At 44.2% G+C, this 57,671-nt stretch carries 56 protein-coding genes (1 of these 56 only partly in view); 37 read left to right on the top strand and 19 right to left on the bottom strand.

Going from position 1 to position 57,671, the window contains the following annotated elements; all coding sequences use genetic code 11:
• The 4 genes from B2248_RS07970 to B2248_RS07955 form a co-directional block, all read left to right on the top strand.
• On the top strand, nt 1-536 hold the 3' portion of the coding sequence (locus tag B2248_RS07970) for an HD domain-containing protein (RefSeq protein WP_273180527.1). Its footprint begins 70 nt before the window's first position; the window shows 536 of its 606 coding nt (coding positions 71-606); its start codon lies beyond the left edge, outside the window; it ends in the stop codon at nt 534-536.
• A 44-nt stretch (nt 537-580) separates the two neighbouring features.
• On the top strand, nt 581-730 hold the full coding sequence (locus B2248_RS07965) for a DUF3096 domain-containing protein (protein ID WP_007144986.1): 150 nt from the start codon (nt 581-583) through the stop codon (nt 728-730).
• Nucleotides 731-808: 78 nt separating this feature from the next.
• Complete coding sequence (locus B2248_RS07960) at nt 809-1,429, top strand: LysE family translocator (protein WP_273180525.1); 621 nt, start codon at nt 809-811, stop codon at nt 1,427-1,429.
• Nucleotides 1,430-1,444: 15 nt separating this feature from the next.
• Nucleotides 1,445-1,648: a (2Fe-2S)-binding protein gene (locus B2248_RS07955; protein WP_007144988.1), complete on the top strand. Its 204-nt coding sequence runs from the start codon at nt 1,445-1,447 to the stop codon at nt 1,646-1,648.
• Here B2248_RS07955 and cysZ read toward each other — a convergent pair whose 3' ends face one another.
• Nucleotides 1,649-2,380, bottom strand: coding sequence for a sulfate transporter CysZ (gene cysZ, locus B2248_RS07950; protein WP_273180523.1), 732 nt, complete (start codon nt 2,378-2,380; stop codon nt 1,649-1,651).
• Between the two features lie 97 nt (nt 2,381-2,477).
• Nucleotides 2,478-2,867: a preQ(1) synthase gene (gene queF / locus B2248_RS07945; RefSeq protein ID WP_273180521.1), complete on the bottom strand. Its 390-nt coding sequence runs from the start codon at nt 2,865-2,867 to the stop codon at nt 2,478-2,480.
• A gap of 62 nt (nt 2,868-2,929) precedes the next feature.
• On the opposite strand from queF, the gene B2248_RS07940 reads away from it, so the two are divergent.
• The 5 genes from B2248_RS07940 to yjgA are packed head-to-tail and all read left to right on the top strand — an operon-like array spanning nt 2,930 to nt 7,742.
• A complete protein-coding gene (locus B2248_RS07940) occupies nt 2,930-3,748 on the top strand; it encodes a cell division protein ZipA C-terminal FtsZ-binding domain-containing protein (RefSeq protein ID WP_273180520.1) in 819 nt (272 codons plus the stop codon).
• Nucleotides 3,732-5,750: an NAD-dependent DNA ligase LigA gene (gene ligA, locus B2248_RS07935; RefSeq protein ID WP_273180518.1), complete on the top strand. Its 2,019-nt coding sequence runs from the start codon at nt 3,732-3,734 to the stop codon at nt 5,748-5,750. The genes B2248_RS07940 and ligA overlap by 17 nt, the downstream gene beginning before the upstream one ends.
• 2 nt (nt 5,751-5,752) lie before the next feature.
• Entirely contained in the window at nt 5,753-6,796 is a 1,044-nt protein-coding gene (locus B2248_RS07930; protein WP_273180517.1) for an anthranilate phosphoribosyltransferase, read from the top strand.
• Nucleotides 6,796-7,212 carry a secondary thiamine-phosphate synthase enzyme YjbQ gene (locus tag B2248_RS07925; protein ID WP_007144994.1) on the top strand — a complete coding sequence of 139 codons (417 nt, stop codon included), beginning with the start codon at nt 6,796-6,798 and terminating at the stop codon, nt 7,210-7,212. The genes B2248_RS07930 and B2248_RS07925 overlap by 1 nt, the downstream gene beginning before the upstream one ends.
• 5 nt (nt 7,213-7,217) lie before the next feature.
• Nucleotides 7,218-7,742, top strand: a complete 525-nt coding sequence (yjgA, locus tag B2248_RS07920; RefSeq protein WP_007144995.1) for a ribosome biogenesis factor YjgA — start codon at nt 7,218-7,220, stop codon at nt 7,740-7,742.
• Here the strand turns inward: yjgA and B2248_RS07915 are convergent.
• From B2248_RS07915 to B2248_RS07900, 4 genes are all read right to left on the bottom strand, one after another.
• Nucleotides 7,739-9,091, bottom strand: coding sequence for an ATP-binding protein (locus B2248_RS07915; protein WP_286722692.1), 1,353 nt, complete (start codon nt 9,089-9,091; stop codon nt 7,739-7,741). The two genes, yjgA and B2248_RS07915, sit on opposite strands and share 4 nt — an antisense overlap.
• The gene (locus B2248_RS07910) at nt 9,078-9,761 is read right to left on the bottom strand and encodes a response regulator transcription factor (protein WP_007144997.1); all 684 of its coding nucleotides are present in this window, start codon (nt 9,759-9,761) and stop codon (nt 9,078-9,080) included. Before B2248_RS07910 ends, B2248_RS07915 begins: the two co-directional genes overlap by 14 nt.
• Before the next feature lie 6 nt (nt 9,762-9,767).
• Nucleotides 9,768-10,058 (bottom strand): PepSY domain-containing protein, encoded by a 291-nt coding sequence (locus B2248_RS07905; RefSeq protein ID WP_007144998.1) that lies wholly within the window; start codon nt 10,056-10,058, stop codon nt 9,768-9,770.
• A gap of 78 nt (nt 10,059-10,136) precedes the next feature.
• A complete protein-coding gene (locus B2248_RS07900; protein ID WP_007144999.1) occupies nt 10,137-10,529 on the bottom strand; it encodes a c-type cytochrome in 393 nt (130 codons plus the stop codon).
• Nucleotides 10,530-11,146: 617 nt separating this feature from the next.
• Here B2248_RS07900 and B2248_RS07895 point away from each other — a divergent pair.
• Nucleotides 11,147-13,363, top strand: coding sequence for a putative bifunctional diguanylate cyclase/phosphodiesterase (locus B2248_RS07895; protein ID WP_273180513.1), 2,217 nt, complete (start codon nt 11,147-11,149; stop codon nt 13,361-13,363).
• 7 nt (nt 13,364-13,370) lie between these two features.
• On the opposite strand, the gene hrpA is transcribed toward B2248_RS07895, so the two are convergent.
• The 5 genes from hrpA to yhbY form a co-directional block, all read right to left on the bottom strand.
• On the bottom strand, nt 13,371-17,213 hold the full coding sequence (gene hrpA / locus B2248_RS07890; protein WP_414673477.1) for an ATP-dependent RNA helicase HrpA: 3,843 nt from the start codon (nt 17,211-17,213) through the stop codon (nt 13,371-13,373).
• A 74-nt stretch (nt 17,214-17,287) separates the two neighbouring features.
• On the bottom strand, nt 17,288-18,235 hold the full coding sequence (locus tag B2248_RS07885) for a DUF481 domain-containing protein (protein ID WP_007145002.1): 948 nt from the start codon (nt 18,233-18,235) through the stop codon (nt 17,288-17,290).
• A gap of 77 nt (nt 18,236-18,312) precedes the next feature.
• On the bottom strand, nt 18,313-18,780 hold the full coding sequence (locus B2248_RS07880; RefSeq protein WP_192807085.1) for a pentapeptide repeat-containing protein: 468 nt from the start codon (nt 18,778-18,780) through the stop codon (nt 18,313-18,315).
• A 28-nt stretch (nt 18,781-18,808) separates the two neighbouring features.
• On the bottom strand, nt 18,809-19,399 hold the full coding sequence (locus B2248_RS07875) for a nitroreductase family protein (protein WP_273180509.1): 591 nt from the start codon (nt 19,397-19,399) through the stop codon (nt 18,809-18,811).
• A gap of 4 nt (nt 19,400-19,403) precedes the next feature.
• On the bottom strand, nt 19,404-19,697 hold the full coding sequence (yhbY, locus tag B2248_RS07870; RefSeq protein ID WP_007145005.1) for a ribosome assembly RNA-binding protein YhbY: 294 nt from the start codon (nt 19,695-19,697) through the stop codon (nt 19,404-19,406).
• 49 nt (nt 19,698-19,746) lie between these two features.
• Between yhbY and rlmKL the strand changes: the two genes are divergently transcribed.
• Nucleotides 19,747-21,951: a bifunctional 23S rRNA (guanine(2069)-N(7))-methyltransferase RlmK/23S rRNA (guanine(2445)-N(2))-methyltransferase RlmL gene (rlmKL, locus tag B2248_RS07865; RefSeq protein WP_273180508.1), complete on the top strand. Its 2,205-nt coding sequence runs from the start codon at nt 19,747-19,749 to the stop codon at nt 21,949-21,951.
• Nucleotides 21,952-21,953: 2 nt separating this feature from the next.
• Here the strand turns inward: rlmKL and B2248_RS07860 are convergent, their stop codons facing one another.
• The 3 genes from B2248_RS07860 to B2248_RS07850 form a co-directional block, all read right to left on the bottom strand.
• Nucleotides 21,954-22,709, bottom strand: coding sequence for a ParA family protein (locus B2248_RS07860; protein WP_007145007.1), 756 nt, complete (start codon nt 22,707-22,709; stop codon nt 21,954-21,956).
• A gap of 7 nt (nt 22,710-22,716) precedes the next feature.
• The gene (gene ppk1, locus B2248_RS07855) at nt 22,717-24,804 is read right to left on the bottom strand and encodes a polyphosphate kinase 1 (RefSeq protein ID WP_273180506.1); all 2,088 of its coding nucleotides are present in this window, start codon (nt 24,802-24,804) and stop codon (nt 22,717-22,719) included.
• A gap of 66 nt (nt 24,805-24,870) precedes the next feature.
• The gene (locus B2248_RS07850) at nt 24,871-25,350 is read right to left on the bottom strand and encodes a DUF6231 family protein (protein WP_245752884.1); all 480 of its coding nucleotides are present in this window, start codon (nt 25,348-25,350) and stop codon (nt 24,871-24,873) included.
• On the opposite strand from B2248_RS07850, the gene B2248_RS07845 reads away from it, so the two are divergent.
• From B2248_RS07845 to B2248_RS07815, 7 genes are all read left to right on the top strand, one after another.
• Nucleotides 25,349-25,810, top strand: a complete 462-nt coding sequence (locus B2248_RS07845) for a YcgN family cysteine cluster protein (protein WP_273180504.1) — start codon at nt 25,349-25,351, stop codon at nt 25,808-25,810. The genes B2248_RS07850 and B2248_RS07845 overlap by 2 nt on opposite strands.
• Before the next feature lie 4 nt (nt 25,811-25,814).
• On the top strand, nt 25,815-26,243 hold the full coding sequence (locus B2248_RS07840; protein WP_273180502.1) for a hypothetical protein: 429 nt from the start codon (nt 25,815-25,817) through the stop codon (nt 26,241-26,243).
• A gap of 43 nt (nt 26,244-26,286) precedes the next feature.
• Nucleotides 26,287-26,742: a hypothetical protein gene (locus tag B2248_RS07835; RefSeq protein WP_273180500.1), complete on the top strand. Its 456-nt coding sequence runs from the start codon at nt 26,287-26,289 to the stop codon at nt 26,740-26,742.
• A gap of 75 nt (nt 26,743-26,817) precedes the next feature.
• Nucleotides 26,818-28,110 carry a M18 family aminopeptidase gene (locus tag B2248_RS07830; protein ID WP_273180499.1) on the top strand — a complete coding sequence of 431 codons (1,293 nt, stop codon included), beginning with the start codon at nt 26,818-26,820 and terminating at the stop codon, nt 28,108-28,110.
• 18 nt (nt 28,111-28,128) lie between these two features.
• A complete protein-coding gene (locus B2248_RS07825) occupies nt 28,129-28,413 on the top strand; it encodes a hypothetical protein (RefSeq protein WP_007145014.1) in 285 nt (94 codons plus the stop codon).
• On the top strand, nt 28,406-29,128 hold the full coding sequence (locus B2248_RS07820; RefSeq protein WP_273180498.1) for a DUF445 family protein: 723 nt from the start codon (nt 28,406-28,408) through the stop codon (nt 29,126-29,128). The genes B2248_RS07825 and B2248_RS07820 overlap by 8 nt, the downstream gene beginning before the upstream one ends.
• Nucleotides 29,129-29,773 carry a class I SAM-dependent methyltransferase gene (locus B2248_RS07815; protein WP_273180496.1) on the top strand — a complete coding sequence of 215 codons (645 nt, stop codon included), beginning with the start codon at nt 29,129-29,131 and terminating at the stop codon, nt 29,771-29,773. It begins immediately after the preceding gene.
• Here the strand turns inward: B2248_RS07815 and B2248_RS07810 are convergent.
• Entirely contained in the window at nt 29,757-30,341 is a 585-nt protein-coding gene (locus B2248_RS07810) for a YigZ family protein (protein ID WP_273180494.1), read from the bottom strand. The two genes, B2248_RS07815 and B2248_RS07810, sit on opposite strands and share 17 nt — an antisense overlap.
• Nucleotides 30,342-30,548: 207 nt before the next feature.
• Between B2248_RS07810 and rapA the strand changes: the two genes are divergently transcribed.
• From rapA to B2248_RS07725, 17 genes are all read left to right on the top strand, one after another.
• Nucleotides 30,549-33,398 carry an RNA polymerase-associated protein RapA gene (rapA, locus tag B2248_RS07805; protein WP_273180492.1) on the top strand — a complete coding sequence of 950 codons (2,850 nt, stop codon included), beginning with the start codon at nt 30,549-30,551 and terminating at the stop codon, nt 33,396-33,398.
• A 16-nt stretch (nt 33,399-33,414) separates the two neighbouring features.
• Nucleotides 33,415-34,653, top strand: coding sequence for an efflux RND transporter periplasmic adaptor subunit (locus tag B2248_RS07800; protein ID WP_273180490.1), 1,239 nt, complete (start codon nt 33,415-33,417; stop codon nt 34,651-34,653).
• Nucleotides 34,650-37,784 (top strand): efflux RND transporter permease subunit, encoded by a 3,135-nt coding sequence (locus B2248_RS07795; RefSeq protein WP_273180488.1) that lies wholly within the window; start codon nt 34,650-34,652, stop codon nt 37,782-37,784. Before B2248_RS07800 ends, B2248_RS07795 begins: the two co-directional genes overlap by 4 nt.
• A gap of 80 nt (nt 37,785-37,864) precedes the next feature.
• The gene (locus tag B2248_RS07790; RefSeq protein ID WP_273180487.1) at nt 37,865-39,121 is read left to right on the top strand and encodes a TolC family protein; all 1,257 of its coding nucleotides are present in this window, start codon (nt 37,865-37,867) and stop codon (nt 39,119-39,121) included.
• A 78-nt stretch (nt 39,122-39,199) separates the two neighbouring features.
• Nucleotides 39,200-39,910, top strand: coding sequence for a thermostable hemolysin (locus B2248_RS07785; protein WP_273180485.1), 711 nt, complete (start codon nt 39,200-39,202; stop codon nt 39,908-39,910).
• Nucleotides 39,903-41,384 (top strand): AMP-binding protein, encoded by a 1,482-nt coding sequence (locus tag B2248_RS07780; RefSeq protein ID WP_273180483.1) that lies wholly within the window; start codon nt 39,903-39,905, stop codon nt 41,382-41,384. The genes B2248_RS07785 and B2248_RS07780 overlap by 8 nt, the downstream gene beginning before the upstream one ends.
• Entirely contained in the window at nt 41,385-42,053 is a 669-nt protein-coding gene (locus tag B2248_RS07775) for a TenA family transcriptional regulator (protein WP_273180481.1), read from the top strand.
• A complete protein-coding gene (locus B2248_RS07770) occupies nt 42,041-42,826 on the top strand; it encodes an SDR family oxidoreductase (RefSeq protein ID WP_273180479.1) in 786 nt (261 codons plus the stop codon). Before B2248_RS07775 ends, B2248_RS07770 begins: the two co-directional genes overlap by 13 nt.
• Nucleotides 42,827-42,837: 11 nt before the next feature.
• Nucleotides 42,838-43,500 (top strand): tetratricopeptide repeat protein, encoded by a 663-nt coding sequence (locus B2248_RS07765; RefSeq protein ID WP_007145026.1) that lies wholly within the window; start codon nt 42,838-42,840, stop codon nt 43,498-43,500.
• Entirely contained in the window at nt 43,481-44,140 is a 660-nt protein-coding gene (locus tag B2248_RS07760; protein WP_007145027.1) for a response regulator, read from the top strand. Before B2248_RS07765 ends, B2248_RS07760 begins: the two co-directional genes overlap by 20 nt.
• The gene (locus B2248_RS07755) at nt 44,137-45,468 is read left to right on the top strand and encodes an ATP-binding protein (RefSeq protein ID WP_273180476.1); all 1,332 of its coding nucleotides are present in this window, start codon (nt 44,137-44,139) and stop codon (nt 45,466-45,468) included. The genes B2248_RS07760 and B2248_RS07755 overlap by 4 nt, the downstream gene beginning before the upstream one ends.
• Nucleotides 45,461-45,784: a cupredoxin domain-containing protein gene (locus B2248_RS07750; RefSeq protein ID WP_007145029.1), complete on the top strand. Its 324-nt coding sequence runs from the start codon at nt 45,461-45,463 to the stop codon at nt 45,782-45,784. The genes B2248_RS07755 and B2248_RS07750 overlap by 8 nt, the downstream gene beginning before the upstream one ends.
• A 5-nt stretch (nt 45,785-45,789) precedes the next feature.
• Nucleotides 45,790-46,566, top strand: a complete 777-nt coding sequence (locus B2248_RS07745; protein ID WP_273180474.1) for an FTR1 family protein — start codon at nt 45,790-45,792, stop codon at nt 46,564-46,566.
• A complete protein-coding gene (locus tag B2248_RS07740; protein ID WP_273180473.1) occupies nt 46,566-47,252 on the top strand; it encodes a hypothetical protein in 687 nt (228 codons plus the stop codon). The genes B2248_RS07745 and B2248_RS07740 overlap by 1 nt, the downstream gene beginning before the upstream one ends.
• Before the next feature lie 337 nt (nt 47,253-47,589).
• On the top strand, nt 47,590-48,684 hold the full coding sequence (locus tag B2248_RS07735; RefSeq protein WP_273180471.1) for an efflux RND transporter periplasmic adaptor subunit: 1,095 nt from the start codon (nt 47,590-47,592) through the stop codon (nt 48,682-48,684).
• 2 nt (nt 48,685-48,686) lie between these two features.
• A complete protein-coding gene (locus B2248_RS07730; RefSeq protein WP_273180469.1) occupies nt 48,687-51,749 on the top strand; it encodes an efflux RND transporter permease subunit in 3,063 nt (1,020 codons plus the stop codon).
• Entirely contained in the window at nt 51,746-52,042 is a 297-nt protein-coding gene (locus B2248_RS07725; protein WP_273180467.1) for a DUF3240 family protein, read from the top strand. The genes B2248_RS07730 and B2248_RS07725 overlap by 4 nt, the downstream gene beginning before the upstream one ends.
• Here the strand turns inward: B2248_RS07725 and B2248_RS07720 are convergent.
• Together B2248_RS07720 and B2248_RS07715 are read right to left on the bottom strand one after the other, a co-directional pair.
• Complete coding sequence (locus B2248_RS07720; RefSeq protein ID WP_007145036.1) at nt 52,032-52,703, bottom strand: transglutaminase-like cysteine peptidase; 672 nt, start codon at nt 52,701-52,703, stop codon at nt 52,032-52,034. The two genes, B2248_RS07725 and B2248_RS07720, sit on opposite strands and share 11 nt — an antisense overlap.
• 14 nt (nt 52,704-52,717) lie before the next feature.
• Nucleotides 52,718-54,616, bottom strand: a complete 1,899-nt coding sequence (locus B2248_RS07715) for a bifunctional diguanylate cyclase/phosphodiesterase (RefSeq protein WP_007145037.1) — start codon at nt 54,614-54,616, stop codon at nt 52,718-52,720.
• Between the two features lie 205 nt (nt 54,617-54,821).
• Here B2248_RS07715 and B2248_RS07710 point away from each other — a divergent pair, with 205 nt between their 5' ends.
• Nucleotides 54,822-55,745 (top strand): AEC family transporter, encoded by a 924-nt coding sequence (locus B2248_RS07710; RefSeq protein WP_273180465.1) that lies wholly within the window; start codon nt 54,822-54,824, stop codon nt 55,743-55,745.
• On the opposite strand, the gene B2248_RS07705 is transcribed toward B2248_RS07710, so the two are convergent.
• Both B2248_RS07705 and B2248_RS07700 read right to left on the bottom strand, forming a co-directional pair.
• Nucleotides 55,727-56,476, bottom strand: a complete 750-nt coding sequence (locus B2248_RS07705) for a competence/damage-inducible protein A (protein ID WP_273180463.1) — start codon at nt 56,474-56,476, stop codon at nt 55,727-55,729. The genes B2248_RS07710 and B2248_RS07705 overlap by 19 nt on opposite strands.
• Complete coding sequence (locus B2248_RS07700; protein WP_007145040.1) at nt 56,473-56,874, bottom strand: group II truncated hemoglobin; 402 nt, start codon at nt 56,872-56,874, stop codon at nt 56,473-56,475. Before B2248_RS07700 ends, B2248_RS07705 begins: the two co-directional genes overlap by 4 nt.
• 131 nt (nt 56,875-57,005) lie before the next feature.
• Here B2248_RS07700 and fae point away from each other — a divergent pair, with 131 nt between their 5' ends.
• Nucleotides 57,006-57,554 carry a formaldehyde-activating enzyme gene (gene fae / locus B2248_RS07695; RefSeq protein WP_091714082.1) on the top strand — a complete coding sequence of 183 codons (549 nt, stop codon included), beginning with the start codon at nt 57,006-57,008 and terminating at the stop codon, nt 57,552-57,554.
• The last annotated feature ends 117 nt before the right edge of the window (nt 57,555-57,671 follow it).

Raw genomic sequence — 57,671 nt, 5'->3', positions numbered from 1 at the left:
GTTATATTACCGGTGGTGAACGTCTTGAAAACTCTGCAGAGCATTCCTGGCATCTGGCCATGGCGTGCTGGAGCTTGGCTGCGCATTTTCAGTTAGATATAGATATGGCGAAATTACTGCAATATGCGCTGGTTCATGATTTAGGTGAAGTTGATGCCGGCGATACGTTTCTGTATTCGGCGCAAAGAGATACGGCAAATCAGGCGGAACGACAGTGTGTGGAACGCTTTGCCAAGCATCAAGGTAATGGTATCCAAGACCTGCTTACCGTCTGGGATGAGCAGGAGTTTGGTGATAGCACTGAAGCAAAATTGATGAAGGCGGTGGATCGGCTTTTGCCTTTTTTATTGAATATTGCTGCTGAAGGTAAAACCTGGAAATTACATCAAATAAAGGCCTCGCAAGTACACACTGCTCATGCCTTTATTGCAGAGACATTTCCTGAACTGCATCAATGGATTAGTGAGAAGATTGCATTTGCAACAGAGCAGGGCTGGTTATTAGCGGATGATAAGTCTGAAGTTGCCAGTAAATAGACTCTACAGGCATACTCCATTGTTCCAATGACAAGGAGAGACAAATGACATTAGCTTTAACCCCACTGATTTCACTGATTGCCGGCATTTTAATTCTACTGGTACCACGTCTGCTGAATTATATTGTTGCCATTTACCTGATTATTATTGGCTTAGTTGGTTTGTTTGGTACGCATATCAATCTCACACCATGAACCAGCATAATTAAACGTGAATGATGAATAAGCCTCGACAAAATAGTCGGGGCTTTTTTATAGAAGTGTAATCAGCTAATGACCTTATCTAATGTTATCGTCTTATTTTTAATGCTCGCTGTCATGGCAGCCTTGCCGAGTGCCAGTGTTATGTTGGTTGTATCCAGAACATTATCGTGTGGCGCGAAACACGGTGTAATGGTGAGTTTTGGCATCGTTCTGGCAGATTTGCTGTATTTGTTATTAGCTATTTTTGGACTGGCCGTGGTGGCAATGTGGTTAGAACAATATTGGCCGTTAGTACAAATAATGGCAGCGCTGATATTACTGATATTCAGCTATCAGCTTTGGCGAGCAGGCAAACTTGATACTCTCTCGTCAGCACATAATAAACACAGCACATGGGCGAGTTTTGTTGCAGGGTTTACGTTAACCGCGGTCGATTATAAGGCTATTGTTTTTTATCTTGGCATTCTACCGGTTTTTATCAATAACAACGAAATCACATTATCTTCATCACTGATATTGTTAATTACTACTGCTGTAGCAGTAGCTTCGGTAAAATTAACTTATGTTTATCTTGCCAATCTTGTGCAGCAGCATTTTTTGCCATTACAAAAAGGTCATCAAATCATGTCCGTCATGCTGCTGCTGACAGCGTTGTGGTTAATGATTAATCTGATAGTGAAATTTATATAAATTTAAGGGTAAAACATGGGGGATGATAGCCAAACTCGTCCGGATGACATCATTTGTGATTGCAGTGGCACCACGAGGGCGAAGATAGAAAGTTTGTTTGAGCAGGGTATTATCGATATCGATACAATCTCACGAAAAACAGGTGCTGTGTCAGGCTGTGGCTCATGTGAGTGGGATATTGAAGCCTTGCTGGATGAACTGGTACAGCGACTTTCCTGATCAGGTTTTCAGGTTTTCTATATACAACATCGTAGCGCCAGCAACTGCTGCGGGAATGACTAAAAAGTTAACAATAGGAATCATAGTAGCGATTAGCGTGGCAAAACCAAATCCCAGTGCCAGACTGCGATGCTGACGAAGTTTTTCGCGCTGTTCTTTAAAACCCAATAAATGATTGCCCATCGGATAATCATGATAATCCAGCGCCAAAGTCCAGCTTGATAAGAAAAACCATAAAACCGGTGCGATAAGGTTCAAGCCTGGAATCCACGAGAGTAATAATAAAGGCAACATCCAACGCAATAAATAAGCCGTTTTACGCAGTTCATTCATCACCATTTTAGGCGTGTCTTTAATGACCTGTGTCCATGGCATATCTGGCGGGCTTGCCCCTGAAACCTGCTTTTCAACCATCTCTGCCAGAATACCGTTGAACGGTGCCGCGAGTATATTGGCGATAATAGAAAACGTAAAAAATACAATTAAGGCCAATAAGATCACAAAAAGTGGCCAGATGATCCAGGTCAGCGCACTTTCTAACCATGCCGGTAACCAGTTTGGCATCAGTGCCTCAAGCCAGCCTTCGAAATGAGATAAACCAAACCAGATAGCGCCACTGAATAACAAGGTATTTATCAGCATTGGTAAATAAGCAAAGCGTCTGATACCGGGCTGATTAATTAAACTGAAGCCCTGAATTAAGTAACGTGCGCCTTGGATCATTTTTAGCATAAGTGCCTCATTCAGTGTTGCAGTAGTGGCTTAACCATTAATAGCTTGATGATTAAGAAAGCGGCATCAGTCAATACCGATGCCGCTGAATAATAATTTAAGGGAGGGTGACAGGCTCTGGTGCTACCCAGCCTTCTTTACGATACTCCGCGACCACTGTGGTATAGACACCACCACGCACGTTGAATATACCTGTTATACGCATAAATCTGGGCTGACATACTGCCACCAGATCATCTAGGATAGTGTTGGTCACTTTCTCGTGGAATGCGCCCTGTTCGCGGTATGACCACATATAAAGTTTGAAAGCCTTTAATTCAACACATTTTTCATCTGGAACATAGTCGAGTTTGATTGTGGCAAAATCAGGTTGTCCTGTCTTAGGACACAGACAGGTAAATTCAGATGTTTCGATGTGAATGGTATAATCGCGGTCCGGTGTTGCATTATCGAAAGTTTCTAATTGTTTGCTTGGCTGTGTAGACATGGTTGCTCTCTGAAGTAATAAAATAAAACGACTATTATCTCTTAACTGAAAGATTATATTAAGTGTCTGAAATAATTATCCTGATCATTGTTATCCTTATCGCGTTTGCCGCTGCTAGTTGGTATGCCCATCATAAAAGTCAGCAACGTGCCAGTGAATTCGAGCGTGAACTGGATCTTCATAACGACGAAGATGAAGAGTTCAAAGAACGCTTTGACGCGCTTTTTGAGCAAGAGTTGCATGAGCAGTCACCATCTTCCACGTCATCGTTTAGTGAAACAGAATCAAGCGAAATAGACATTGATTTATTTGATGAGCCATTAGCGCTGACAGAAGAAGATAATGTGGTATCAGAGCCACTAAGCCAGACTGAACAACAAGAAAAACCAGCTAAGAAAGCTAAACCAGAACCTGCGCCAGCACAAGACTGGGATATGGTTATTGCATTCACGATTATGGCTGAGTCAAGCACGATGTTTTCTGGCAAAGCCGTAAAAGCGGCTCTGGAAGCACAGGACTTACATTTTGGTGATATGCAGATCTATCACCGTTTCACTCAAGGTTCACGAAAGCAGTCTTTATTCAGTGTCGCCAATATCATCGATCCTGGCACACTTTTGCCTGATAAATTTGTTTCTATGTCGACACCAGGCTTATTGATCTTTGCACGGTTACCGGCACCAGTAAATGGTTTAGCTTTATTTGATGATCTCCTGGACACAGCAAGAAATATGACCCAGTCACTGGGCGGCATTCTCTGTGACGAAACCCGTCAGCCGGTGAGTGAAGATGCCGTAGAAGCGATGCGAACCAAAATATTTGAATACCAAATGTCTGTCCAAGCCGAAAGTGATCACCTGTCGAATGACTATTTCAATTGATATTACCCAGCGAGCTGCTGAGTTACGTGAGCTTCTTAATCATTACAGCTATCAGTATTACGTTTTAGATAATCCCGAAGTACCGGATGCTGAATATGATCGTTTATTCCGTGAACTACAAGCGATAGAGAGCGAATATCCGCAGTTATTATCTGCTGATTCGCCCACTCAACGCGTAGGCGGTCAGGCGCTGGACAAGTTTGATGAAGTTCAGCATGCGATTCCGATGTTGTCTTTAGATAATGTCTTTGACCAGCAAGAGCTAAGTGCTTTTGATAAACGTGTTCGTGACTGGTTAAATACCGATAAAGCCCAAATCTACGCTGCAGAGCCTAAACTCGATGGTCTGGCTATCAGCATTCGTTACGAGAACGGTATTTTAGTTCAGGCGGCAACCCGTGGTGATGGTACAACTGGAGAGGATGTGACGGCCAATGTTCGCACTATCAATTCTGTGCCATTAAAGCTGCAAGGCGAGCATATTCCAGCGGTTGTTGAGATTCGTGGTGAGATTTTTATGCCCAAGGCCGGCTTTGAAAAATTGAACCAGTCCCAGTTGGCAAATAATAAAAAACCGTTCGTGAACCCTCGCAATGCAGCTGCCGGATCATTAAGACAACTGGATTCCAAGATTACCGCATCCAGACCGCTGGAAATTTACTGCTATGGTATCGGCGTGATTGAAGGTATGCCTCGCCCCAACAGTCATTCTGAAGCGATGACATTGATTGCTGGTTGGGGATGTCGTATTTCTCCTGAATTAAAAGTGTTAGAAGGCCTAGAAGCCTGTCAGCAGTATATTGATGACCTGGCCTTGCGTCGGGATAACCTTGAATATGATATCGATGGTGTGGTGTTTAAAGTTGATGACACCGCATTGCAGGAACGACTTGGTTTTGTGTCGCGGGCGCCACGGTGGGCTATTGCCTATAAATTTCCTGCACAGGAAGAGATGACCACGGTTGAAGATATTGAAATTCAGGTCGGTCGCACAGGGGCATTAACGCCTGTAGCTCGATTGAAACCGGTGTTTGTCGGTGGTGTTACGGTGTCCAATGCGACACTTCACAATGAAGATGAAATACGCCGTAAAGATGTCCGCATCGGTGATACCGTTATTGTGCGACGAGCCGGCGATGTGATTCCTGAGGTCGTGAAAGTAATTATCAGTAAGCGCCCTGATGATGCACGTGAGTTTGTTATGCCAACGGCTTGTCCTATTTGTGGCTCGGATGTGGAGCGGGAAGAGGGTGAAGCGGTATCTCGTTGTAGCGGTGGTTTGTTTTGTGCGGCACAGCGTAAAGAAGCGATTAAACATTTTGCCTCAAGAAAAGCATTAGATATTGATGGTCTGGGTGATAAGTTGGTTGAGCAACTTGTGGATTCAGGCCATATCAAGGATGTGGCAGATTTGTTTTTACTGGATGTCGATACTATCGCCAGTCTGGAACGCATGGGACAAAAATCTGCTGAAAACCTGGTTAATGCGCTGAATGCGGCTAAAGCAACACGATTCCAGCGCTTTCTTTATGCATTAGGCATTCGGGAAGTCGGTGAAGCCACAGCACGCGCTCTAGCATTACATTACTCGTCGCTGGAAGAACTGATGCAGGCGTCTTCAGAAAGTTTGATGGAGATTGAAGATGTAGGGCCAGTAGTTGCCCATCATATTGAGACATTTTTTCAGCAATCACATAATCGTGAGGTGATTGAGCGTCTGTTGAGCGTAGGTATTCACTGGCCAACGGAAGAGAAAAAACAAACCAATACTGCGCTAAGTGGTAAGACAATTGTTTTAACCGGAACGCTACAGACCTTATCCCGCAGTGAAGCGAAAGAAAAGTTGTTGGCACTTGGCGCAAAAGTCGCTGGCAGTGTGTCGAAAAAAACAGATTATGTGGTTGCTGGCGCTGACGCTGGTTCAAAGCTGACAAAAGCAGAATCACTTGGTATTGAAGTGGTTGATGAAGCAACATTACAACAGTGGTTAATACAGGAATAATGATGACAGCACTTGCAGACGCTATTAAAAAAGTCGCTACCGGACCTCATCTCAGTAAAGACCTGACTGAGCAAGAAGCGTTTGATGTGATGATGGAGATTTTGTCAGGCAATGCAGATCCTGTTCGAGCCGCGATATTCTTCATTGCCATGCGAATGAAGCGTGAGACCAATGAAGAAAACTTAGGTATTCTCAGAGCATGCCAGTCAATGACTATTTGCCAGTCGGTGGATGTCGACCAATTATTTATTTTTTCTGACCCGTTTAATGGCTTTAATCGTCATTGCCCAATGACTGCATTTTTGCCAGCCGTTCTGGCTGCCTGTGATTTACCAACCATGTCACAAGGGGTGTTCGAGATGGGCCCTAAGTTTGGTGTTACACATGCTCAGGTCTTATCACTGGCTGGCTACAATATTGAAAAATCGACGGCCGAGGCGTCTGACGCCGTGATGAATAATCAGATTGGCTGGGCCTATTTAGATCAGGCTCAGGCAAGTCCTGCCTTATTTGCATTACAAACACTACGCACGCAAATGATTAAACGTCCGAGTCTGGCGACATTAGAAAAAATGATTATGCCATTAAAAGCAAAAAAACAGACACATTTGGGTATTGGTTTTGTGCATAAAGAATATCCGGACATTCTGGGCTGGTTAGCTGAGGCATTTGGTTATAATTCCGCTTTTATCGCCAGAGGCCTTGAGGGAGGTTTAGTACCGACATTACGTGAGCCGTCAAATAATCATCGTTTGTTAAACGGTAAATTACAGGCTTGCACACTGGATCCTGAAGAGTTTGGTATTGAACAAGATACCAGAGGTGTTAAAACGGATGATGATGTCACTGCCCAACGCACACTTGATGAAGGTCAGCAAGCTTTATCAGGCGTAAAAGGTCCTGCATACGATAGTCTTGTCTATGGCGCTGCCATCATACTTTGGCATTGTGGCGTCATGGTGTCTCAGCGTGAAGCCGCAGATTATGTCAGGAGCATTATTGATAATGGTAAAGCGAAAATGCACTTTGAAGCAGGTCTCGGCTAATGGTTTTTCAGCGCACATTAACATTTAAAAGTCCCGGACGAGGTACCACTAATATCACCCCTGATATACAAGAACTTGTTGCAGAGTCTGGTGTGTCTACAGGTACTTGTCATGTCTTTGTTCAACACACCAGTGCTTCATTAATGCTCTGTGAAAACGCTGATCCAGATGTGCGTCACGATCTTGAAACCTTTATGCAGCATTTGGTGCCAGATGGCGATCCGATGTTCAGGCATCAGGATGAGGGACCGGATGATATGAGTGCCCATATTCGTACGGTTTTAACCAATCCAGATCTAACTGTTCCGATAAGTGGGGCACAGTGTGATTTAGGCATTTGGCAAGGAATTTATTTGTGGGAACATCGTACCCATCAACAACGCCGTCGCATTATTGTGACGATAATAGGTGAATAACATTTATGTCAGAGTTTGAATATGATCAGGATGCAGAGTGGCCAGCTGATTGGGAATTTGAAAAAAGTAAAACACAGGTAAAACAAGAGCTTAATGCGTTAAAAGATCTTGGTCGTTCATTAATAGAGCTGTCAGCTAAAGATTTGCAAAAATTAGACTTATCTGAAGATCTTTATGATGCAATTATCAGCGCACAATCAATGAGTAAAGGTGCTTTGAAACGTCAGGTTGGGTATATCGGTGGTCTGATAGCTGATAGCGACCATGAAGCGATAAGTCAGAAGTTACAGCAGTTAAAACAGCCGCATCAGGGCCAGGTAAAACAGTTTCATCAAATCGAGCAATGGCGAGATAGATTGCTGGCAGGTGAAAATGAGGTCTATGCTGAATTAATCGCTGAGTTTGATGACTTTGATGTTCAGCATGTCAGACAGCTGGTCAGAAATGCACAACGTGAAGCGAAACAAGAAAAACCACCGAAGTCAGCACGACAATTATTCCAGTACTTACAATCACAGCAACAAGCTTAAATTCGGGGTAATTCCACAATAAAACTTGCGCCACCTAAACGGCCCCGTTCAAGGTGGATATTACCTTCGTAAGCCATAATAATATCGCTGACAATGGCAAGGCCGATACCTTGCCCCTCTGCTTGGGTATCAATGCGGTGTCCGCGTTTGATAATGTAGCTTTCAGCACGTGTCGGAATACCAGCACCATCATCTTCTACACGGATTTTGACCATATTTCCTGAGCTTGTGGCAATAACATGCACCTGATGTTTGCAATATTTGTATGCATTTTCCAGCAAATTGCCTAAAAGCTCATACATATCACCTTCATCAGCATGAATATAGGCATCACGCTCAATCTCACATTGATGACGTATAGCCTTGTTTTTATAGACTTTGTCTAAACTTCCGATAATTTTATGGATAATCTCACCGAGTGATACAGGGGCGAGTAAACTACTTTTACCTTCGGTAGAGGCACGTTGAAGTTGGTAATCGACAAGGGTACTTATCCTGTCCAGTTGTTCATACCCCGTGCTTTTAAGACTCTGCAAATCATGATTATTGGCCAGTTCACCACGAAAAACGGAAAGAGGCGTTTTAAGGCTGTGTGCCAAATCAGCAAGAGAATTTTTGTAGCGTTGACGACGTGATTGTTCGTGATCTAAAAGCGCGTTGATATTGTTGGTGAGTTGTTTTAGCTCACGTGGATATTCATCATTTAAACGATGATGTTCACCGGTTTCAATTGCATGTAGATCCTTAGCAACATCGTGTAATGGCCGTAAGCTCCACTTCAATATCAACCATTGTGCAAGTAATAGCATGAGACCCGTACCGCCTAACCAGTACCATAAACTACGTTGGAAACTGGCTGTTGTCTCTTTTATCGTCGACATGTCTTCAGCCACATTAATGGTGTAGTCCAGTTCTTTACCTGTCTCGGTTTCCCAGACAATACCAAAGGCCAGATTTTGCAATTTCATGCCTCCGTCAACATCCACCACGGTGTAATGTTCATTGGATGGTCCGGGTTGAAAGGGTAATGACAAGAAATGGCCAATGGCGGACGGGGATTGCCAGACAATTTTCCCACTACTGGTTATTTGTGCATACAAGCCGGAATTGGGAATAGAAAATTTAGGTTCTGCCAGATCGTGAGTCATTTTTAACTCACCTTTATCATTAATTTCTGCTGCGGTAAGCAGCGTGTAAACGTAGTTCTTTAAACGTTTCTTCTGTTCCAGCTCCGCGCTGCTTTTAAATGCATTATTAAGACTGATCGCAGATAGTCCAAGAAACGCAGTTAAAACAAGACTGACAGCAACAAGAACCCGGTTGGATAAAGAAAAATTAATGACTTTCACGGGGCAGGTTAAGCCTGTAACCACGACCACGTAGTGTCTCTATCGGATTTAGCTGTTTGTCTGGATCCAGTTTACTACGTAAGCGTTTTACAAATACTTCAATGACATTACTGTCACGATCCTGATCCTGTTCATAGATGTGGTCGGTCAGTTCTGTTTTGGAAATCACTTCACCGGCGTGCAGTAATAAATAATGAAGCAGGCGGTATTCATAAGCCGTTAATTCAACAAGTTCGTCATGTTTAGTGACTTCTTGTGTGGCCGGATTCAGTGTAATGGGGCCACAACTTAGTGTTGGGTTTGACCAGCCGGAAGCTCGACGACTAAGCGCATTAATACGGGCAATCAACTCTTCAAAATGAAATGGCTTGACAAGATAGTCATCTGCGCCAGATTCAAGCCCTTCCACTTTGTCCTGCCAACGACTACGGGCGGTTAATATCAGGATAGGGTAATCAAAACCTTGTTTACGCAAGGATTGAATAAGTTCAATACCTGAAAGTTTAGGCAATCCTAAATCGATAATGGCGACATCATAAGGATATTCAGAGCCCATAAACAGACCTTCATCACCATCAGCTACTGCATCGACAGTAAGATTATGCTGCTTTAATTGTTGGGTAATTTGTTCGCGAAGATGCTTTTCATCTTCCACTAATAGTACGCGCATGCAACCTCATGGAACGGAGTGGCCAGAGTCACGATCAAAGCGATGTATTTTCACTTTACCGTCGTTATGCAGCACTTTAACACGAAAAATAATTTTATTGCCGTAGTGTTCTTCGTCTACAGAAAGTACTTTTCCGCCGGTCTCCACTTTAGCCAGTTCTGCTGCAGTGTGGTCCGATAGTGGTAACGTTATTTCATTTATATTATTACCTGGTTCTTGTTCGTAGGGGAGGTGGTCATCTGCCCAGGCAGGTAGGCATAAACTGGCAACGAATAGCAGTAACATGACTTTATACATGGCTGTGCCTTACTATCTCTATGATATTTGAATATAGCGGGTTCAGCGGGCTGAAATGTCCTTTTTTAAATACTTGCATTAGTCGATTAACTCGGGTGTAACGGCTCCTAGAGCACCATCTGCTCTGGCTCTCAGGTAGCTATAAATTCTGTCTCTGTTTTTCATTACATTATCATTTGACTGCCAGGCTGGCATTTCGCCCATACGGCCTTTTTTCCCTCTGGCAACGATCTTAAAGAAATCATCACGATCCGTGTTTTTTAATGTATTAGTAAGGTCACTGGCTGCGAGCCCTTGACCAAAAGTGCCATGACAACGAGCGCACCATGTTCTGTATACCTTGTAACCGATAAACGTATCTGAATCTACTTTATTATTTTGTTTGACTGTATAAGGTCTTCCATCGGCAAGCACTGGCAACGGGATAAAAAGTGCAGAAGTAAATGAACATATAACAGCGACCGATGCCATGATATATCTTAGGCTAATCTTCATTGTCAGCACTGCTAGAGAGGTTCGTCTAACCTGAAGGTTGATTATTTTTCTTTGCATATTTCTCTCTCAATTCATTATATGCTAAGCATCAGCACCAATATGATCCACTAAGCTTTACTTGCATGCCATGATTTAGGTCATTTTTAATTATATTGATGTTTTATAATGCCCTAACGGCAATGCTTTGAAACAGAATTAATGTCATTAATAGTCAAAATTTAATTCATTTACTGAGATTAATATTAATGAAGTAGCCGTTTTACTAAGCGCTGATTCTTCCTATCTATTTAATAGATAAACCATAGCAAAGTGAAACTGAACTACTCCTGAATGAATTGTCTAATCTCAGATATCAATTTTTCGTATTCTCGTGAACTATCTCACAGGCATATCTCATAAAGTGTGTTTTACTGTGCCGTCGTGTGATGTAGTTCAAATATTTAAATAACTTTTACAATTCAGGAATCGTGTTGAAAACGGTTAGCCAAAGTGAAGTAGAACCTGGCGTTCAGCAAATTGAAATAAACAAAATGCGTGTAGGGATTTTGTAGCAACAAGGGGGCATTGCCTGTGTAACAAATATCGTTATTCTGGTGTTAACTCTTATCGCACTATACTCCTATAATGACGTAAAGTTATTACATCTTTGGGGTACAGTCATCTTTCTGGCTATTCTTCTTCGACTGTTGTTAGTCAGATACCTCAACATATATTTTTCTAAACATCGTAATAAGCCAAACATTGTCTCACGCTGTGAAAAAATATATGCAGCTGGCGTATTTCTTTCAGGTCTGGCTTGGGGAAGTCTGGGTTTTGCATTTGATGGCGAAGTGCAATTTAATCATCAGCTGATTATTCCATTAGTCGTTGCCGGCCTATGCTCTGGTGCTATTTACTCAATGCTGAGTAGCTTTCTAAGCTTTATCTCTTATGTCTACCCAATGCTTATTTGCGTTATTCTGGCGATGTTCAATGTTGGTCTTGGGGTAGAAGCGCTAACACTTGTCACCTACATGATCGCCTGCACGATGTTGTTCAGAAATTTGCATGCAAGTGTTATTGAAAGTTTGCAGTTACGTCAGGAAAATAGACATTTAATCAGTCACTTGACTAGTGTCAATGAATCACAAACACAGTTAGTTGAAACACTACAAAAGAAAGAGATTTTTCTAACGCAAACCTTTGAAAATGCAGGCTTTCCAATATTTCTAATGTCGGCAGGTTTAATCATACTGGATGCAAACAAAGCCGCTTGTAAACTATTCGCTTATAGCAAGACAGAATTCAAAGGTATGAATATGTCACTGCTATTGCATGAAGATGAATGCGATGAGGCTAGTCGCGACTTTTATAGACTCATTGACGGTGATTTGCAGCAATATCAGATTACAAAAAGATGTTTGAGTCGCGATAATCGCCCTCTATGGTTAATAGGCACTGTTTCTGCGGTCAGAAATACGAATAACAAAGTCGATTATCTTGTTATCCACGCACAAGACATCACTGAGCAAAAATCACTTTCTGAAGATCTCCAGCATCTCGCTTTACATGACACTCTGACCGGACTTCCGAATAGATTCGCCATTGAGAAGCACTTACAGTTACTACTTCAGGATACACATTCCCTAAATCATATCTTTTGCTATATCGATGTTGATCAGTTTAAGGTCATTAATGATACCTGTGGCCATAAAGCAGGGGATAAACTGCTGACTCAGATAGCACATATCATCAAATGTGAATTACAGCCATCTGATATTTTAGCCCGGTTAAGTGGTGATGAGTTTGCCGCTGTATTAATTGACACATCACCCGAACAGGCTAAAGAAAAGCTTAACCGTGTCATGGAGAAGATTAGACGGTTTGAGTTTGTTGATAATGATTTGCTGTTCACATCCTCTATCAGTATCGGCATGGTGAATATCAGACCCGATAGTACGATGACTGAGATTTTTAAACAGGCGGACAATGCCTGTTACGCAGCAAAAGAATCAGGCAGGGATCGACTGCATGTGTTTAGTGACAGCGATGAAGAACTTGTACAGCGCAGTGGCGAAATGCGTTGGGTATCTAGAATTCAGCAAGCACTGAGTAATAACAAACTGGTTTTGTTCAGCCAGCCTATTGTGGCTACACATAAGAAAAACAGTACGAAACCGCATTGTGAACTACTGATAAGAATGTTGGATGAAGATGGCTCAATTATTCCTCCAGGTCATTTTCTGCCCGCAGCAGAGCGGTATAACCTTGCTGCTTCTATTGATATGTGGACAGTTAGCCATGTGTTGTCACGTCTGGAAGAGGCGAGAAAAGCCGGGCGTGATATCAGTGGTGTATATGGGATCAATTTATCCGGTCAATCGCTTGGGGATACCCGATTTTATGACAAAATCATCAAGCTAATTATCTCCGCTGATTTAGTTGATTCAGGTGCCGTTATTTGTTTCGAAATTACTGAAACAGCAGCCATCTCGAATATGCATAGCGCGCTTTACTTTATTAATGAGCTGAGAAAAGTCGGCTGCTTATTTGCACTGGATGATTTTGGTAGTGGTCTGTCTTCATTTGCTTATTTGAAGCAACTGCCGATTGACTTTCTCAAGATTGACGGAATGTTTGTCAAAGACTGTGTGGAAAATTCAGTGAACCTTGAAATTGTTAACTCTATCAATGGCATCGGTCAGGTGTTGGGACTCAAAACCGTGGCTGAGTTTGTTGAAGATGATGTGACACTAATCAGCTTACAACATATAGGCGTTGATTTTGTGCAAGGATATAACATTGGTCGCCCTGAAGCCTGGGTGGTTTAGGCACACATCAGCATTGTTGCCATTGTTTTTCCAAACGCTTAGCTGAAATGGGGTAGGCCGTTTTGAGTTCCTGAGCAAAGACGGAAATACGAAATTCCTCAAGCATCCAGCGGTACTCTTTAAAATCAACCGTTTCGATTTTATTGACCTTATTAATAAACTTTTGCCAATGTGGCATGACTTCAGCCATACGTTGTTTGTCTTTATTTGGATCGGTTAATAAACGATCCAGTCTGATACCGGCGGCTTGGCAATATACAGGCAAACGTTTTAACGCCTCATCTGGCGTATCGTGAACAAAGCCTTGATAAATCAGAAAGCCCAGTTGTTGTTTTATATCGTTTACAGAATTGATAGCTGCCAGTGGAATATTCCCTGTTAAACGTTTGGCAATGGCATGATATTCGGCAAGTGGTTTGGCAATATTCTGAGCCAGTTTGGCAGCCAGGTTAATCAGATCACTTTTTCTTTCTGTAATGCGCTTTTCAAATACTGTTTTATCAGTGATGGTGGGCTGATCAAGAATAAAACAGCGGTCAAACGCCACATGAATCAGATCGCTTTTCAGCTGCTCGCAAGGACTAATATCTGTCTGCTTATTATCAGCGTAGGGTGAAGGCGGCACATTGGCATAATGCAGGCACATCTGTTTGATGTCAGGCAGGTTTTTATGTAAATACTTAACGGCATCAGCCTGGTTCAGCATAAACAGACGACGCAGCCCATAACGTGTTAGTTCTGCAGCCTGCGCTTTTGTATCCATCAAGGTTAAATCGACACACTCTTTTTTGTCGACAAGCGCCGGATAGGCTGTAACTTCTAAACCATTCTGTTCCAGTGTGATTTGCTCTGGTAACGTATCAAATGACCATGACGTGAGTCCTCTCTTTTCATAGTCACTATCTGGAATTTGTCTGAAACTGGCTGCGGCTTCACGAGCCCAGTTTTCCTTCAGCTTATCCAGATCACGACTTTCATCGAGCAACTCTCCCTGATCATCCACCAGCTTAAAATTCATTTGTAGATAAAGCGGTAGTTCTTCTGTCCGCCAGTCTGACATATCAATTTCAACGCCAGTGAGTTTTCGTAATTGTTCACTCAGGGCAGGTAATAAAGCCCCAGATGTACTCGACATGGCTTTTATGCATTGATCAGCATACTGAGGCACTGGAATAAAATGACGACGTAATGATTTCGGTAAAGCTTTAATCAGGAAAATGACTTTTTCGCGTAATAATCCCGGCACTAACCATTCATAACGTTCACTGCTGGTTTGATTCAGTAGTGATAATGGAATGGTTTGTGTTATGCCGTCTTCAGCTTTTCCCGGCTCAAAATGATACTCAAGCGGCAGCGGGACTCTGTTGATTAATATTTGATCAGGGAACTGATCCGCAGTAACTTGCTCGGCCTGATGCTGCATAAGCACTTCTTTGCTGAGCATCAATAAATTGGGATCTTTCTTTTCTGACTGTTTCCGCCATTTCTCGAAACTGGCACCGTTAACAATGTTATCGGGTACTTTTTTTCGATAAAAATCAAACAACGTATCGTCATCGACCAGTACGTCACGGCGTCGCGATTTTTGTTCAAGCAGCTCAATTTCTTCAATCAGACGACGGTTATGCTGGAAAAACTTCGCCTGACAGTGCCAGTCACCTTCCACTAGCGCCGAGCGAATAAAAATCTCATTGGCTACAGGCGGATCGATAGGGCCGTAATGAATACGGCGACGGCTGACAATTGGCAGGCCATTGAGAGAGACTGATTCGAAAGCAACAACTTGGGCAGGCTTTTTCTCCCAGTGCGGATCTGAATATTGTCGTCTAACTAAGTCCCCAGCAATAGGTTCAATCCATTCCGGTTCTATTTTGGCCACAATCCTGGCGTAGAGCTTACCGGTTTCAACCAACTCAGCCGCCATAATCCATTTTGGTCCTTTTTTATGTAAGGCTGAACCTGGGAATATTTGTAACTTTAAATTGCGACCACCGGTATATTCAAACTTATCGGTTTTTGTTGCTACATGACTCAGCAAACCAGCAAGCAGCGCACGATGGATACTGTCATAGCTGGCTTCCTGCTGGTTAAACTTGAGACCAAGCTCAGCGAGTTGAACATGTAACTGCTGATGAATGTCATGCCATTCACGTAACCTTAAAAATGATAGAAACTGTTCTTTGCAATACTTTCTCAGCTTATTCTGACTGAGGTGTTTTTTCTTATCGTGATAATGATTCCATAGCTTAATAAAGGCAATAAAATCAGAACGTTCATCTTTATATTTAGAATGTGCCTCATCAGCCGCCTGCTGTTTATCCATCGGTCTTTCACGTGGATCCTGAATACTTAAAGCACTGGCAATAATCAGTACTTCGGTGAGACTGTTTTGCTCTGCACCAGCCAGTAACATTCTGGCAATTTTAGGATCAATCGGAAGTTTGGATAGCTGTCTACCCACCTCAGTAATATTGCGTTGTTTATCAACAGCACCGAGTTCATCTAACAGGCGGTAACCATCATTAATCATTTTTTGTGGCGGTGGATTAATGAAGGGGAATTTCGCCGGATTACCTAATTTCAGGGCCGACATCTGTAAAATGACGGAGGCGAGGTTGGTCCTCAACACTTCAGGATCGGTAAAGGCCGGACGATTATTAAAATCATCTTCGTCATATAGACGAATACAAATACCCGCCGCAACTCGACCACAGCGACCTGAACGCTGATTAGCGCTGGACTGAGAAATTTTTTCTATTGGCAGTCGCTGCACTTTGTTACGCACACTATAGCGACTGATGCGGGCATTGCCCGGATCAACCACATAGCGTATGCCGGGCACGGTCAATGATGTTTCCGCGACATTGGTAGACAAAATAATGCGTCGTTGACCACCCGTTTTAAACACACGATTTTGCTCGGCGGCTGACTGTCTGGCAAACAGAGGCAGAATTTCCGTTTGCGGTGGATGGTGCTTGCGTAATGCTTCGGACACATCACGTATATCGCGTTCACCGGCAAGGAAAATCAGAATATCGCCAGGGCCTTCACGACAAAGTTCGTCCACGCCAGCAACGATGCCTGACACCATATCGTAATCGGGTGAGTCTTCATCGGTGGTGAGAAGAGGACGATAACGCACTTCTACCGGATAGGTGCGACCACTGACTTCGATGACCGGCGCATTATCAAAATGTTTGGAGAAACGCTCGGTGTCGATGGTTGCAGAAGTGATAATGACTTTGAGGTCAGGACGCTTGGGTAACAGCTGTTTGATATAACCTAGTAAAAAATCGATATTGAGGCTTCGTTCATGTGCTTCGTCAATAATCAGGGTGTCGTATTGATTCAGAAAGCGGTCATTTTGTGTTTCTGCCAGCAAAATACCATCGGTCATTAATTTGATGTAGCTGCTTTCTGCATTGACATGATCATGAAAGCGGACTTTATAACCCACCGTTTGACCGATCTCTGAGCCCAGTTCCTCAGCAATACGTGTCGCAACAGTTCTGGCAGCAATACGACGGGGTTGTGTATGCCCAATCAAACCTGTGACACCACGGCCCAGTTCCAGACAGATTTTAGGGAGTTGTGTTGTTTTTCCTGAACCGGTTTCACCGCAAAGAATAATCACCTGATTATCCTGAATGGCTTTCGCCACTTCATGACGACGTTCAATAACGGGTAAATCAGCACTGAAGTCTGGTTTCGGGATATTCTTGAGACGGGTTTGGGCTCGCTCAACTGATTTCAGCACTCGCTGAGTAAACTGACCAATAGCCTCAGTATTTGCCTTATTCTTTTGTAATTGCTGCCACTGACGTTGAAGACGGTATCTGTCTGTCAGCATTGCGGATTGAATGAGTTGCGTTAAGTTTTGCTCAGAATTAGTCACAAGAATTTTATAGCAAAAAGGGAGGTATTCTACAGCTTCCAGGCTAATGAGACAGTATATTTAAAGTCATTGGGATCGGTATCGTCATGCACAGTAGAGTCATATTCATTGGTAACACCCAGTTTCAATGCAACACCGACGAAACTGTTTAAGTCAAGAATCCAGTCCAAAGAAGTGAGATTCCTATAGTCTCTATCATTGAGGCTGGGGTAATACGTATTAGAGAACTCTACGTGTTGGTATTGATTCATATCCCATTTGGTTTCAATACCTAACATTCCCTCAGGCGTGAAATCTTGTTGTTCGCCACCAAAAGTTCGATTAAAACCTAAACCACTTCTGCCAACAAAAAACCATGTGTCGGTATTGACAAACTCATAACCAAAACCGGCATTGGCGTTAGTACGGTAATCCCAGTCTTTGAACTTATCCAGGTCAAAACGGCCACCGGCAAACTGGAACCAGGGTGAATCAGGGCGTAGCCAGTCTCGGTTCATTGAGGTAAAAAAACTTTGTGCTGACAATTCGTGATCAGATTCAGCTCGGAAGAATGCCGTCTTGTGAGATGTACGCATTTGTTTTGACTCATAATCAGCGTTAAAACCAATATTGAGCTGATTTGTACTGGATTTTCCGGCAGTACCACCTAGTCCCAGATCCAGTCTTCGTTTCCAGTTTGTGTAAAGACCTGTACCAAATAAGCCATCATCAGCATCGACATGCTGTACTTCTGGTTTTGCTTGTGGCGGCGGAGTGGTTGGCTCTGTATTGGTCGATGAGACCAGACTTTTAATGCGCGATCGCGGAATAATCATGACACCGAGTAGCGGGTGGTTTAGCTTTAAGGTGTCATCGGTTTCGGAGACGATGTCAGCCGTCAGCGTATCACCGTTAACAAGTTCAATCTTACTGGGGGTTGCTTGAGATACTAGTGGTGTTAACAAAATAGCTAAGAGTAGATATCTGATATATATCACTAGCGAATTCCTCCGCATAACTGCATAAAAAAGCAGCATGAATCAGGCTGCTTGAAAGTAATGGCTTAGATCCTATTTTATTGACATCCACTGTTGTTTATTTCACCGTCCGGCATGATGGTGTTACAGAAGGTGACTCCACGAAGTTCAGCGCCTTCGAGGCTAGCACCTGTTAAATCTGCATCACTTAAATCAGCAAAGATAAGCTGAGTGCCTGATAAATTTGTTTTTCTGAGGTTCGCACCAGCCAATTCTGTGTAATCCATCAGTGCATTACTTACATCAGCACCCTCTAGAATGGCTCCCTGCATTCTGGAATGCGTAAACCAAACACCATGTAATTTAGCATCAGTGAGGTTAATGCCTTTGAGGTTGGCTTCACTCATATCAGCGCCTTTCAAATCATGACCTGTCAGATCAGCTTCACTCAAGTTACAGAAGTTACACTGTAAGGTTTTAAGTAATCTGTCGAGATACACTTTGTCGTAAGCAGAAGCATTTGTCGCTATTATTGATAAGCCGACTAAAAGAAGCATTTTTTTCATCATTTTCTCTCTCCTGGTAATTTTTATTTTATGACCATTTATTCATGAAAAATGCTTGCTCAACTGGGCGACGTTTACGAGGGGACAATTCCCTCTCTAGTTGTTCTTCAGTGAGGTTATCTAATGCAGCCTGGTGTCCGATAGCAATAACAGACCAAATGTGGATATCAGCAGGAATATTGAAAGACTCACGTAGCACTTTGTCATCAAATCCCCCCATCTGGTGACTCATCAGTCCCATCGCTGTAGCTTGTAAACATAGACTGATGCTGGCTGCACCCGTGTCATAACCAGACCAACGATTGGGTTTATCATTTTGACTAAAGTTGGGGACAGAGGCAGTAACTATTAAAACAGGTGCATTTTTTGCCCATTCCTGATTGCCAGGCACAAGTGCAGAAAGCACTTTTTTCCAAGCAGATTCGTCAGTATTTTTATCACAAACCAGATAGCGCCATGGCTCATCACCAAAACAAGAGGGAGACCAGCGGGCAGCTTCGCAAAGCGCAGTGATTTCTTCCGATGTCACCATAACGGTGGGATCATAAGCACGACCACTCCAACGTTCTGCCATTACTTTTTCTATGGGTTGAGCTGTGTCTGCTGGTTTTTGAATCATATAATCACCTTGGTAGTTGGATTAAAGCTTTTTTTGATGGCCGATAAAATCCACCGATATGACCGATCACTTGAACCAAATCTGCGCCACTTTCTTCAGCAATTTTATCTAACATGGCCTTTCTATCTGCGCGTTCTTGACCACTTACTCGGACCTTGATCAGCTCGTGATGTTCCAGTGCATTATCAATTTCGGCAAGTACCGAATCAGTTAAACCACTGTTACCAATCATAACAACCGGTTTTAGGGTATGGGCAAGCCCTTTGAGATAACGTCTTTGTTTGTCAGTAACTGCCATTAGTGTGCTCACCTGTATTAAAATGTTTTGATTATATCAGGAAGGCAATATGGCTAAACAACACAAGTTTACGGTGACAGCAGCGAGAGGTATGTTGCCACTGCTTGCGGAAGAACTAAAACAGCTAGGTATTAAAAATACTAAGCAAGATCAGGGAAATATCCGTTTTACAGGCACGTTGGCCGATGCATACACAGTATGTTTGTGGTCTCGTGTCGCTATTCGAGTGTTGTTGCCAATTGCTCACCTGCAAGCAGAAACTCCGGAACAGCTTTACGAAGGGATTAATGCACTTCCATGGGAAGACCATATTAATGAGCTTGATAGCACTATTGCTGTTGACTTCAATAGTTTTCGTTCAAAGATAAAACATACTCAATACGGTGCTCAGCGCGTAAAAGACGCGATTGTTGATCGTTTTCGTACGCTTTTTGGTCAACGACCCTCCGTTGATCTCTACCAGCCTGATGTGCGTATTAATGTCTATCTTAAACACAATCAAGCCACGGTTAGCATTGATTTATCGGGCGAAAGTTTGCACAAGCGTGGTTACCGAGTCAGTAATACCGCCGCGCCGCTGAAAGAACATCTGGCTGCAGCCATCTTACTGAGTGCAGAGTGGCCTAAACTGGCACGACAAGGCTGGGCATTAATCGATCCCATGTGCGGATCTGGGACATTTCTTATCGAAGCCGCAATGATGGCTGCTGATATTGCCCCCGGCATTTTACGTGACTATTACGGCTTTAGTTTTTGGAAACAGCACGATAAAGACATCTGGAAACAACTTAAAGCAGATGCTGAGCGCAGAAGACAATCAGGTTTAGCCAGATGTCCTGTGATTGTGGGAGGTGACGCCGATGCGTCCGCGGTTGAAGCCGCTAAAAATAATATTGCTGAGGCGAGACTTAGCGATCGCATACATGTTAGCCAACGCGATTTGCTTGAATGGCCGAGACTGGCTGCAGAGTTACCAAAAGCCGGTTTATTTGTCTGTAACCCCCCTTATGGTGAACGTATTGGCCGTATGGATGAATTACATTATCTGTACGAAAGCCTCGGCAATATTATTAATGAGTCATTCGCAGGCTGGCGCACGACTTTGATAACAGATAATGCGCAATTAGGTAAATTTACTGGCCTGACGCTATTTGATACCGTGCCTTTTGATAATGGCCCCATCGCCTGTGACGTGCTTTTCTATCGTGCACCACGCCCGGTACGTACAAACGAACTTACAGCATCGCCAACCCAGTTTGTCGATGACGAAGAAGAAAGCCGTGAACAAGCGCCTGTTGAAATGACCGAACAAGGTGCTATGTTTGCCAATCGCTTAAAGAAAAATAAAAAACACTTGGCGAAGTGGGCGCGTAAGTCGGCATTGAGTTGTTATCGGGTTTATGATGCTGATTTACCTGATTATGCGTTAGCCATTGATCTTTATGATGACCATATCCACGTTCAGGAATATGCACCACCCAAGCAGATTGATCCTGAAAAAGCTGTAGAACGACTGCAGGAAGCGATGCAGATTATTCCTGAGGTATTCGAAGTACCTGTCACCCATGTGGCATTAAAAGTCAGGAAGAAACAACGTGGTAAAGAACAATACGAAGCACAGGCTGCGAAAAACCAACGCTTTGAAGTGCGTGAAAATGGGCTGCGCTTTTGGGTAAACCTGACCGATTATTTAGATACAGGTTTATTTCTTGATCACCGTGATACCAGACAACTTGTCAGAGAATTAGCCAAAGGTAAGAACTTTCTCAATTTATTCTCATACACCGGATCGGCCAGTGTTTATGCGGCGGCAGGTCAGGCAAGATCAACCACCAGCGTCGATATGTCCAATACCTATTTGGCGTGGGCTGAAGACAATATGAAACTAAATGGTTTTGTCGGCGAACAACACCAGTATATTCGGGCTAATTGCATTGAGTGGCTGGAACAGGCACAGGAAGATGAAAAACGTTACGGCCTAATTTTCCTTGATCCACCAACGTTTTCTAATTCAAGCCGAATGGAAGGGGTCTTTGATATTCAGCGAGATCACAGCACGCTGATCAAGCAAGCAGGTGCGTTACTGACATCAGACGGAGAATTGATTTTCTCCACAAATCGTCGTGATTTTGAATTAGATAGCGACGCTTTAAATCAATTTGTAATTGAAGATATCAGTACGGCCACCATACCGCGAGATTTTGAGAGAAATAAAAAAATTCACCGTTGTTGGCGAATTAAGCCGAGAGCGTGATATTAAAAATCAGACAATGTCTGTTTAATTTCACGCCATAATTCGGCATAAGCCTGACTAACGGTCGATTGTTTATCAAAGGCAGGGAGAGGTTGGCGATAATCACCCATTCTTTCGACGATTGCTGCGTAAGGAATCGCTGTTTTTAAACCATTTTTCAGCATCTTGGGCGGATGAGCAAGCATGACACGATGCATGCTTCTGCGTCTGTCGACCATATTAAAAAAGGCATGCAGACGTTTTGGCTTTAATTTATGTTCTTTAAAAAAGTCACGAGTCTGCTCAAATGTTCGCAGAGACAGATGCGTTGGAATCAATGGCAGAAATAACGAGTCGGCAGTGGCGAAAATTTGTTCTGTGAGTAAAGAAAAGCTCGGTGGGCAATCCAAAATCATCAACGCATAATTTTCACTGAATGGCTCAACCAGCTTAGCAATCAGATTCTGTTTACCTTGATCACTTTGTTCACTGAGTTGGTGATCCAAATGACGGAAGGAAAAATCAGCTGGAATAATATCCAGATTCTCAAATTCTGTGCTTCTGACTAAATCGCCGATAGGGGTTTTGCCAGTTAATAATTTTTTTGGTTTTGTTTCTGATTTTGCAGTGGTATTAAATAACCAGCTGGACGCGCCTTGAGGATCCAAGTCCCATATCAGAGTCGGAATTCCCTCATTGGCGGCATGCCAGGCAATATTAACGGCGGACGTCGTTTTACCGACGCCGCCTTTTAAATTAAAAAAAGCAATGGTTTCCATAGTAAATCTAAAACGATTTCGCCATTTGTTCCAGCAAGGCAGTTTGTGCCGAAATTTGGGGCGCTGACTCTTCCTTGTCGACACGGTGATAACGACCATCAGCATTTAGAATCCATGCCTGTGTGTTATCAGTCAGATAGAGTTCTAAATCTTCCATAATACGGGTGCGTAATTTTTTCGATTCAATCGGGAAACAGGTTTCAACACGACGTAATAAATTCCGTTTCATTAAGTCTGCACTACCAGCCCAGATTTCAGGTGAACCCTGGTTTTCAAAGTAGAAAACACGAGTGTGTTCGAGAAAACGACCGATAATACTTCTGACCTGAATATTCTCAGACAGGCCTTCAACTCCTGGTTTCAGACAACAAATGCCACGGACAATCAGATCGACTTTAACGCCAGCCATTGAGGCGCGATAAAACGCCTGAATCATTTCCTGTTCAACAACAGCATTCACTTTAACGATGATTCGGGCTGGTTTGCCTGCTTTTGCTGAATCAATTTCTTTTTCGATTTTTGCCAGCAAGCCTTCATGCAAAGTGAATGGTGCATGCAGCAATTTATGCATCTGAGGAATTTTACCGAGGCTGGTTAACTGAATGAACAGATTGTTAACGTCTTCGCCTATTTGTTTATCAGAAGTCAGTAGACCGTAGTCGGTATAAATACGCGATGTACTGCGGTGATAGTTACCTGTACCCAGGTGAACGTAACGACGTAGCTTGCCATTTTCACGGCGGAGGATAAGCAGCATTTTCGCATGGGTTTTATAACCGACAATGCCATATACCACATGGGCACCCGCTTCCTGCAGTCGTGATGCTAATGCGACGTTAGCTTCTTCATCAAAGCGTGCACGCAGCTCCACCACCACGGTTACTTCTTTACCTGCCTGAGCAGCCGTAACTAAGGCATCAACAATCGGTGATTTAGCTCCGGTACGATATAAGGTTTGTTTTATAGCTAGGACACTACTGTCAGCCGCTGCCTGACGAATCATGTCAATAATTGGCGTGAATGACTGATAAGGGTGGTGCAACAGCATATCTTGCTTACGCAGAGCATCAAAAATATCGACATCCAGACTTAAACCGCTCGGGCGACCTTGAGTGAATGGTCTGAATTTTAAATCCGGTCTATCCACCAGAGAACAGACAGTTTGAATACGGCTCAGGTTAACTGGGCCATTTACCAGATAAACGTTGTCACGTTCCATCGCACATTCATTACGCAGAAACTCAACCATATCTTCAGGACAGTTATGTGCAATTTCCAAACGCACTTCGTCACCGTAGTTACGTTGTGTTAGTTCGTCTGCAATGGTGGCAAGTAAATCACTGGTTTCTTCGGTATCAATGGCCAGATCGCTGTTGCGTGTTACCCGGAATTGGAAACAACCTTTTATTTTCATGCCAAAGAAAAGGTCTTCAGCAAAGGCATGGATAATGGATGACAGGAATACAAATTTGTACTCACCTTCAGCAACCATTTCAGCTGGAAGCTGAATAACACGTGGAAGCGCACGAGGGGCTTGTAATATGGCGTAACCACGGTCACGACCAAAGGCATCTTTGCCGACCAGAGACACAATAAAGTTCAAACTTTTATTAAGTAAACGTGGGAAAGGATGCGCCGAGTCCAACCCCATGGGGCTGAGGATAGGCAAAATTTCTTCCTGGAAATAGTCTTTCAGCCAGGCATTGTGCTCATCTGTCCATTGTGCACGTGGTAAAACCTGGATAGATTCCTGATCTAACTCAGGTAATAACACGTCATTCAAAACACGGTACTGTTCTTCAACCAGTTCATGCGCACGCTGGTTAATTAATTTCAAACATTCCTGTGCGGTGATCTGATCGGATTCAATGTAAGGATCACCAATTTCGATCTGCTGAATCAGACCGGCAACACGTACTTCAAAAAATTCATCCAGATTGGTGCTGGAGATACATAAATAGTTGAGACGTTCCAGCAAAGGCACATTAGGATCAAGCGCTTGCTGCAAAACGCGCCAGTTGAATTCAAGCAAACTTAATTCACGGTTAATGTATAGAGCCGGGTTATTTAAATCTAAAGCGTTTTCTTCAGTCATAGTGCCTTTCAGATCGTTTTACACAGATTTTTTTATAATAATGCAGTTTTATGACAATGCGATGAATTACCATCGGTATTTGTCGTACATTTCGGGGTTTGCCCAGAACCGGCTATTCAGCCAATCACGTTTAGGCTGATAGTTTTCTATCGCATAGCTAAAAATGCGCAAGCCTTCCTCTGTACCAGCAATATGCTTAAACCCCATTGCCAGATAGTCGGTAAATTGCCAGTCGTTTTTCGCCGCCAGTTCAGTATGACTGATGAGAATAACATGAGGCGCATATTGATTCTTGATCGTACCAAGCCAGGCTTGCGCTGCCGATTTATCGACAGACTCAGTTAAGTGACTGATAACAGCTAAATCTACTGGTTCGATATGCTGGAGTTGTTGCTGTTTAAACGGTGTCGTCAGATGCAGCAATCTAGTATCATTATCGGTTTGCAGACAACTTGCTGCTGTCTCTCCGGCTGTTAAAATCGTTTTAGGATTGAACTGCCTGATGAGAGGGGTAAGCAAGCTGGATAGGGCGATAGAATCTGTCATGACTAAGCAGCATAAAACATCTACTGAATTCTGGAAACACAAACGACTCAGCCAGATGACACACGATGAATGGGAAAGCCTGTGTGATGGCTGTGGACGCTGCTGTCTTCACAAACTGGAAGATGAAGATGATGGACGGATGTATTACACCAAAGCCGCTTGTTCTTTATTAGATATCCATAGTTGTCGCTGCAAAGACTATGATAATCGTCAAGCCGTGGTGCCAGACTGCATTCAATTAAGCATCGAAAATGCGCACTATTTTGACTGGCTGCCCGCCACCTGTGCTTATCGCTTACTGGCTGAAGGTGAAGATTTACCTGAATGGCATCCACTGATTACCGGTGATCCTGATAGCGTTCATCGAGCAGGGATTTCTGTTCGTGGCATTGCCCAGCCGGAAGATGAAATAGAAGAGTTGACTGAAGCCATTATTTCGCTGAGCTATGAGGCTGAATAGTTAAATGACACCACAAGAGAGCCGAGAGTTTACAGCCAGATTAGAACAAGCCGCTATATTGCTTCTTGAGATGGAAGTTTACCGTAAACCTGATGACTTGGCTCGACGATTTGGTCTTCCTGTACCAGTTGTGCGTTATTGGTGGCGGCAAACGGATCAAAAAACCCATCCGGTTGATCAGAGTCAACTGTCACCGCGCGAAGTGAAAGTGATACGCAAAGCCTCTCAAACGCTGGAAGGTTGGGAAAAAGTGAAACGCTACCGCCCTGAATGCGGCGCTCGTCTTACGGGGGGGAAGCGTTGTAAACGCTCAGTCGCTATCAGGCCTCCGGAAGGCTGGGGCATCGGTGCATTGGCTGATCGTTGTCGTTTACATGGCGGCTTATCTAAACGGCCAAGAAAAAAAGTGAAAGATGATGACGAGCTGTTGTAATCTAACTATTAACAAATAAGCCTGAGCCATTGCCTGATAATTGATGATAGATAATACGGACGTTCTTAAAGAAATTTACACGCTGTCTCAAGCAGGCCAGACAGGAACGGTCTTTATTACAACAACAGAAAACCGGGCCTGTCATATTCTGCTGGAAAGTGGCCGGGTCGTCGCTTTATCACACGGATCTCTGCGTGGCGAACAAGTATTAAAACACTGGTTTAATTTGGATATTGAGCGTTATTCTTTTAAACCTAATCTCCGAATGCCATTAGCCGGACGCAGCTTTCTTGATGATGACACCGACATATTTCAGTTTTTAAATGTGTCATTTGAGGAGCGCAGCAGCGAGGCTGCTAAACCCGTATCAGCAAGTAAAAAACGCATTTACCGTGGTGTTGAAATTGAGGAGACTGAAACCTCAACTGAGTCAAATAAGCCACGTGAAAAAGTGAAAAAGCCATTACGAATCTACCGTGGCCAGATCTTAGAAGATTAACATCAGTAACAAGCCAACTTGAAAATCGGTATCATAAGCCAACTTTAACCTCTTCCAAATAATATGACGCTGACTATGAAATATACTCCAAGTGATTTTAATCCAGGTTTATGTGATTTTCTCGATGCTTCACCAACACCGTATCATGCGGTTGCATCCATGCAGACATTACTGGAAGACAATGGTTTTACTCAGCTTCATGAAGCTGACAGCTGGGGTGAATTAGACGCTGGTCAGTATTTTGTTATTCGTCAGGCATCTATCATTGCGTTTACCCTAAACGGACAGGAATTAGTCAGCAGTGGCATACGCATGGTCGGCGCACATACTGATAGCCCTTGCCTGAAAGTGAAACCCAAACCGGAAAAGGTAAAACAGACCTTATTGCAACTTGGTGTTGAAGTTTATGGTGGTGCTTTATTAAATCCGTGGTTTGATCGTGACTTATCTCTGGCTGGCAGAGTGAGTTATGAGAATGCGCAAGGGCAGATTGAACAGGTCATTATTGATTTTAAAGAGGCGATTGCGACGATCCCAAGCTTAGCGATTCACCTGGATCGTGAAGTGAATCAGAACCGTAATATTAATCCGCAATTGCATTTACCACCGATTCTGGCTCAAGTCGATGATGGCGATAGCCTGGATTTCCGCGCTTTATTGGAACAACAATGTCGGCAACAGTATCTAGATATCAATATTGGCCGGGTGCTGGACTATGAAATGTGTTTTTATGACACCCAAAAAGCCGCAGTGATTGGTTTATCTGCTGATTTTATTAGTAGTGCCAGACTGGATAATTTGCTGAGCTGTTATATCGGTTTGCAGGCCTTACTGGCTGCCGATAAAACACGACCTGCCTTACTGGTGTGCAATGACCATGAAGAAGTGGGCAGTCAATCTGTTTCCGGTGCGCAAGGCACATTTTTGCAGTCAGTACTGCAACGTCTGGCCATCAACAATGAAGCCTATCAGCGCATGGTGGAACAATCAATGATGATATCGGCTGATAACGCCCATGCAATACATCCGAATTACGCCGACAGACATGATGCTGAACACGGTCCCTTATTAAACAAAGGACCGGTCATTAAGACCAATGCTAATCAGCGTTATGCCACCAGCAGTCAAACCAGCGCCATATTCAGGCAATTATGCCAGCAGCATAATGTGCCAGTGCAGGATTTTGTGGTCAGAACAGATATGGCCTGTGGCAGCACGATTGGCCCCATCACGTCTTCTCATATTGGCGTTAAAACAATCGATATTGGCTTGCCCACATTTGCCATGCATTCGATACGCGAACTAGCAGGTAGTCAGGATGCGGTGATGCTCTGTAAAGTGCTGACCGCCTACTTTAATCAAAAATAATCTAGGAGTTTTTATTCTATGGCTGAAACAGTAGACGAATTAACCGTTGAATATCATGAAGGCGAGACCATGACGGTTAAAGAGTTAGATAAAGTCATCTTAACCAAAGGTGCGTGGGCAACGGTAATGTTCCGTTATCAGGATTTAGATCGCAAAACAGGCGAGTTTGGTCCAGATAAATACACCATTCGTCGATACCAGAAGCGTAATGGCGAGTATAGCCAACGCTCGAAATTTAATATTTCCAGCCGTGATCAAGCATCGCAGATTATCAACGCATTAACTAAATGGACCGATGAATAAGAGTTTAATTACCCATCTGGTGGCTGCCACCTTTGTAGCCACCGGTTTATTTGTTGATTCTCAAGCCTCAAAGGCCATTCTGGCCACAGGTTTGTTTGCTTTGGCTGGCAGTCTGACTAACTGGATTGCCATTCATATGCTGTTTGAGAAAGTCCCAGGACTATATGGTTCTGGCGTGATTGTTGAACGCTTTGAAGAGTTTAAAGCGGGTATCCATAAGCTGGTGATGCAGCAATTTTTCAGTAAAGACAATGTCGATCGGTTTCTGGCTGAATTAGTGTCAGATAATTCTCAACATCCGCTGGATTTCTCCGATGTGATTGAAAATACCGACTTAGCGCCCGTCTACGATAGCCTTGTCACTACAATTATGGAGTCGTCTTTTGGCAGTATGTTATCGATGTTTGGTGGCAAGTCTGCTTTAGAGCCGCTGCGTGAGCCTTTTATTAAAAAGATGACACGCTCGCTGGATGATATCGCTCATAGTGATTCATTTCAGCAAAGCGTCCGGTCTAAGTTAAACAGCCACAACGTCTTTGATGATATTCATCTGCAAATTGAACATATTGTGGAATCACGACTGGAAGAACTGACACCACAAATGGTGAAAAACATAGTTCAGGACATGATTCGTACCCATTTAGGCTGGTTAGTTGTCTGGGGTGGGGTATTTGGTGGTTTGATTGGTTTTATTACCAGCTTCTTACCTGTATAGATGAGTGTTCTTTGTCCGCTGTGCCAGCATCAGGCCGGTGTGTTTTATCAGTTCAAAAAACGTTTATATCATCAATGTCAGTTTTGTTATGGCATTTTCATGGATCCGGCTTTATGGCCGGATCGTGAAGCAGAACAACGGCGTTATCTGGAACATTTGAATGATGTGGAAGATAGCCGCTTTCAGCGATTTGTTGCCCCGATTACCGAGCTTGTTCAGCAATTGTTTCAACCTCACCAACTGGGGTTGGATTTCGGTGCCGGTCATGCCCCGGTCATTACTCATGTACTGCAGCAATCGGGTTTTGCTATTGCCGCCTATGACCCTTTATTTTTTAATGATGATGCACTTTTAGAGCAGCGATATGACTATATTTGCAGTTGTGAAGTCATTGAACATTTTCATTATCCTGCACAAAGCTTTGCTCAGTTAAGAAATCTGTTGAAGCCTGGTGGTCGACTGTTCTGTATGACAGAAATCTACCATGAAGGTATCGATTTTCATCGCTGGAATTATAAAAACGACCCGACACATGTCTTCATGTATCATCGTAATGCTGTCAGCTATATTGCTGATAAATATAGATTTAATAAAGCAATGATTGAAGGTCGCTTAATACATTTCCAAGCTAATAGCTCGCTATAAATTGTTGGCGGATAGCCTGCTGATGTATGGCGGGTAACACCAGGGTGACGACGACTTTATCAGTAAAATTCTGCTCAATGATTTCCCCGCGTAGCTGTTTGAGTTGATATTCCAGCAACTGAAGCTGAGCGTAATCAATCTCTAATGTCATTTGTGCCATTTCTACCCATTTAACAATATTTGCTTCGGCAATCGCTTGTTTTGCGGCTGCACCATAAGCTCGGGTAAGACCGCCGGTACCGAGTTTGATACCACCAAAATAACGGATCACACCAATCACGGTATTAATCAGATCCTGTCCTTCTAATGGCGCCAGTATCGGACGACCTGCGGTGCCGGACGGTTCACCTGCATCATGAAAACGTTCGGTCAAAAAACCTTCCGGTTGGCGAATACGCCAGGCAAAAGCGAGATGATTTGCTTGAGGATGTTGTCGGGCTAGCTGACCTAATTTACGAAGAGCGTCATCTTCACTCTGGCAGGGCATGATAACGCCAATAAATCGTGATTTTTTTATTTCATATTCCACTTCAGTCGTGGTTTCTACGGTGTAAAATTCTGTGGCCATGAACACTCGGCTATAGGAAAAAATAAGCCAACAATTTACCATACTGTGCCTAACAACATTTTTGTCGCGGCTGTAAGGCGACTTGCTGAGCTTAGTGTATAGCTCAGCGTCAGGCTGATTGGATAGGATGATTTGATTCTATCGTCGCATAACAGCTTACCGGCGAGGTGTTGAATAAAAAATTATGAAATTACGGAGCAAACCACATTGTCAGATAGTGCATTTATCGTAGGCCAGCGCTGGGTCAGTAACAGTGAAGCAGAGCTGGGTCTGGGTATTATTCAGGAAAGCAGCGGACGTCGTATTGAAGTATTTTTTCCTGCCGCAGCAGAAAGTCGTTTTTATGCTGCCGATAATGCGCCATTAAGTCGGGTTATCTATTCTGAAGGTGACAAGGTCAGCACCCGTGAAGACGTGAGTTTTGTGATTAGTGCCGTGCAGCCTTTTAATGGTTGTTATATCTATCAAGGTGATACAGAGGCGGGTGAACCGATCAGTATCCACGAAATGGATCTGGATAGCCGTGTGCACTTTAATCAACCGCAGGACCGCTTTTTTGCCGGGCAGGTCGATAAAAACAGTCAGTTTGAATTACGTGCTAAAACACTCAATTATCAACATGAACTGGTGAAGTCACCTGTTTATGGTTTATTGGGTGGACGTGTTCAGCTTTTACCTCATCAACTCTATATCGCTCAGCAAGTGGCACAGCGTTTCGCGCCGAGGGTGTTATTAGCCGATGAAGTGGGCTTAGGTAAAACCATCGAAGCGGGTTTGATTCTGCATAAACAAGTGTTATCGGGTCAGGTCAGGCGCGCGCTTATTGTGGTGCCTGATGCCTTATTGCATCAATGGCTGGTTGAAATGTTACGCCGCTTTAATCTGACATTCACGTTGATTGATCATGATCGCCATGAAGCACTGCAAGAGCTGGATGAAGGTAATCCTTTTTACAGTGCACAATTTGTTCTGTGTGGTTTGAACGATTTATTAGCCAATCCACAAATGCAAGTGGATATGCTGGCAGCCCAGTGGGATATGCTAATTGTTGATGAAGCCCATCATCTGGCGTGGTCACCTGAACAGTCAAGCGAAGGTTATCAACTGATAGAAACGCTGGCCGCACAAATTCCTGCTTTATTGTTATTAACTGCGACGCCGGAGCAATTAGGCATCGAAAGCCATTTTGCGCGTCTGCGTTTATTAGACTCAGACAAGTTCTTTGATTTTGATGACTTCGTGAAACAGGAAGCCGCTTATCAACCGGTCAGCGAATTAATTGAACAGCTTGATGCGGCTGAAACCTGGGCACAATTATCAGCAGCACAGCAGTCGCAGCTTAAGGACTACATTGATGAGCTGTTATTTCAGCAATTAAGCTCAGAAGACCAGTTTACAGTCGCTAAAGTGGATGCGATTCAACAATTGCTCGACAGACACGGTACCGGTAGGGTGTTGTATCGCAATACGCGTGATGTAGTGAAAGGTTTCCCCAACCGTATTCTTCATCAGTATGAATTGTCACTTCCTGATGCGTTGGTCGGTGAAGATGTGAGCCATATTATTTTGCCAGAGCAGCATTTTACAGAGGCTGATTGGTTAAAAAATGATAGCCGTGTGAGCTGGCTGGTCGATTTCTTAAAAGCGCACCGTGATGACAAGATTTTGATTATTTGCGCGCAAGCCGACACTGCACAGCAACTTGAGAACTATCTCAATATTAATCAAGGCATACGTTCAGCTGTATTCCATGAAGATTTAAGTCTGGTGAATCGTGATCGTGCAGCGGCTTATTTTGCTGATGATGAAGAAGGCGCTCAATGTCTTGTCTGTTCTGAAATTGGCAGTGAAGGGCGTAACTTCCAGTTCTCGCATCATCTGGTGTTATTTGATTTACCAGTAAATCCGGACTTACTGGAGCAGCGGATCGGCCGTCTAGACCGTATTGGTCAGCATCATGATGTGCATATTCATGTGCCTTACTATGCAGGTACAGCTCAGTCTGTATTATTGTATTGGTATCACGACGGTATGAATGCGTTTGAACAGGTTTTGGCAGCAGGGCAACGTATTGCCGGAGAAACCAAACAACAGTTGCAAGCCGCAATGGCAGAACCTGCAAACAACAAAGCATTAGACAGTTTAATAAAACAAACACAAAAAGTGACTGAGCAAACCCTGGCAGAATTACAGTCGGGTCGTCACCGTTTACTGGAACGCCATTCTTATAATGAATCCCATGCCGAATATGTGGTCGGCGAAGTCGAGTCGCTGTCACGTTCACTTGAATTGGCGGGCTTTATGGATGATGTGTTTGATGCCTTTGGTGTGGATCAACAGCCGCATAGTAGCGACAGTATTATTATCGAGCCTGGCACTCATATGCAGACCCAGTTTCCAGAGCTGCCAGATGAAGGCTTAACGGCTACTTATCAGCGTCATAAAGCCTTAGGGCGTGAAGACATGACATTCCTGACCTGGGAACATCCTATGGTGCTGGGCGCCATTGATATGGTGTTAAATAGTGAGCTTGGTAATAGCGCTTTCTGCACACTGGCAACAGATGAAGTGAAAGCTGGCAGCCTGTTACTTGAAGCGATATTTGTTATGCGAACCGTGTCTGAACGTGACTTACAGATTCAGCGTTTTATTTCTGAAAGCCATATCAGACTGGTGGTTGATGAGCGTGGCAGGCAATATCAAACCCTGTTTGAAGAGCAGGATTTTAATAAAATGGCAGGGCGTATTCCGCGCGCCACCGCACAAGAACTGATTCGTCATGCCCGAAGTCCTGTGGAAAACTTGCTGGAGCAAGCCAAAAAAGCGGTTGTTGATATGGAAAAAACGCTTAAACAAGAAGCGCTGGACAATATGAACAATGAATTGGAGCAAGAGTATCAACGGCTCAGCGCACTAGCGAAGGTCAATCCAAATATCCGACCACAAGAACTGGATTACCTGAAACAACGTCAAGATAAGTTGAATAGCGGTATCCAGTCGGCTTCATTATCACTGGATGCCATCAGGGTTGCTATAGTGACAGAACCGAATAACTAAAGAGACTGAGCCCAGGATGGTCAAGCTGAAAAAATTTTTATTACCGGTATTAATTCTTGGCCTGACCATTTTGATTGTCGTGGTGCTTGTTGCTACGAAACCAAAAGCCACGCCAAAGGATGCACAGCAAAAAGCCTGGCTGGTGAATGCGGTAGCAGCGCAGATGACCACGGTGAGTCCACAAGTCACCGTATATGGACGTATTGAAACGCCTCGTGATGCCACGCTAAAAGCGGCTGTCGAAGCCGATGTCGAGCAAGTTCTGGTGTTAGAAGGTGAAACCGTAACTCAGGGAGAGTTGCTGCTGGAATTGGATAAAACAGATGTTGAACTAGTAAAACAGCAACGTCAGGCCGATGTCGATGAAATCACGGCTTCAATTGCCAATGAAAATGTCCGCTATCAGCGTGACCTCGCATTATTGGAGAATCAAAAACAACTTGTTAACCTCGCCGATAAAGCCGTGCAACGTGCAAAAAAACTCGAACAAAATAAATTAACTTCACAAGCGGCTTTGGATGAATCTACGGCCGCTTATCAGCAACAAGAACTGGCGCTAAAGCAGTTACAAAATGATATTGCTGAGCACCCTTCACGAATCGCCCAGCTAGAAGCATCAAAAAAACGGGCAGAAGCCTTGCTGAAGCAGAGTGAAGTCAATCTGGAACGAACAGATATCAGAGCCCCGTTCCCGAGCCGCGTGGCGAAGCTAAATGTTGCCGTGGGTGATCGGGTAAGACCTGGCGATAGTCTGATTAATGTCTACGATCTTAATAATCTGGAAGTGCGGGCGCAGATCCCTGGCCGTTATAGCCAACAAATCCGACAAATGATGCAACGCCATCAGCTTATTCAGGCGACGGCGATGATTGATGATGAACTGGTTAAGCTTGAATTAAAACGGCTTTCAGGTGAAGTCAGGCTTGATAGTGGTGGTATCGACGGCTTGTTTCGCTTAGTGAATCACCCAAATAACTTACCGCTTGGTACCTTTGTTGAGCTGCAGTTACAGCTATCAGAACAGCACAACGTGATCGAGCTGCCATTCAGTGCTTTATATGGTTTGGACCGTGTCTATCTGATTGAAGACGGCCACTTAAAAGCCGTCACCATTGAACGCGTAGGAGAAGTCGTCGGCAAAGATAATCAACATCGTTTATTAATCCGAAGTGACGAGATTCATAGCGGTGATTTAATTGTCACTACTCAGCTTCCCAATGCCATCACCGGTTTAGCGGTTGAGACCAAGTTGTGAGTTCGACCACCCATCGCGCAGATATCATTGGTATTTTTGCTCAACATAAGGTTGCAGCAAACCTGTTGATGCTGATGATGTTGATTGGTGGTTTTGTATCATTGAGCAAACTCAATACCCAGTTTTTTCCAAACTTCGCCTTGGATGTGATTACTGTCAATGTGGTCTGGCGCGGTGCCAGTGCAGAAGATGTGGAAGACTCGTTAACCAGCCGTATTGAGCAAGAGCTTCGCACCATCGATTATGTCGACAAAATGACCTCGACCTCATCTTATGGTTCGTCTTTAGTGACATTAGAGTTTGATGAAGGCACTGAGATGGGCCCGGCACTTGATCAGGTGAAAGATCATGTTGCCCGGCTCCGCAACCTGCCTAAAGATGCTGAAACACCCGAAATCAGCATTGCCACACACTATGACAATGTTGCCCGATTATTGGTCACTACCGACGGTCATTTAGACGAACTCCGTGGCTTAGTACATCAAATTGAACACGAACTGCTGGATGCCGGTATTTCACGAGTCACCATCACCGGATTACCAGATGAAGAAATGGCGATTAAAGTCAGCACCTCGACACTGGAGTCTTTGGGTTTAAGTTTTGGTGATGTCAGTCAACGCGTCGCTGACCAGAGTCAGGATTTACCGGCAGGCGAGATTGGCAATGGTGAAACGACCCGGCAAATTCGTAGTCTTGACCAACGCCGGAATGCTGATGCCTTTGGCAGTATCTCTTTAAAAAGTGATTATCAGGGACGTCGTTTACTGCTTGAGGATGTGGCTGATGTGGAACGCCGCGCCATGCGTGATCAGGTGAAAGTCTTTTATCACGGACAACCCGCCGTTGAAATTGCATTGCAACGAACAGAAAATGCCGATGCCCTTGAATCAGCGAGGATTATGGAAAACTGGCTGGAACAGGCTAAACCCAGCTTACCCAAAGGTGTAGATATCCGCGTTTATGATGCCAGTTGGTCACTGATACAGGAACGCATCAATTTGCTGCTCAGTAATGGTCTCAGTGGCTTATTACTGGTGTTGGCTATCCTTTTCTTATTCCTACACGGCAGAGTGGCTTTTTGGGTAGCCGTGGGGATTCCCGTTTCTTTTATGGCTGCATTGACCGTGCTGTATATATTGGGCGGTAGCATTAATATGATCAGCCTGTTTGCCTTGATCATGGCGCTGGGGATTATTGTTGATGATGCGATTGTGGTGGGTGAAGATGCGTTATCACACTATCAAAGTGGTGAACGCTCATTATTAGCCGCTGAAGGCGGGGCAAGACGAATGCTGGCGCCAGTGATTTCTTCTTCTTTAACCACCATTGCAGCCTTTTTACCGCTGATGCTTATCAGTGGTGTGATTGGCAATATCTTGTTCGACATCCCCTTTGTGGTGATTTGTGTAATTATTGCTTCACTTGTGGAGAGTTTTCTTATACTTCCCGGTCACTTACGCCATACTTTTCATACAATGCATCATCTTGATCCAGGTCGGTTAAGACGCTGGTTGGATGAAAAGTTTGAGCATTTTCGTGAGCAGTTTTTCAGACCGTTAGTGACTATGGCTGTGAAAAACAGTGCGGTGACCATCAGTCTCACACTGGCTTTATTGATCATTTCAATCAGCTTGCTGGCCAGTGGCCGAATCCTGTTTAACTTCTTCCCTTCACCGGAAGGCACTACCATTACCGCGAATGCCCGATTTGTCGCTGGCACACCGATGCAGGATGTTGAGCAGTTTTTGCAACATATCAATCTGGCACTGGATGAAGCTGAAGCGGATTATGATCAAAACATTGTCAAAATGGCGGTTACGCGGCTTGGCAGTGCTTCATCCGCAAATTCAAACATTAGTAGCGGTCAAGCGGATGAGCGTTTCGGTTCAGTTCAGCTGGAAATGATCTCGCCTGACCAACGTGATATCAGAAACAAAGATTTTATTAATGACTGGCGTGAACATATCAGCTTACCGCCGGGGATTGAAACATTCACCATCAGTGAAGCACGGGGTGGACCGCCTGGAAGCGATATTGATATTCGTCTCAGCGGTGCTGCAGCTCAGCAATTAAAAAAAGCCGCGCATGAAGTCGCCGAGCGATTAAAAAATTACACCGGTGTCAGTGCCATTGAAGATGATATGCCTTATGGTCAGGAACAGCTGATTTATCGGATAAAGGGCCAAGGTGAAGTACTTGGTCTGACTGTTGAAAATGTGGGGCGTCAGTTACGGGCCGCGTTTGACGGGCAATTAGTTCAGATTTTTCAGGATGGCGATGATGAGGTTGAAGTACGTGTCATGCTGCCTGATGCTGAGCGTAACACCCTGGCAACATTAGAGAACTTTATGTTGCGTCTGCCCAATGGAGGCAGTGCGCCCTTATCCAGCGTAGTTGAGTTTGAGTCGCGTCGGGGTTTTGATGTGCTAAGACATACCGACAGCCAGTTAGCGATACATGTCACCGCGACAGTAGACTCTGTAGTGAATAATAATAATGTCATTTTAGACGATATGAAAAAGGCTTTTTTACCTGAAATATCCTCTAAATACAGCGTGAAAATTGGTTATGAAGGTAGGGCAGAAGAGCAGGCTGATACCATGTCAGATATGGCACAAGGTACATTGCTGGCCTTTATTATGATTTATCTGGTGCTGGCCTGGGTGTTTTCATCCTATGGCTGGCCACTGGTGGTAATGGCAGCGATTCCTTTTGGCTTGATTGGTGCCTTAATTGGTCATTGGTTACTGGGAATTGATCTGACCATTTTGTCTTTGTTTGGTATTTTTGGTTTATCAGGCATTGTTGTGAATGATTCCATCATTCTGGTGACGTTTTTCAAACAACTCACCGAGTCCGGAATGCCGACACAGCAAGCAATTATTGAAGCCTCAACACAACGTCTTCGTGCGGTGTTACTGACCTCACTGACGACGATCGCCGGACTCACACCTTTACTATTTGAAACATCATTACAGGCACAGTTTTTAATCCCCATGGCGGTTTCCATGTCATTTGGCCTGATGTTTTCAACGGTTTTAGTATTATTGGTGATACCCGCGATGCTGGCCGTTTACGAACGAGTTGCTGATAAATTTCTGCCGAAACGAACAGACTCAGTGACAATTTGATACTGTGTTAAGTCTGATTTAACAATCACTGTGCATGCTGTTGTAGTTTGGATAGATCAGCATTTATTTAAGGATTTTTCATGCGACGTTATACCTCATATGTTATAGCTGCCTTGATAGGCACATTGAGTCCTGTGGTGAGTTTTGCAGAAGATAGCGAGGCGGTCAGCAGCGTGCCTTATGCAGCTAACCTAGATTTAGCTTCACTAACGGATAAGGTATATCAGCGATTACCGGGATTATTAGCTGAAGATAAATACCGCCAATTACTGCAGGCGAATGATACATACAGTCAGGCCTTGTTTGCAGAGCCGGTGACCGGGAATCTGAGCCTGTTCAGTGATGAAGTGGGGACCGGACACGGTTTTCAAGAATGGGAAGGCGGTGTTGATTTACCGTTATGGTTGCCAGGACAAAAACAACAGCAACAGGCCTTGTCAGACAAAATAGCAGCAGAACTGCCTGCTTATCAGCAAGCATTGAAACTGGAAGCTTCAGGTGAAGTGAGACAACAAATCTGGCAGGTGAAACTGGCCGAAGCCCAACTTGAACAAACTAAACTGACCTGGGAAAACGCGAAAAAGTTACAAAATGATGTTGAGTCACGGGTAAAAGCCGGGGATTTAGCCTCAACTGAACGCTTACTGGCAAGCAGTAACACGCTTGAAGCGCATAGCAAAATGGTGAATGCACAGTCGCAGCTTCAACAGCGGCTGAAAATTTATCAACTGATTACCGGTGAGAACGCCTTGCCGCAGCAGGTGGAAGAAGCCGTTAGCAACGCCACTGAGGACTTACAGCAACATCCGCAGTTGCAGTTACAGGATCAGTTGATAGCCAGACTACAGGCACAAATGGGGCTGGCACAATATGACGGTGCAGTAAATCCCAGCCTGTCTGTAGGCGTAAGACGAGAACGGGGGGATAGGGCAGAAGACTATACCAACAGTATGGGCATCGGATTCAGCATGGCGCTGGATGATAAGGCATACAAACAACCTGCCATCGCTCAGGCCTCAGCCGAATTAGCTGATGCTCAGGTTGCACGTCAATCATTATGGCGTCAGCTAAAAACACGACAAGTCGCCCTTGTGGAAGAATTAAACAGTAGTCGACAGCAGCTGGACTTGATCACGGAACAAAATAAAACCACCCAGCAGTATTACCAATTACAAAAACGTGCCTTTGATTTAGGTGAAATTAATTTGATTGATTTATTGCGCAGTCAGGCGCTGGCGAATGACAATGAGAGTAGAAAGCGCCTGTTGGAAGTTCAAATAAAGCAACAGATTTCTGAATTAAATCAATCATATGGGATGATTTTGTCTAATAATTAATAAAACCCTCTAAGCTTAATTTTTCGTTAAGCTTTCTTTTTTAATCTAGCTTCCATACCACCTCCCAAGGGGAATTTTATGGAAGCTAGATCATTTGCACAGTCTGTCACTAAAAGTCGCTCTCAACGCGTCGTTGAGCGACAAATTATTCAGCCTGTTTTTCCACTCACGCTGGCAAAAGCGAATGAGCCGGGACGAATGGACGCTGAACAATTTATTTATCAGCGCTTTGAAAAGCAACACGGTGCAGAGATCAGCCATTTTCTGCCGTTTATCTTGTCTGCCAGGACAGGCGGTTTAGTTTCAGCAGCACTTGGTTTCCAGCCAGCCAGTTATTCATCACATCTTTTTCTTGAATATTATCTTGATAATGATATTCAAACCACGCTCAGTATTCTCACCCAAACAGTCGTTCAACGTGACGCGATTGTGGAAATAGGCAATCTGGCCTCTGGCCGACAACGTGCGACTCAAACGCTTTTTTTACTCCTTGCTGAGTTGTTCTATCAAGCCGGTTATGAATGGGTTGTGTTTACGGCTAATTCAGCCGTTTCACAGTGGTTGGCGAAATTAGATATTGAGACTATTGCCATCCGTGTTGCAGATCCGACCAGGTTGCCAGATAAAGGGGCAAGCTGGGGTAGTTATTACGATGATAAGCCAGTGGTAGTGGCCGGTAATATCCGTCAAACCATGGCAAAACTGACTGACAATCCGCTTATGTTGTATTTGCGTCAAAGCTATCAGCATCAATTGAATGAATTTGTCGCGAGTTTCCGTCATGACTGAGTTAGTCGAACGTTTACGTCGGATTGCGACACAACAGCCGAACGCACTGGCCTTGCAGGACCCATATCGGCAGCTGACCTGGCGTCAGATGATAAACGAAGTGGATAGACTAACTGAACTGCTTTTACCTTACGCACAGAATGTCGTCGCCTTGTATGCCGACAACAGTGTCGACTGGGCGTGTATTGATCTGGCCTGTTATGAAGCCGGTGTCATCAGTCTGCCTATTCCAGCCTTTTTTTCAGCCGAACAACAACATCATGCCATCAGTGAAAGTGGCGCATTAGCGTTAATCGAATCGAAAGGCACCACATTATTTCAATCACTCAAGCTGTTTGACCAGTTGCATCTGTCGTTAACGGACAATCTTATTTTGTTTCCATTAGTCAAGAAAGGTCATAGTCAAATTCCAGAGAAAACCCAAAAAATTACCTTTACATCGGGTTCTACTGGTCAGCCTAAAGGGGTGTGTTTGAGCACAGATAATCAATTAGCTGTGGCTGATGCGATTATCCAACGTACAGAATTACAAGCTATCAAACACCTGTGTGTATTACCGCTGACCACCTTATTGGAAAATCTAGCCGGCATTTACGCGCCATTGCTTAGCAGAGGATCGGTCACCTTATTACCAGCAGCCGAGCTTGGCTTTAATGGTGGACGAGGTTTTGATGTTCAGCAATTTCTACAAACGCTGAGCAAACAACAGCCAGAAAGTGTGGTGTTATTACCCGAATTATTATTAACCCTGGTGTCAGCCGCTGAAACAGGCTGGCCAGTACCTGGCAGTTTGAAGTTTATTGCGGTGGGTGGCAGTCGCGTATCAGCAGACTTATTACGTAAAGCTGATGATTTAGGCTTACCGGTTTACGAAGGTTATGGCTTGTCAGAATGCAGCTCTGTTGTCAGCCTGAATAGTCCAAAACAACGTCAAATAGGCAGTGTCGGTCAGACGCTTGATCATGTAAAAGTCAGCATTGAGTCCGGCGAAATCATCGTTCGCGGCAACTGCTTTTTAGGTTATATCAATCATCCTGATAGCTGGTATCCAGAGCAGATAGCTACTGGTGATTTAGGATTTATTGATGAAAACCGCTATTTGCACATTAATGGTCGCCGTAAAAACCTGTTAATCAGCAGCTTTGGCAGAAATATCAATCCGGAGTGGGTGGAAAGCGAGTTATTGGCTAATCCTATTCTGGCCTATTGCACGGTGATTGGAGATGCAAAATCACATTGCAGTGTCTTGGTTCAGCCTCGTTTTGACAATATCACTGACGCCATGATTGACCAATGGATCACCCTGGTCAACAAACGCCTGCCAGATTACGCACAACTGGCAGACTGGCAGCGCTTTGAATGGCCACTCAGTGTGGAAAACGGCACGTTGACGGCAAATGGTCGTCCTGTCAGACAACAAATATTAGAGAGCTACCATCATCAAATAAATGCTTTATACAAGGAGCAGGCATAAATGCTTTTTTTCGACAGATTACAAACAGAAACAGCAGCAGCACGTGAACAATTATTCAGTGCACCGATCATTGCTAAAGCGATGACAGGCGATATCACTACCGAGCTTTATATTAACTTTCTGACGCAGGCCTATCATCACGTTAAACATACCGTACCATTGCTGATGAGTGTCGGTGGCGCTTTGCCGGAACAGAAAGAATGGCTACGTAATGCCGTGGCAGAATATATCGAAGAAGAATTAGGCCATCAGGAGTGGATACTTAACGATATCGCAGCCTGTGGTGCTGATAAAGAAGCGGTAAGACACAGTCAGCCAAATCTGCAGACAGAAATGATGGTCGCCTATGCTTATGACATGGTACATCGCATCAATCCCTTAGGTTTTTTTGGCATGGTACATGTGCTGGAAGGTACCAGTATCACCACTGCAGACAAAGCCGCAGAAAGTATTCAAAATGCACTAGGTTTACCGACTAAAGCCTTTAGTTATCTGCGATCACATGGAGCGCTGGATCAGGATCATGTCAAATTCTTCGAAGGTCTGATGAATCAAATCACCGATCCCGCCGAACAAGATCTCATTATTCATAGTGCCAAACGCTTTTATTATCTCTACGGCAACATCTTCCGTAGCCTGACTGAAGAGAAGATGCCATGCAAAGTCTGAGAGATGTCACCATTCTGATTACCGGTGCCGCCGGTGGTATCGGGCAAAAGTTAGCTAAGGCATTACACGATCAGGGCGCTAAGTTGATATTGACGGATGTCAATGCAGACAAGTTAACTGAACTGAACGTCAGCTTAGGCGAAAAGCATTACGACTTTGTAGCTGACGTTAGCAAGACAACGCAGCGCCAGTCACTGCTGGATTATTGTGAAAACCTGCCTTATCCGCTGCAAATGATCATTAATTTGGCGGGTATCAACCGTTTTGCTGCCATCACCGATCATTCAGATAATGATATTGAACGGATGTTAACGATTAATCTGAGTTCACAGATTGCATTGACTCGCGATTTTATTCCTTTACTGGAAAAAAATGCGCCATCAACCATCGTCAATGTTGGCTCTATTCTGGGAAGTATCGGCATGCCCGGTTATAGCGTTTATTGTGCTACCAAGTTTGGCTTACGGGGTTTTAGTGAAGCCCTGCATCGTGAACTGGCTGGCAGTGGGGTGGATGTGCGTTACTTTGCACCTCGCGCCACCAAAACGCCTCTCAACAATGACAATGTCAATGATATGAATAAAGCATTAGGCAGTGCGATGGACAGCCCTGAGCAAGTAGCGAATGCCATTGTCGACTTTTTGCTGACGGATAAACGAAGACATTATTTTGGCTGGCCTGAAAAACTGTTTGTCAGAATCAACAGTATTCTGCCAGGCATAGTTGATAAATCAATTATTAAACAACTACCTATCATAAAACGTTATTTTTAATGGAGAAAATGATGAAAGCGTATATATTCTCGATGATTCTGGGGCTGGTGAGTCTACCTGTCAGTGCCGATGTGATGCAAAGCGTCGCTGATTTGCAGCATGACTGGGCTAAAGTGAATTACACTCTAACAGGTGATGCACAGGAAAAAGCCTTTGAAAGCCTGATTGAAAAAGCGAATAGTGTGGTGAAGCAATATCCAGAGGCGGCGGAATCACATATCTGGCGTGGCATTATTGAATCAAGTTATGCTGGTGCCAAGGGCGGGCTTGGCGCTTTATCTCTGGCGAAAGCCGCAAAAGCCGATTTGGAAGAAGCGATGAAAATAAATGATACCGCGCTGGACGGTTCGGCTTATACCAGCTTAGGTACCTTATATGCCAAAGTACCCGGCTGGCCTATTGGGTTTGGTGATGATGACAAAGCCGAAATGATGTTGAAAAAAGCCTTGACCATCAATCCAACTGGCATAGATAGTAATTACTTCTATGCACAGTATTTAATAGATAATAACCAGTATAAAGAAGCAGAAACTTATCTGTTAAAAGCACAACAAGCACCTGCCAGACCAAGTAGACCCCTTGCAGATAAAGGAAGACAGCAAGAAATCGAAAAAGCCTTACAGCAGGTCAGATACAAACTAGGGAATGAACAACATGCAGGTATTACTCATTGAAGATGATGTTTCACTCGCAAAAGGCTTACAAACCAGCCTGAAAAGGGAAGGTTTTATCGTTAATCATTTGAGTGAAGGCAAGCAGGCCATTAACAGCATTGCTTCTTCTGAGCCGGATATTGTGGTGTTGGATCTGGGCCTGCCAGATATGGATGGTAATGAAGTCCTGAAACAAATTCGACGTCGTAATGCCGAGTTGCCTGTGCTGATTCTTACTGCTCGTAACTCTATTCAGGATAAAGTGGCGGGGCTTGATAGTGGCGCGGATGATTATCTGGCTAAACCGTTTGAAATGGATGAGTTACTCGCGCGGCTACGCGTGTTGGAACGGCGCCTCAGTAGCCTGAAACATGCTGATCTGACCGTTGGCAACGTGTCCATCGATACGCGCGCTCAACAGGTGAAAGTTAATGGTGAGAATGTCGATTTTTTCCGTCGTGAATACATGCTATTAAAAATGTTGATGGAGAATGTTGGCCGCGTGCAGACCCGCGATAGTCTGGAAAGTAAGCTTTACAGCTGGGGTGAAGAAATTGCCAGTAATGCGATTGAAGTCCATATTCATCATTTAAGAAAGAAACTCCCGGAGAACTTCATCACAACAGTGCGTGGTGTGGGTTACACAATTAAAGCGCAATGAAGTCTATTCGTCTTTATTTATTACTGGCCTTATTAGCCACAATAACGCTGGTGAACTTTGTGTCGTTATTGCATGGCTATCAGTCGAGTATGCAAAAGGCACAAAATTTATTTGATTCCCGTTTGGAAAGTACCGCGATATTGATCGCCTCAGCTAATTCTCGTCAGGTGGGGCAGGAAACAGTAACCAATCAGCAAACACCCTATACCTTTTTTCAGATTATTGATGATAACGGTCAGTTGTTAACGCGTTCTGAGAATGCCCCAGATAAGGTGATGGGTGAACTGGATGAGGGTTTTCATATCATTAACTTTGGCAGCTATCGCTGGCGAAATTATGTTTATCGCGACACGGTTTTGCAGCGATGGGTCGTAGTGGCCGAGCGTATCGATATTCGCTATATGCTTGCCGAAGATGTAGTGATGGAATCGTTACTGCCGATTGTGATGGCAATACCTGTAGCCGCGTTAATTATCTGGTTTGCCGTCGGGATTGGTCTCAAACCACTTAACGCGTTTGCCAGCCAGTTGAGCGAGAGAAAAGCGGATGATCTCCGTCCGATTGAGCTTGACCGTGTGCCGAAAGAACTCACAACAGTAGTCAATAATACGAATAGTCTGTTATCACGTTTGGCTGAAGCCTTTGATCGTGAGCAACGTTTCTCAGCTGATGCGGCGCATGAGTTACGTACCCCCGTCAGCGTGCTTAAAGTACATTTACATAATTTACGTGCAAGACTGGGTAATGACGATGAAGACATTATCTTATTACGCGATGGTGTCGAACGTATGGGGCACCTTATCGAACAGATTCTGGCGCTGTACCGTACCTCGCCTGATCAGGCGGCAGTCAAATTTGAAAGTGTAGATTTATTTAAATTAGTTCAATCACTTATCGCACGAAGTTATCATGCTTTTGAGTCTAAACAGCAAGAAATTGAAATGGATGGTGAGTCACACATCATCGAAGGTAATGTGTTTGCACTGGAAACCCTGATAAGCAATTTATTAAATAATGCGAATAAATACACACCGGAGAAAGGTCGTATTCATGTTGTGGTAAGGCGTCATGAAGAAGGGGTGTTACTGAGAGTCGAAGATTCTGGCCCAGGCATACCTGAAGAACAATATCAGCGTGTGTTTGAACGTTTTTATCGCCTGCATGGTGATCAGCATAATAGTGGTGTCATTGGCTGTGGATTAGGACTGACTATTGTTAAGCATATCGCTGATTTGCATCGTGCCCACATCCAATTGGGGACATCCGCTTGGGGCCATGGATTAAAGGTCGATGTCATATTTCCTCTGAGAGCAGTCAATTATGCGTAGAGTTGGGTTATTTTTATTCTTATCGTTTTTGGTGATGCCGGTGTTTGCTGGCCCTCCGGTAATTGAAATCGAAATTCGTGATCATCTTTTCTTTCCCGATGAAGTTAAAATCCCTGCCAATACCAAAGTCAAACTGTTGGTGAAAAATATGGATCCGACAGCGGAAGAATTTGAAAGTTATGAACTAAACCGCGAAAAGGTAATTGCCGGAAACAGTCAGGCATTTATCTTTATTGGTCCACTGCCAGCCGGGGTGTATCCGTTTTTTGGTGAGTTTTTCCCTAAAACGGCACAAGGCAAAGTCATAGCGGAGTAGAAATAGTGTTACTGAATGCGGTAGTGATTGTTTTACGTGAGGTGCTGGAAGCCTCGTTGATTATCAGCGTGTTTTTGGCGCTTAGCCAGATTTTGAACCGAAGCTTAAAGTGGATGTTGCTCGCATTAGTTTTAGGGCTAGTCAGTGGTTTTATCTACGCTGGCACCATCAGTACTGTCTCAATGGCCTTTGGTGGGATTGGACAGGAAATCGTCAATGCAACGATTAATATCCTTATCTTCATGGCTTTAGTTATCTTTGTCTTCGCCGTGCCACATCAGAATGATCAACGTTGTCGTCGCTTGACTGTGATAGCCATTGTCAGCACCGTTATTTTAGCGATCATGCGCGAAGGTTCTGAAGTCTTGTTATTTATCACCGGCTTTATTGGCGTGCCGGACTTATTGGCCCCAGTATTAATGGGAGGAGCTGTGGGGGCTGGACTCGGTGTAAGTGTCGGTGTGTTTATTTATTATTTCATCGTAAACCTTATCCCCCGGCACGGTGTATGGGTTGGCTATTTATTATTGTTACTGGTGGCAGGAAGTTTAATGTCGCAGGCGGTTGAGTTTCTGATTCAGGCAGATTTATTAACGTCAGCAACACCGATTTGGAATACCTCAACTATCATCGATGAACATTCTGTAGCCGGACAATTGCTGTTTGCGTTACTGGGATACGAAGCTACCCCACAACTTAGTCAGGTCATCGCCTATATTTGTAGCATGGCCGCTTTGTTTTGTGTGGCGATGTTCAGCTTTATAAAACGAGATCGAAATTAATGAAATACCGTGTAATGACCGTTACTGGCGCTTTATTAATTGCGCCTATCCTGGCCCAAGCGGATGGAACAGCAGTGGATAAAGTCTACCATCCGTATGTGCAGCCGCTGGAAAAGGAAGTAGAGTGGCGGATGATTACTGCTGAAGGCGATAGTCTGCAAAAACTGAGTTATGGCCAGTCTTTATCTGATCGCCTTTATGTTGAAGGTTATCTTACCGCCAGTGAAGAAAATGATAATTTTCGTTTGTATAGTTATGAACTCGAAGCCAAGTGGCAACTCACTGAGCAAGGAGAGTATGCCATTGACTGGGGACTAGTCACCGAACTTGAAAAATCCAATATCTGTGATCAGTGGGAAGCAGCAACAGCATTACTCATGGAAAAGGAGTGGGGCGATTGGGTCGGAGCAGCCAATCTATGGCTTGAATACGAATGGGGTGATGATATTGAGGAAGAGTTCGAAACAGCCCTAAGTATGCAGGCGCGTTATCGACTGTCACCTAAGTTTGAGCCAGCGATTGAATATTATGCTGGTGATGAAACCCGCGCCATTGGCCCGGTTGCATTGGGGGATGTGCGCTTTTCTGCTGGTAAAAAACTCCATTGGGAAACCGGAATATTATTTGGTGTTGGTAAACAATCTCCTGACGCCACCTTACGTTTTCTGACCGAGTTTGAGTTTTAGTCTGTGTAAAGTTTTGTTAACACTTTAAGACTCTGTTAATAAGCCATCACTAATATGGTGCTATCTTTATGACGGTAGAACCAAGTGATGCAAACAGGGACGATAATAAAAAAGCCAGTCACGATAGACAATGAGCTGGCAAAGCCAATTTATTCGCCTCAACAGCGACATCTGAAAAAGACAGAGCAAACTTCGTATCTGTCGACATCACCTGCGTTTTTTCCTAAAACTGGCAAGCTGATTTGCCATCTGATACTCGTCTTACAAGCACTGGCTCTCGATGTATTTCCTTTGGTCTTTATGCTTTTTTCTCCACTCTTTTGTTTAGGAAAACATGATGTTGACTAATCTGTTACGCCCCTTATTGATCACTATTACACTCGGCTTATCCATCCCCGCTTATTCGCAAAGTTTGCAATTGGATAAAACCCAAATGGACAACCTTGGAGTGAGCTATCAAGCGGCGGTATCTGTTTCCGAAACAAAAAGTCATCATTATCCCGCCAAAGTGTCTGTTCCTAATGCGAATCGGCATATTGTTCATACCAGTCAGGAAGGCGTAGTCACGCAAATGTTAGTGGCTGAAGGCGATATTGTTAAGGCAGGTCAAGTGTTGACCACCGTTAATAGTCCGGCCTTGTTATCGTTACAGGCCCAGTATTTACAGGCTGAGGGGCTGCTCAATCAATTACTCACTGAAATGCAACGGGATAAGCAATTATTTAATGAGGGCATTATTGCCGAGCGCCGTTATCTTGATGCTAAAACGCGTTATCAACAGCAAAAAACCTTGGTTGATAGCCAAATAAAAACCTTGCAGTTAGCAGGAATGCCCTTAGATGCCATTAAAACATTAAAGCAACAACAAACCATGGACAGCCATTTACATGTTCGTGCGGTCAGTGAGGGGGTGGTCATGGCGCAAAATGCCGTGATTGGCCAACGCGTGATGGCATCTGATGTGTTGTATGAGGTGGCTGATTTATCAACATTATGGCTTGAAATCCATGTGCCACTGCTGGTCGCCAGTAACATCAATATTGGCTCAAAAGTGATGGTCTGTGACAGGGATATCTCAGCTGCTGTGATGACAGTAGGTAGGCAAGTTCATGATATTGATCAGGGGGTTTTAGTACGTGCTGAAACCTCTGAAAATACTAATTTGCTGACGCCTGGTGAATTTGTACAGGTTTGTTTTGTGCAAAATAACAACTCTGTGCTTTATGAGATTCCCTATAAAGCCATATTACGTGTCGAAGGCATAACCCATATCTTTTATTTTGATGGTCAATCTATCAGCCTGCGACCAGTACATATTGTTTCTCAATCAGAGAATAGTGTCACGGTATCAGATGCTTTTTTAAGTAACGGATATGTGATTGATGAAGGCGTGTCATCGCTGAAGTCTGCCTGGCAAGCTGAGGGGAAATAGACATGGATGGTCTGATTCGTTTTTCATTGACGCAGCGTCTGATGATGCTGATTCTGGTGGTTGTTCTGATTGGTTTTGGCTGGAAGGCCTTTAACGATACGCCGATCGATGCTTTTCCTGATGTCTCGACAACACAGGTAAAAATTATCCTCAAAGCACCGGGTATGACACCGGAAGAAGTGGAAAGCCGCATTACCGCCCTGGTCGAAGTTGAGATGCTGGGGATCCCCAAACAACGCATGTTACGGTCTGTAGTGAAATATGGCCTGACCGATATTACCGTGGACTTTGAAGAGGGCACGGATATCTATTGGGCACGTCAGCAAGTGGCTGAACGTTTATCAGCTATCAAAGATACCTTGCCTGCTGATATTCAGGGTGGCTTGGCACCGTTAACGACTCCGTTGGGTGAAATGTTCATGTTTACTGTGAACAGTCCCACGCTGGATTTGATGCAACGGCGTGAATTATTGGATTGGGTCATCAGGCCAGCCTTACGCAGTGTTGAAGGGGTGGCTGATGTCAATTCATTAGGCGGTTATGTCAAAACCTTTGAAATTATCCCGGATTTAGCCAAACTTGCCGCATTAAATATCAGCCTTGCTGATATCCAACAGGCATTGGAAAACAATAACCGTAACGATGGTGCGGGACGCATTGATGAAGGCGAAGAAGTGTTACTGGTTCGTGCTCAAGGTAGTCTGCAAAATCTGGACGATATAAAACGCCTGGTGGTGAAGTCCGATGCCGATGAACCTGTTTTACTCTCACAGGTCGCGGAATGCAGAATTGGCTCACTGACGCGTTATGGTGCAGTCAGTGCCAATGGACAGGGCGAAGCGGTACAAGGCTTGGTGTTGGGTTTACGCGGTGCGAATGCCAAAAAAGTCGTAGCCGGTATTGAAAAACGGCTCGCCGAATTACAAGCCTCCTTGCCAGATGATGTAAGCATCAATGTTTTTTATAACCGTGGTGAGCTAGTCGCAGATGCAATTCATGGTGTGAACAAAGCATTGATTGAAGCGGTGGTGCTGGTTCTGGTCTTTCTGCTGCTATTTCTGGGTGATCTCAGGGCGGCGATTGTGGTTGCACTGGTATTACCGCTTTCAGCCATGATCACTTTTATCATGATGCGACAGTTTGGTTTATCAGCCAACTTGATGAGTTTAGGTGGTTTAACCATTGCCATTGGTATGCTGGTTGATGCTGCGGTAGTCGTGGTTGAAAACATCGTGTCACAGTTAGCGGATAAATCACGTGCAGCGGTGCTGCCAAGACTGCATTTGATTTATCGTGCAGTAAAAAATGTCTCGGTGCCAGTTACCTCAGGCATCATTATTATCGTCATTGTTTTTCTGCCATTACTGACCTTACAGGGCCTGGAAGGCAAACTGTTTATTCCTGTGGCGTTGACCATTGTGTTTGCACTGGCTGGTTCCTTAGTTTTATCACTGACGGTGATTCCGGTGCTGGCCTCTTTTTTATTGAAACACGTGTCTCATGATGAGCCATTTTTACCCAGAGTATTAAAAAGGCTCTATGCGCCGGTATTAGCCTGGTCACTGGATCATACAAAAAGTGTGGTGATGATTGCGTTGTTATTACTCGCGTTTGCCGCTGTTTTATACACTCAAGTGGGTAAGGCCTTTATGCCAGTTATGGATGAGGGCGATTTGATTGTGCAATTAGAAAAACTGCCTTCAATTACCCTGGAACAATCGGTTGCTTTAGACAAGCGTGTGCAACAGGCATTATTAAAAAATGTGCCTGAAATCACCGGCGTAGTCGCCAGAACCGGTGCAGATGAACTCGGCCTGGATCCGATGGGCCTAAATGAAACGGATATGTTTTTAATCCTCAAGCCTCATGAGCAATGGCAGGTAACAACAAAAGAAGATCTAAAGCTAAAAATAAGGCAGGTTCTGGAGCAGTTTCCGGGGTTGAATTATGGCTTTACGCAGCCAATTGAAATGCGTGTGTCTGAAATGCTTACCGGCGTCAGAGGCGATCTGGCCATCAAAATATTTGGTGAAGATGGTGACACACTCAATGCGTTAGCTAAACGTGTTGTGCAAGTTGTGTCCAGTATTCGCGGTGCGGAAGATGTCATCACCAGTCAGAATGATGGTGCTCAGTATTATCAAATTGATCTGAATGCGTTAACGCTTGGCCGTCTCGGCTTAAGTGTTGAAGACATTCTGCCGCAACTACGAATGTTAATTCAGGGAAGTCAGGTAGGCACGATTTATCAGGGTGCCAGACGCTATCCACTGGTGATTCAAGGCGAACGCAGTTTACAGAAAGTGGTGAGCTTATTTGCCCATGCGAGATTGAACGTGGCGGGCAACAGACAGGTACAGATCTCGGATCTGGCCACTTTAAAACGGGTCGAAGGACCAGTATCTATTCGCAGAGAGCAAGGACAGCGAATGTCGGTGGTGGTGGCGAATGTGGCCGATCGTGATTTAGTCAGTTTTGTAGAAGAAGCTCAGGCCGCTGTGGCAAAAAATATCGATTTACCGAGCGGCTATCAGTTTTCCTGGGGTGGTCAGTTTGAAAACCAGCAGCGAGCCGCAAAACGCTTAATGGTGGTCATTCCTGTGGCTTTATCTTTAATTTTCTTATTATTGTTTTCCACTTTCCGATCTTTACGCCAAGCTACATTGGTGATGAGTAATGTGCCATTTGCCATGGTGGGCGGAATCACTGCACTTTGGCTGACGGGTGAATATTTATCTGTGCCAGCTTCTGTGGGGTTTATCGCTTTACTCGGCATTGCTGTATTAAATGGCGTGGTAATGGTGAGTTACTTTAATGAGCTGTTAGAAACAGGTATGGCAGTAGATGACGTGGTCAGAGAGGGCGCGATGCGCCGCTTAAGACCAGTGATGATGACAGCGACGATTGCGGCCTTTGGTCTTGTGCCTTTACTGTTCGCAAGCGGGCCGGGCTCAGAAATTCAGCGGCCGCTAGCTATTGTGGTGATTGGCGGTTTAGTTAGCGCCACTTTATTAACCCTGGTGTTACTGCCACTCTTGTTCAGACGATTTGGAGTCGCAAAATGAAATGTCTATTAGCTCTTATCGTAAAACCCTCGTTAGAAGCAGCATTAAGCGACTGGTTATTACTTCATCCGCAGATTGATGGCTTTACCTCGCAACTGGCCTCCGGTCATGGTGCTGGTCATGCGATGAGTATTAGCGAACAGGTAGAGGGGCAACGCAAACAAATGATTTACTGGTTAGAACTTGATGATGAACGAGTAAAAACGGTTCTTGATGGTTTATCGTCGAGTTTTGCTGGCGCCGAGATACATTATTGGCAGTTACCTCTCAGCGCCAGTGGCATTATTCGCTAGTAGCTTCTTCTGCTTGTTTTTGCATACGTTTTTCTAAGTCTTGCCATAAAGACAAACGCGAAGAGCCTCCGACACGCTGGCCTTCCCCACGTGATTTTGCCAGCCATAAACCGGTACCATTGAAGCTATAAACCGGGGTTAAGTCATTACGCTGAGTGGCTGGTTTGATGTCGGTGATTAAATTATCCAGTACTAACGGTACAGAGCGTTTTGTTTTGAAGTAGGTCAATACCATATGGGCTTGATTGAGTTCTTTCGCTTTAACATAAGTGATACGTAATTTATCTTCATCCACGCCTAATTCTTTTAGCGTGAAATATTTCGCGATCGAATAGTCTTCACAGTCACCACCCCCAATTGACAGCATTTCCAGTGGCGTAGCCCAATAGTCTTTTTTGTTCCAGAGGTCGATATCGTCGATAAACAACACATTGGTATTAAAAAACTGATTCACCAGCTCCAGTTTTTCCGCTTCAGGTAAGTCCTTATTTTCTGCCACCAGTTTTTGCCAGTCTTCAACACGCTTGCGGGCAAATTTATTATATTGCGCCTCAATCTTGTCCAATACGCGTGAACTGATATTGAGGTCGGCGACAAGCGGCAACGACAATAACAAAAATGTCAGTATCACCAATAATGACAAGGGGCGTTTTAACAGCATGGATAGCTCAGACTTTAACGACTGATACCGTAAATGCCAGCTTGTTTAACCGTATTAAAATCTTCATCCGCTGTCACTGCCTCAGCCAGTACTTTGATATCCAGCAAACGTGAGACTTCATGCATAATTTCCAGAAAGTCGGGTTTACTGGCGTTGCCACGAATATTTTGGGTCAGATCACGTGCCAGTCTGATGTAGTCAAGATGCAAATGACGCAACTCATCGACCGCAATAATATCTGCAGAGTAACGCTTTATCAGACTCTTAGCGCCCAATGACTTCACAAAACGACTGAAATTAGTGAAGGCTTTTAGGTTTTTGGTAGCGGCATAGGCCGAAACAGAAAAAGTCAGTAACTCAGCAGAAATAACTGACTGCTCGATGCGAGATTCCAACCACTTATGGAAACTGGCTGAATCGATAGAATCCATGGTCAGATTGATGCTGACAGGGCAGGTAATATGATCTTGTTCCATTTTGAGCAAGACTTTGTTCACAATGCAGCGGTCAACAGATTCTGCCAGACCAAACTCTTGTGCCATAGAGAAAAAAGTACCAACAGACAAGGTCTTACCGGCTTTATCTTTAACAAAACTAAAGGCTTCCTGCATCACTTTGACAGGCTTGGGACCATCGTAATTATAGGCTTCGGCGGTGAAATAGATTTCGGGTGTATCACGATTAATAGCATGGGTGATAACCGCTTTCCATTCTTGTTCAGATAAGGAACTGATCGAATCATCTTTAATGAAAAAGGCATTATGTCCAATAATACGGGCTTGTTCATAAGCTTCGATCAATGCCGGCATTAAGCGTTCAAACTCGCTGGTGCGGTCAAATTTCACTAAACCAAAGTGAACCAGATCTTCCACTTCATAATGCTCAGCCAACTCTGTCAGTGCTTGTTGCAGGTTTTTAGCAAATGACTGAATGAGATTGATATCAGATTCATCGTAAATAATCGCAAATTCAGCACCATAGAGCCGGTAGGCATGACCATTACCTGCCACCGCATTATTCAGAATACGAGCCATATCTTTCAGTAGCGTATCTGCCAGCTGATTACCTTTCTGTTTGCTGATGGCGGCCAGATCAAGAAATTTGATATAGCTGACATAACCTGTATGTCCGCTGGATAGGCGTCGTTTAACATCGGCGGTAAACGTGGCCTGGTTTAGCAATCGTGTCAGAGTGTCACGTTTAAGATTGTCATTGAGTGAGTCCAGCCGTTGATTGAGGCGAGTAATGGTATCGCCAATCTTGACTGACATGCTGTTCATGGATTGAGCGACCTGGCGGACTTCTCGCGTCCAGGGTAAACGATCAATGGTGGTAAATTGACCGGAAGAAATTTCGTTAGCCTGTTTTTGTATCGCTTTAAGCGGTTGTAGCGTAAACCGTAACACCAGCATTAATAAAGCAAAGGCACCGACAAAAATAATGGCTGAGTAAAGTAGGGTTTCTTTCGCTTGTTTATAGAGCTTCAAATAAGCATAAGCCGGGTTGCTGCTGACATACAATGTGCCGGAGATTGACCAGCCAGAGCTGATTTCAGATGAGGCCGTGGCGGATTTCATCGGCAACCAATTGATCAGCCATTGCGGTACACCTTCCATTTTGACCGGATTTTTTAAGCTGACCAGTGTTTTTCCATCAATGTCTTCCAGACGCATTTCTCGGTAGTAACCCATATCAAAAATCGCGTTCATCATCGTTTGTAATATCGGATCATTTTCATCTTCCATATGTGGACTAAGTGAAAGACCCAGCGATGTCGCGGTATCCTGCATATGTATTTCAGATTCTACTTCGAGATAGTCACGGATGCTGCCCATGCTGATCACAAAGCTTGCTGAAAAAACAATCAGAAAAAGTAAGCTGATTAGAATTAACAACTGCTTAGAAAGTGACATATTGATTTCCTTATTACGATGTTCAGGCCATTTAAGTAGTGCCTGATATATATCGGCTAACTTGATGGAATCTGATGAATTATCACCAAAACGCTAACAATACCCTGACCAAGGCATCACAGCAAGCGCCGTCATCACGGGCGATAATACTTTTGTTTCAGCAGGTAGATTGCTACGATCTACGTTTCATTTATAGGCGATACAGATGTTATTAGTGTTAGTGCAGATGGGCCTGCTTATTGCCTGTGGTTTTGCCTGGAAACAGTGGGCACCAAGACACATCCCAGCCCTGGCGCATCGCCGTGCCTTAACCGATCTGGTTTTCTTTATTTTGCTGCCAGCTCTGGTGCTTGATGTCATTTGGGGCGCGCCGATTGACGAGACCTCACTAAAAATTTCTCTCACAGCATTTTCTGGATTGCTGACAGCAGGCATTATCATGTGGTGTTTATTGCGGTTTATCAAAATCACACCCGAACAGAAAGGTGCGCTAATGCTGGCTGCCATCTTTCCGAACGTGACTTATCTTGGTTTACCTGTCACTAATCAGGTACTGGGGTCATGGAGTAATGCCATTGTGCTGCAATATGACTTGTTTGCCTGCACGCCAGCCTTGATGACCTTTGGCATTTTAATGGCTCATTATTATGGGGGTGCAGGCCAGCATAAAGTCCATCCATTAAAAGAGCTGACCAGAGTGCCACCTTTGTGGGCGGTTATCATCGCACTCTTATTAAACGTGCTGCATGTGCCGCGTCCTGAACTGATTCATCACACATTAAGCACATTATCAGGCGGTGTGGTGCCACTGATGTTGATTGCCTTGGGCATGAGCATTCGCTGGGACAGCTTGCGATTACGCTATCTGCCTTTGTTACTTCCTGTTGCTGTGATTACCTTGTTACTAGTGCCGATTGCCGTTTTTTTTACGGGCGGTTGGTTTGATCTACCTGCTGATATCGCGCTGGCCGTGGTGCTTTTGGCCGCAATGCCGACCATGGTGTTTGGTGTAGTGATCTGTGAACGTTACCAACTGGATAGTCCACTGTATGCTGCGGCAGTCACATTGACGACTTTATTAAGTGTGGTCACGCTGCCTTTATGGTTTCATTATTTACCCGGCGTATAGTCAGACCAGATAAAACCGGCTGCTTCAACCGCTGAAATCACATGTTGCATGGCTTTTTCAATCTGTTCAGCGTCACCACGCAAGCTGAACTCAATCTGAGGTTCAGCGCCGAGTTTAGGTAAGCTCGATAATTTTAACTGTGGATACTGGGCGACAATTTCATTCATTGTTGGCAGTAAATCTGACTCACGACCTTTAGTAATGGTAATGATTCTTTCAGATTTCGGACGTAAACCCTGCAAGTGTGGGTAATGTGTATCTAAAATCCATTCCAACATAGGCCATGACATTTCCGGAAACCCCGGCATAAAGTGATGGTTATCCAAGCTAAAGCCAGGCACGCGATTGATAGTATTGGGAATAATTCGGCTGCCTTCGGGTAAGTGGCCCATCAAAATACGATTAGGATAGGCATCTTCACCAAACTGACCTTCAATTGCTTTGACTGCATCAGGATGAGGTTTAATCTCAACGCCTTTCACCAAAGCAGCCGTCTGGCGGGTTCTATCATCCGGAGTCGCACCAATACCACCAAAACTGAACACCAGATCAGGACTGCTCATTGAAAAGCGTAAGGCCCGTTCCAGTTGTTGTGGATCGTCACCGACAATTAAGGTCCAACTAAGCTCTAATTCACGTTTGGCCAGAACGGATTGCAAATGAGCGAAATGCTTATCCTGACGCTTGCCACTCAGAATTTCATCACCAATAATTAGCGCGCCGATATTCATTGTTCAGTGGTCTCTGGACGATTGCGCATAAAATCAGCGGTTTGTACAAACGACGCCATGAGTTGCTCTGAAAATAACGGATCTAAATCCATCGATTTCAAAGCCTGCGCCATGCAATACAACCACTGATCACGCTCTTCTATACCAATAGAGAAGGGGAGATGCCGAGCTCTGAGTCTGGGATGACCGTATTTATCCGTATATAAGGAAGGGCCACCCAACCAGCCAGTGAGAAATAAATATAATTTTTCTTCACTGATGCTGATGTCTTTTGGGTGATAGTCGCGAATATGTTGTGTTTGGGGTGTCTCACACATAACCTCATAAAAGGTTTTGCATAATTGTCTAACACCGGCTTCGCCACCGATACGTTCGTAGGGAGTTGCTATTTCAGCCATGATCGAATTCAACAAAAAAAGAGTAGTTTAACCTTGTTGAACAAGACGATAAAGCCAATCAAGGTTGCGAGCTCGTGCCTAGACCGGGATAATTACTTCATCTTTTAGCAATCCAACAGGAGAATTATCCTATGAGCGATAGAATTGTCATGCGTACAGGTGAAGCACTAGTTGCCGGTGGCCCTGCTTTTACAGCGGCTGAGCCAGAAGTGGTTATCGGTGAATTAGACGGTCCATTTGGTACCGCATTTGCTAACCTGATGGGCGACCAGGTTCAAGGTCACTCACGCGTATTAGCGCTGATGAACACTGACATGCAAGTTAAACCTGCGACATTAATGGTCAGTAAAGTGACTGTTAAGAAAACGGCGTATACCAATATTTTGATGGGTACAGTTCAAGGCGCCATCGCTAATGGTGTATTAGATGCGGTTCGTAACGGCACTATTCCAAAAGAAAAAGCGAATGATTTAGGTATCATCGTTTCTGTTTGGTTGAACCCAAGCATCGTGACTGTTGAAGATTTAGATCACGAAGCTTTATTCAATATTCACCGCGAAGCGACTCGCCGTGCTATCGAAAAAGCCATGAATAACGAACCAAGCATCGATTATTTATTGGAAAATCAAGATAAATTGGTTCACAAATATTACCAAAAAGAACTTGATGCAAAAAAATAAAAACCGGAAAATCAATGAGTTAGCTGTGGTCTCTTCATAAGAGGAAATATTCACAGCCTCAAGTTTTAAACGGTCTGTCTATTTAACTGGACAGACCGTTTTTTTTGCCATGTATAA

It is taken from the genome of Methylophaga sp. UBA2012, from assembly GCF_002335235.1.
Classification (GTDB): Bacteria; Pseudomonadota; Gammaproteobacteria; order Nitrosococcales; family Methylophagaceae; genus Methylophaga; species Methylophaga thalassica.
The sequence above is the reverse complement of the archived record's forward strand: the minus strand, read 5'-3'. Positions and strand labels throughout refer to the sequence as shown.

Bases quoted from the DNA above. Each gene is read 5' to 3' on its own strand.
- B2248_RS07965 (WP_007144986.1), top strand. From the start codon at position 581: ATGACATTAGCTTTAACCCCACTGATTTCACTGATTGCCGGCATTTTA.
- B2248_RS07960 (WP_273180525.1), top strand. From the start codon at position 809: ATGACCTTATCTAATGTTATCGTCTTATTTTTAATGCTCGCTGTCATG.
- B2248_RS07955 (WP_007144988.1), top strand. From the start codon at position 1,445: ATGGGGGATGATAGCCAAACTCGTCCGGATGACATCATTTGTGATTGC.
- cysZ (WP_273180523.1), bottom strand. From the start codon at position 2,380: ATGCTAAAAATGATCCAAGGCGCACGTTACTTAATTCAGGGCTTCAGT.
- queF (WP_273180521.1), bottom strand. From the start codon at position 2,867: ATGTCTACACAGCCAAGCAAACAATTAGAAACTTTCGATAATGCAACA.
- ligA (WP_273180518.1), top strand. From the start codon at position 3,732: ATGACTATTTCAATTGATATTACCCAGCGAGCTGCTGAGTTACGTGAG.
- B2248_RS07930 (WP_273180517.1), top strand. From the start codon at position 5,753: ATGACAGCACTTGCAGACGCTATTAAAAAAGTCGCTACCGGACCTCAT.
- B2248_RS07925 (WP_007144994.1), top strand. From the start codon at position 6,796: ATGGTTTTTCAGCGCACATTAACATTTAAAAGTCCCGGACGAGGTACC.
- yjgA (WP_007144995.1), top strand. From the start codon at position 7,218: ATGTCAGAGTTTGAATATGATCAGGATGCAGAGTGGCCAGCTGATTGG.
- B2248_RS07910 (WP_007144997.1), bottom strand. From the start codon at position 9,761: ATGCGCGTACTATTAGTGGAAGATGAAAAGCATCTTCGCGAACAAATT.
- B2248_RS07905 (WP_007144998.1), bottom strand. From the start codon at position 10,058: ATGTATAAAGTCATGTTACTGCTATTCGTTGCCAGTTTATGCCTACCT.
- B2248_RS07900 (WP_007144999.1), bottom strand. From the start codon at position 10,529: ATGGCATCGGTCGCTGTTATATGTTCATTTACTTCTGCACTTTTTATC.
- hrpA (WP_414673477.1), bottom strand. From the start codon at position 17,213: ATGCTGACAGACAGATACCGTCTTCAACGTCAGTGGCAGCAATTACAA.
- B2248_RS07880 (WP_192807085.1), bottom strand. From the start codon at position 18,780: ATGAAAAAAATGCTTCTTTTAGTCGGCTTATCAATAATAGCGACAAAT.
- B2248_RS07875 (WP_273180509.1), bottom strand. From the start codon at position 19,399: ATGATTCAAAAACCAGCAGACACAGCTCAACCCATAGAAAAAGTAATG.
- yhbY (WP_007145005.1), bottom strand. From the start codon at position 19,697: ATGGCAGTTACTGACAAACAAAGACGTTATCTCAAAGGGCTTGCCCAT.
- rlmKL (WP_273180508.1), top strand. From the start codon at position 19,747: ATGGCTAAACAACACAAGTTTACGGTGACAGCAGCGAGAGGTATGTTG.
- B2248_RS07860 (WP_007145007.1), bottom strand. From the start codon at position 22,709: ATGGAAACCATTGCTTTTTTTAATTTAAAAGGCGGCGTCGGTAAAACG.
- ppk1 (WP_273180506.1), bottom strand. From the start codon at position 24,804: ATGACTGAAGAAAACGCTTTAGATTTAAATAACCCGGCTCTATACATT.
- B2248_RS07845 (WP_273180504.1), top strand. From the start codon at position 25,349: ATGACTAAGCAGCATAAAACATCTACTGAATTCTGGAAACACAAACGA.
- B2248_RS07850 (WP_245752884.1), bottom strand. From the start codon at position 25,350: ATGACAGATTCTATCGCCCTATCCAGCTTGCTTACCCCTCTCATCAGG.
- B2248_RS07840 (WP_273180502.1), top strand. From the start codon at position 25,815: ATGACACCACAAGAGAGCCGAGAGTTTACAGCCAGATTAGAACAAGCC.
- B2248_RS07835 (WP_273180500.1), top strand. From the start codon at position 26,287: ATGATAGATAATACGGACGTTCTTAAAGAAATTTACACGCTGTCTCAA.
- B2248_RS07830 (WP_273180499.1), top strand. From the start codon at position 26,818: ATGAAATATACTCCAAGTGATTTTAATCCAGGTTTATGTGATTTTCTC.
- B2248_RS07825 (WP_007145014.1), top strand. From the start codon at position 28,129: ATGGCTGAAACAGTAGACGAATTAACCGTTGAATATCATGAAGGCGAG.
- B2248_RS07820 (WP_273180498.1), top strand. From the start codon at position 28,406: ATGAATAAGAGTTTAATTACCCATCTGGTGGCTGCCACCTTTGTAGCC.
- B2248_RS07815 (WP_273180496.1), top strand. From the start codon at position 29,129: ATGAGTGTTCTTTGTCCGCTGTGCCAGCATCAGGCCGGTGTGTTTTAT.
- B2248_RS07810 (WP_273180494.1), bottom strand. From the start codon at position 30,341: ATGGCCACAGAATTTTACACCGTAGAAACCACGACTGAAGTGGAATAT.
- B2248_RS07800 (WP_273180490.1), top strand. From the start codon at position 33,415: ATGGTCAAGCTGAAAAAATTTTTATTACCGGTATTAATTCTTGGCCTG.
- B2248_RS07790 (WP_273180487.1), top strand. From the start codon at position 37,865: ATGCGACGTTATACCTCATATGTTATAGCTGCCTTGATAGGCACATTG.
- B2248_RS07785 (WP_273180485.1), top strand. From the start codon at position 39,200: ATGGAAGCTAGATCATTTGCACAGTCTGTCACTAAAAGTCGCTCTCAA.
- B2248_RS07780 (WP_273180483.1), top strand. From the start codon at position 39,903: ATGACTGAGTTAGTCGAACGTTTACGTCGGATTGCGACACAACAGCCG.
- B2248_RS07775 (WP_273180481.1), top strand. From the start codon at position 41,385: ATGCTTTTTTTCGACAGATTACAAACAGAAACAGCAGCAGCACGTGAA.
- B2248_RS07770 (WP_273180479.1), top strand. From the start codon at position 42,041: ATGCAAAGTCTGAGAGATGTCACCATTCTGATTACCGGTGCCGCCGGT.
- B2248_RS07765 (WP_007145026.1), top strand. From the start codon at position 42,838: ATGAAAGCGTATATATTCTCGATGATTCTGGGGCTGGTGAGTCTACCT.
- B2248_RS07760 (WP_007145027.1), top strand. From the start codon at position 43,481: ATGCAGGTATTACTCATTGAAGATGATGTTTCACTCGCAAAAGGCTTA.
- B2248_RS07755 (WP_273180476.1), top strand. From the start codon at position 44,137: ATGAAGTCTATTCGTCTTTATTTATTACTGGCCTTATTAGCCACAATA.
- B2248_RS07750 (WP_007145029.1), top strand. From the start codon at position 45,461: ATGCGTAGAGTTGGGTTATTTTTATTCTTATCGTTTTTGGTGATGCCG.
- B2248_RS07740 (WP_273180473.1), top strand. From the start codon at position 46,566: ATGAAATACCGTGTAATGACCGTTACTGGCGCTTTATTAATTGCGCCT.
- B2248_RS07735 (WP_273180471.1), top strand. From the start codon at position 47,590: ATGTTGACTAATCTGTTACGCCCCTTATTGATCACTATTACACTCGGC.
- B2248_RS07730 (WP_273180469.1), top strand. From the start codon at position 48,687: ATGGATGGTCTGATTCGTTTTTCATTGACGCAGCGTCTGATGATGCTG.
- B2248_RS07725 (WP_273180467.1), top strand. From the start codon at position 51,746: ATGAAATGTCTATTAGCTCTTATCGTAAAACCCTCGTTAGAAGCAGCA.
- B2248_RS07720 (WP_007145036.1), bottom strand. From the start codon at position 52,703: ATGCTGTTAAAACGCCCCTTGTCATTATTGGTGATACTGACATTTTTG.
- B2248_RS07715 (WP_007145037.1), bottom strand. From the start codon at position 54,616: ATGTCACTTTCTAAGCAGTTGTTAATTCTAATCAGCTTACTTTTTCTG.
- B2248_RS07710 (WP_273180465.1), top strand. From the start codon at position 54,822: ATGTTATTAGTGTTAGTGCAGATGGGCCTGCTTATTGCCTGTGGTTTT.
- B2248_RS07705 (WP_273180463.1), bottom strand. From the start codon at position 56,476: ATGAATATCGGCGCGCTAATTATTGGTGATGAAATTCTGAGTGGCAAG.
- B2248_RS07700 (WP_007145040.1), bottom strand. From the start codon at position 56,874: ATGGCTGAAATAGCAACTCCCTACGAACGTATCGGTGGCGAAGCCGGT.
- fae (WP_091714082.1), top strand. From the start codon at position 57,006: ATGAGCGATAGAATTGTCATGCGTACAGGTGAAGCACTAGTTGCCGGT.